This is a genomic window from Bartonella rochalimae ATCC BAA-1498, from assembly GCF_000706645.1.
Classification (GTDB): domain Bacteria; phylum Pseudomonadota; class Alphaproteobacteria; order Rhizobiales; family Rhizobiaceae; genus Bartonella; species Bartonella rochalimae.
The window spans coordinates 766135-823805 of the sequence record NZ_KL407337.1; the positions used below are offsets into that span (position 1 = coordinate 766135).

Here is a 57671-nt window from a genome sequence, read left to right on the forward strand (position 1 = left end):
TTATAAAAAATATTAACTATATGTTTTAAAATAACAATATGAATGATTATTATTTCTATAAAAATGTTGGAATAAAAATTAAACGATAAAAAGCCACAAAAAGGGGAAGAATAGTGAAAAAACGTAAACAAAACCAACAATATAAAACCCCTCACCTTGATAAGAAAGTGAAGTATTGATTTTATCATTTTTTTATTTGGCCAATGTAATCTCTAAATAATCTTGTGAATTTTTATCATGTAATAAAATAAATCTTTGTACTTATTAATGCAAACAAGCCAATATTCTTAAAACTATATAGCTTAATGGTGATATTCAATAAATAATAGAAAAACGAAGAGATCCTATAGAGCCTGTAAATATTTGCTTACCTTCCTGTTGAAACTGTTGGATTAACTGATCATCAATCATACGGCGATCCCACATTGTACCAAACACATTACCTTGTTTCCAATTGACTGACTTTCCAATAAGATTTTCTATATCTGATTGATTATATATTCTAGCAGTATCGTGTTCTAAAGCTGTAAATAAAGCTTGTGGTGCCCCAAGTAATTTCCCTTCTCTTGCTAAAGAATGCACCAGATTTTTCAATTGATTACTGTCCATTATTAAAGGAACATAAACCTGAAAACGACCATTTGGAACGCCATCATAATCTTGAAATTGTGATGCATCAACTTCAAAAGTGTTCCATAAAGAAAGAGAATAAGTACTATCAATTAAAGAAGGTAAGATTTCTGTAAATTGAATTTTATTATTAGAATTATCGGGCAACTCTTGAAGACGTGATAATGTATCATGAAAAACTGAAGGAATAATATTTTTATTACTGATATGCGCAGATGGCACCTGAATAGTATCCTGAAGTATCTGACTTAAATTCTGCTCTTTATGTGAGCTATGTTTTTGGTAGCTATCAATTCCTGGATTTACTTGAAACGAGTTAATAGAAATCATTATTTCCCCCATTTAAATGATACACCCCAATAATATCCTATATTGTAATTAATATAACACAAATAAAAAGATTTCAAAATAAAAAGGAAGAATTAAAAGAACAAATATTTAAAATAAAAACTGAGTTATATATACAAAAAGCTTTTTCTAGATTTCTGTTTTTAATTTCCATCATGGATCTGAAAGTGCTATAGGAAAAATATTATTTCAATACAATAAAGGGACTCCTAATGGCAAAGATTAAAGTGACAAACCCCATTGTCGAAATCAACGGTGATGAAATGACTCGTATTATCTGGAAATATATTAAAGATAAACTCATTCATCCCTATCTCGATATTGATCTTAAATATTATGATCTTTCCATTGAAAATAGAGAAGCAACTAGCGATCAAATAACAATTGATTCTGCTCATGCAATCAAAAAATATGGAGTCGGTGTGAAATGTGCAACCATTACTCCTGATGAAGCACGTGTTAAAGAATTTAATTTAACAAAAATGTGGAAATCACCAAATGGAACAATTCGCAATATTTTAGGAGGTGTTATTTTTCGTGAGCCTATTATCTGCAAAAATATTCCACGTCTCGTTCCAGGTTGGACAAAACCAATTATTGTCGGACGTCATGCTTTTGGCGACCAATATAAAGCAACAGATTTCAAATTTCCGAATAAAGGAAAATTAAGTATTAAATTTGTTGGTGATGATGGCCAAATTATTGAACATGATGTCTTTAATGCTCCAAGTGCAGGAGTTGCAATGGCAATGTATAATCTTGATGAATCAATTCGCGACTTCGCCCGCGCGTCCTTTCATTACGGACTTCAACGCAATGTCCCTGTCTATCTTTCGACCAAGAATACTATTTTAAAAGCCTATGATGGTCGTTTTAAAGATATCTTTCAAGAAATATTTGACTCAGAATTTAAAACCGAATTTGAAAATCGTAAATTATATTATGAGCATCGTCTCATCGATGACATGGTGGCTTCTGCGCTTAAATGGTCAGGTGGTTACGTTTGGGCATGTAAAAATTATGATGGTGATGTTCAATCAGATATCGTTGCTCAAGGATTTGGTTCTCTTGGTCTAATGACTTCTGTTCTGATGACACCAGATGGTAAAACTGTTGAAGCAGAAGCTGCTCATGGTACAGTAACGCGTCATTACCGTCAGCACCAAAATAATAAAGAAACATCAACAAATTCTATTGCTTCTATTTTTGCTTGGACACGTGGACTAACACATCGTGCTAAGCTTGATAATAATGAAAAATTAAAAAACTTTGCTACTACATTGGAAAGAGTTTGTATTAATACTGTTGAAGAAGGTTTCATGACAAAAGATCTCGCTATTTTAATCGGTCCCGAAAAAAAATGGCTATCCACAACAGGATTTCTTGATAAAATTAATGAAAACCTAAAAAAAGAAATGACTCACTAGCATCATTCCACACTCAAAGTTTTCTAAATAGAAAACTTTGAGTTTTTTCTATAAATTATTAAATCGTTCACATACAAATTCTATGATTCGCTCTAACAGCAATCTTTCTCTATATGAATACTTTTTATTATCTGTGCCGTGTTATTTTTTATCGAAGTCACTACTATGCTGCTCTCTTTTGATGATTCCTACGCTTATATATAAGAGGCTAAAATAACTTTAAAAATCTTTTCAACTTTACTTAGGAAAATACTGATTATATTTTTCCATGTGCCACAAAAAACAGAACATCAGCAATCCACACAAAGTTAAAATACCTCCAAGGATAGCTGTGTGTTCATAACTATAGCCTAATTTCAAAATACATGCTCCAAATTCCGCTCCAATAGCATTCGCAATATTAAAAGCAGATTGCATCAAAGCGCTTGCTAACATCTGTGCAGGCGTAGCAATATCGATGATTTTTGCTTGTATAGAAGGCATAGATGCAAAAGAAGTCCCAATAAGAAAACATCCTAATGCTGCTGTTAGCGGAGTATATGATAAAAAGAAAAAAAGAAAAAAAACGAATGTACTCCAAAGCATAGCAAAAAATATCGTTGCTGAAGAACCAATCTTAACTGCAAATTTAGGACCTAAAATATTACCCACAACCATTCCCAATCCCATCAATGGCATAATAAATGGTACCCATTCAAGAGAAACATTAGAAATATAAAGCAATGTTGACTTAATATACGTAAAAACAGAAAATAATCCTGATGCACCAATTGAAACCATCGCCAAAAGAAACCATACTTCTTTTTTCTTTAATGCACTTAATTCGTTTAAAATGCTTGTTTTAGTAATGTTAGAAACAGAAGGTAAAAATTTCCAAATAAGAAAACAACACATCAAAGAAATAATACCTACAAGAAGAAATGCAAACTGCCAACCAACAAGTTGACCAATCCAAGTTGCACTCGGTGCTCCAATAACTGTTGCAATTGTCAAACCAAGCATAACACTACCAACAGCTTTTGACCGTTCATTTCTTTCTACCATTGAAGAGGCGACCATAGTTGCAATACCGAAATAAATGCCATGTGGAAGACCACTGATAAATCGTAAGATTACCAATACGTTAAAGACAGAAAAAAATGAACTAATAATATTCGCTAAAGCATAACAAAACATCAACCCTATCAAAACAGCCTTATGTGGCAGCTTAGCTGTTACGATAGCTAAAATAGGTGCTCCAATCACAACTCCTAAAGCATAAGAAGAAATATATTGTCCGGCTGTAGCAATACTAACATGTGAGCTACGCGCCATCTCCGGTTGTAAACCCATTGCAACAAACTCAGCAGTACCAATAGCAAAGCTTCCTACTGCAAGAGCTAAAATGCCAAAATGCTTGGTTTTAAAATCAATTCTAAAAGACATGAAAGAATTTTATCCTTAGAAAATCTTTGTCTTATTATTTTTACACTAAATATTATTCTATTAAATATGCTGTAAAATGAGCAAATAATACGTTTTTAATATCAAAAGCAATTTCTTGAAACAAAAAGAATATACAACTTTTACGTTTTACTTTCATGATGTTTTATAAAAATAAACAAAAAGCATATTAAAAAGGTAATTTTCATACTTCTTTAAGGATTTACTAACTTAGAATTAACATTGTTAATTTAGATAGTGATTAGAAACAGAAAACAAACTGCTTCTCTCCGGATCAGGTAGTGCGTGCCGGAGCAATAATTTTTATTCAATAGAGTATATCATAGAGAAATAAATAACCACAGCGCATATTTACCTTAAGGTAGCCATTTATATTCCCTAAAAGAGCTATATGAATACTTTTTTAATACAATTTTCTTTACGGACCTTATCGTCCTTGCATCCATAAGGCTACTGTATCGGAGCAAAAGTCGGCGTAACGTCCTGCTTGAATAGCATCACGAATACCTTGCATAAGTTGCTGATAATAAAAAAGATTATTCCAAGTCAACAACATGCCTCCAAGAGATTCACCAGATTTGATTAAATGATGCAAATAAGCGCAACTATAATCACGTGCAGCAGAACAAGGCGACTGTGGATCAAGAGGATTTGGATCTTCTGCATAACGTGCATTTCGCAAATTAATTCTTCCAAAACGAGTAAAAGCTAAGCCATGACGGCCTGCACGTGTTGGCATAACACAATCAAACATATCTACCCCTCGAGCTACACTTTTTAAGATATCATCTGGCGTCCCTACACCCATGAGATAACGAGGCTTATCCTCCGGTAAAATTGAACAAGTAACATCTAGAACAGCGGTCATAACATCCTGAGGCTCACCAACCGCAAGCCCTCCAATAGCATAGCCTTTCAAGTCCATTTCTTTTAATGCTTGAGCAGAGCGTTCACGTAATTTCATATTATCTCCGCCTTGAACAATACCAAACATTGCTTTTTCTGGTTGATCACCAAAAACTTTTTTACAACGCTGTGCCCAACGCAATGAAAGTTCCATAGCAGCTTCTATTTCTCTCTCTGATGCCGGTAATGCAATACACTGATCAAGCTGCATTTGAATATCAGAATCAAGAAGACCTTGGATTTCGATAGAACGTTCTGGACTCATATCGTAATAGGCCCCATTAATATGAGAGCGAAAAATAACACCCTGCTCCGTAATCTTACATATCCCCGAAAGAGACATAACCTGAAAACCACCAGAATCCGTTAAAATAGGCCCAGACCAACGAATAAATTTGTGCAATCCTCCTAAACGCGCAACACGCTCAGCTCCCGGTCGTAACATCAAATGATAAGTATTACCTAAAATAATATCTGCACCAAGAGCATGTAATTGGTCCATATACATAGCCTTAACGGTTCCAACCGTTCCAACTGGCATAAATGCAGGTGTGCGAATACGTCCTCGTCCTGTTATAATTTCGCCTTGGCGAGCATATCCATCTTGAGATTTTTTTTCATAGTGAAATGCTTTTATCATCATTTTTATCTTTTTAATTTCAGGATCCCATATCACTATTAAAATAAAAGCAATGGCTTCTTTACTGCAGCTACAAATTATGGATCTCTTTTATTCACTAACACTAAAACTAGTCAAAAAAAATTCAAAAAAATCAGCTATTAAACGATTAATAAAATAAAAAAATTATTGAGTGCAATAAAAAATATCTAATATTTTATGATACTAGCCAATAACCCTCTTTTAATTGAAAATCTTTAGAAAATGATAAAAATTTTATGAAAAATATATTTTCACCTAGATAAAAAAGTTTCTAGTACAATTTTCTATTTTGAAATCTCAACATTCAAAACTCTTTCTGCACGAAAAGACGTTATTTATATGCAGCCTTCATGCTGTAAAATTGCAAAAAATGTTACATAACATCTCTATTATTTGGCATCTGCAGCAATTGTAGCTTTAATAATTGCATCTGGATCTACAACAGGCTCACCGCGCTTAATTTTATCAATATTTTCCATACCTTTAAGCACTTGTCCCCATATAGAATATTGACGATTAAGCCAAGGAGCATCTGCGAGACAAATAAAAAACTGCGAATTAGCCGAATTTGGATTCTGGCTACGTGCCATAGAAACTGTCCCACGTTTATGAGGAAGATTTGAAAACTCTGCTTTTAAGTCGGGTTTATCTGAACCACCCATACCAATACGTGACAAATTAAATTTCTGATCATTTTTTTTGCCAAACTGAACATCACCAGTTTGAGCCATGAAATCGTCAATAACACGATGAAAAACAACATTATCGTAGGCGCCCTCACGCACAAGTTCTTTGATACGTGTAACATGAGCAGGAGCTAAATCAGGGAAAAGCTCAATTACTACTTCTCCTTTTGTTGTTTCAAGAATTAAAGTATTTTCTGGATCTTTAGGCTCGACCATAGTGTCATTCCTTTATTTCTACTTCCACTTTTTTCTCAATTTGTAAATAAGCAGCATTAATAACATCAGGATCTGTTACAGACCCATTATTATCTGCAGTTCCTTTTTTAATTTTATCAACAACTTCCATTCCTTTTACAACTTCTCCAACAACAGTATATTGACCGTTTAAAAAAGTAGCATCATCAAAACAAATAAAAAATTGAGAATTTGCTGAATTTAAATCTTGTGAACGAGCCATACCAACAGCACCACGTTTAAAAGGTTGCTTTGAAAACTCTGCTGGTAAATTAGAATAGTCTGAACCACCTTTACCAACATTTTTCAGATCAAAATCAACACTATCTTTTTTTCCAAATTTCACATCACCAGTTTGAGCCATAAAACCAGGAATAACGCGATGAAATACGACATTATTATAAGCACCTTCTTCTGTTAGTTTCTTAATTCGAGCAACATGTTTTGGTGCAAGATCTGGTCGCAACTGAATAATTACATCACCATTTTTAAGAGATAAAACAAGAATATTATGCTCATCTGCAGCAGCACTAAATGAAAATAAGTAAAAAAAACATGTTAAAAAAGTAAAAATTCTAAAAAACACAATCATTCTTCCCTTTGAGATTTAAATTTTGAATACAAAGCTTGTGCAACATTTGGAGGAACAAAAGGCGTAATATCTCCTCCCATAGTGACAATTTGACGCACCAATGTAGAGCTTATCATACGGCTAGAAATACTTGCTGGTAAAAAAATCGTTTGCAACTCAGGGGCCATCATTTCATTTATTCCCGCCATCTGCATTTCATAATCAAAATCAGTACCATCACGCAATCCACGAATAAGAAATGAAGCACCAATTTCACGCGCTTTATCAATAAGGAGATTGTCAAATGAAATAACTTGTAACCGATCAGAACCTATATTCAATATATCTTTTCTCACTTGTGCAATTAAATCAACACGCTCTTCAAAACTAAAAAATGGCTTTTTTATAGCTTGTATACCAATAGCCATCACCACTTTATTAGCTAAAACTAAACTACTTCGCAAAATATCAAGGTGACCATTTGTAATAGGATCAAAAGATCCTGCATAAAGAGCAACTGTCATCTATTTTTTCCGATGATTTTAGAGTTATTTATCTTAATTAATATCAACCATACCAGAATGTTTTTCACTGTCATCATCTAATTGATTGGCATCATCCTCAGGATCAGAAATGCGCTCAACCGATACAACTTTTTCACCCTTTGCTGTATTAAAAATTGTTACTCCTTTTGTAGAACGACCAGCTATACGAATCCCCTCAATAGGAACTCGAATAAGTTGTCCTCCATTTGAAACCAGCATTATTTGATCTTGCGCTTCTACTGGAAAGGCTGCTACTAGCTTACCAATTTCAACAGTTTTATTTGGATCAGTTGCGCGAATCCCCTTTCCACCGCGCCCTGAGATACGAAATTCGTAGGAAGAAGATCGCTTTCCATATCCAAACTCACTAACTGTTAAAAGCATTTGTTCACGAGCAGCAAGCTCTGCATAACGCTCATCTGTTAGTTCTGTTTCATCTCCATCTTCATCTTCATCAACAATTACAACATCTTCCGTATCCGCACCAGCAGAACGTCGCTCATTAATTGCACGTTTAATATAAGCAGAACGCTCCACTGACGTTGCCTCAACATGCTCTAAAATAGTCATAGAAATAACCTTATCACCATCAACCATATTGATACCACGTACCCCTACCGAATTACGTCCCACAAAAACACGAACATCAATGACTGGAAAACGAATACATTGTCCATTGGCTGTTGTCAGAACAACATCATCACGCTCTGTACAAGTTTCTACAGACAAAATTTCATCTTCGTCATCAAGTTTCATGGCAATTTTACCATTACGATTTACCTGAATAAAATCCGATAATTTATTGCGGCGTACTGTTCCACGAGTTGTTGCAAACATAACATCTAATTCACTCCAACTTGCTTCATCTTCTGGCAATGGCATAATTGTTGTTATACGCTCTCCTTCCTGTAAAGGAAGCATATTGACCAACGCGCGCCCACGCGACTGCGGTGTACCAATAGGCAAACGCCAAACCTTTTCTTTATAAACGATCCCTCGTGATGAAAAGAAAAGAACGGGTGTATGTGTATTACTCACAAATAAGCGCGTTACAAAATCCTCATCCTTTGTGGACATACCAGAACGCCCTTTACCCCCACGACGCTGAGCACGATATGTATTGAGAGGTACACGTTTAATATAACCACTATGGCTAACCGTTACCACCATATCCTCTGGCACAATTAGATCTTCATTGTCCATCTCAGCATTACCAAAACCAAAGACAGTGCGCCGGGGAGTCACAAATTCCTCGCGAAGAGTGCTTAGTTCATTCTTCACAATGCCCATAATCCGTAAACGTGATGACAAAATATGAAGATAATCTGTAATATCTACCCCAATTTTATTTAACTCATCAGCAATTTCATCACGTCCAAGTGCAGTAAGCCTCTGTAAACGTAACTCCAGAATAGCTCTAGCTTGTTCTTCAGATAAATTATATGTGTTATCCTCATGGATAATATGACGAGGATCATCAATAAGCTTAATTAAAGATGCTACATCAGCTGCCAACCAACGCCGCTCCATTAACTGTACACGCGCCGTCTGAGGATCAGGTGCTGTGCGAATTAATGCTATAATTTCATCAATATTTGCAACCGCAATAGCAAGGCCAACTAAAACATGCGCACGCTCACGCGCCTTACGCAAAAGATATTTTGTGCGCCGACTGACCACCTCTTCACGAAAAGAAACAAAAGCACGAAGCATATCAAGCAACGTCATTTGCTCAGGCTTTCCCCCATTCAGCGCGACCATATTACAGCCAAAAGAAGTTTGTAATGGCGTATAGCGGTATAGTTGATTCAAAACAATATCCGCAACAGCTTCTCTCTTAAGTTCAATAACAACCCTATATCCATCACGATCAGACTCATCACGCAGATCAGAGATTCCTTCGATGCGCTTATCGCGTACTAATTCAGCTATCTTCTCAATCATCGTTGCTTTATTAATCTGATAAGGAATTTCGCTTACAATAATTGCCTGTCGGTTATTGCGAATTTCTTCAATATCAACCTTAGCACGCATAATAATTGAACCACGTCCCGTTTCATAAGCTGAACGAACACCTGAACGACCGAGAATAATACCACCTGTAGGAAAATCCGGACCAGGAATAATTTCAATTATTTCATCAAGCGTTATATTAGGATTGTCAATTAAAGCAATACATCCATCAATGACTTCACCAAGATTATGTGGAGGAATATTGGTTGCCATTCCTACAGCAATCCCACCTGATCCATTAACTAAAAGATTAGGAAAACGTGCTGGTAAAACTATAGGTTCACGCTCACGTCCATCGTAATTATCTTGAAAATCAACCGTCTCTTTATCGATATCAGCTAAAAGTTCTTCTGCAACTTTTTCTAAACGACACTCTGTATAACGCATTGCAGCAGGAGGATCACCATCCACAGAACCGAAATTTCCTTGTCCATCAATTAATGGATTTCGTAAAGAAAAATCCTGTGCCATACGCACCAATGCATCATAAATTGAAGCATCACCATGGGGATGAAACTTCCCCATAACTTCCCCAACGACACCTGCTGACTTACGATAAGATTTATTAAAAGAAAGCCCCATTTCATTCATCGCATGAAGAATACGCCGATGAACAGGCTTAAGACCATCGCGCACATCAGGTAATGCACGCGATACAATAACGCTCATCGCATAATCGAGATAAGAGCGTTGCATTTCTTCAATAATACTAACTGGTTCAATACCGGTCAGGACATCATGTTCTGATTGTGTAGTAAGATCGGTCACAACTTCAATACTTTCAAAAAAGAATCATTTTGATCTTTTATATCGAAAAAAATTGCAAAATGCTAATTCAGCTCTTTACAAAAAGTAAACATTTAATGATAATTTTCAATACGTTATTTTCTTTTATTAAAAATCGTATATGCAATGAATAACGCGCACGCTCCTCAATAAAAAGTAAAATAAACATATATGATAAAATATACAAATACTTCTGAAATAGAATATCACTACTAAAGGTATCAAAAAGGAATATCATCATCCAATTGATGTGAAAAATTTCCTTCTAATTGAGTATTTTTCTGATCAAAATCATCTCTTTGATCAAAACCACTGCTTGACTGATTCACATTGGATATTTGCTCTCCACTCCCTACCCCACGGCTATCAAGCATTTGTAGTTCACCACGGTATTTTTGTAAAACAATCTCCGTTGTATAACGATCATTTCCATTTTGATCTTGCCATTTACGTGTCTGCAACTGACCTTCAATATAAATTTTACTTCCCTTTTTTAAATATTGCTCAACAACTTTAATCAGATTTTCATTAAAAATAACGATATTGTGCCATTCTGTCCGCTCTTTACGTTCATTCGTATTGCGATCACGCCAACTCTCTGAAGTAGCAATACGTAAATTTGCTACCTGATCACCAGAGTTCAATCGACGAATTTCAGGGTCTGCACCAAGATTACCGATTAAAATAACTTTATTAAGGCTCCCAGCCATTGTATAAACTCCACAATTTCAAACCATTTATATTATAACAAAATCGAACATCAACGTATAGTTTATTTTACATAAAACACAAAAAACTACTACCTTAACTTTCTTCATTTACCAAAGTCTGCATTCTTTTCTAAATGCAGCAATTGAACACATTGTAATTTTCAAAAAATAATCTTATTTCATATTCATGATTTAAGTTTTGCTAATATGTGCCAAGGATTAATATGTCTCATCAAAAATATATCTCTATTCGCGGCGCACGTGAACATAACCTAAAAAATATTAATCTTGACCTCCCCCGTGATAAACTCATTGTCATAACGGGTCTCTCCGGTTCAGGGAAATCATCTTTAGCCTTTGATACAATTTACGCTGAAGGCCAACGTCGTTATGTTGAAAGCCTTTCCACTTATGCACGCCAGTTTTTGGAAATGATGCACAAACCAGATGTCGATCAAATAGATGGACTTTCCCCTGCTATCTCCATTGAACAAAAAACAACCACCCGCAATCCTCGTTCAACAGTTGGTACTGTCACTGAAATCTACGATTATATGCGCCTGCTCTTTGCTCGTATTGGTATCCCTTATTCACCTGTTACGGGCCTCCCTATTGAGAGCCAAACAGTGAGTCAAATAGTTGACCAAATTATGACACTTCCAGAAGGTACTCGCATTTTTATTATGGCGCCTTTAATTAGAGGAAGAAAAGGTGAATATAAAAAAGAACTAACAGAACTTTTACAAAAAGGATTTCAACGTGCAAAAGTTGATGGAAAATTTTATGAAATAACTGATATACCTCCTCTTAATAAAAAATATAAACATGATATAGATGTAGTAGTAGACCGCATTATCGTGCGTAATGATATTACTGCTCGACTAGCTGATAGTATAGAAACTTGCTTACAATTAGCAGATGGGCTTGTAATTGCTGAAATGGCAGATCAGCTTTTAACAGAAAATGAAACTGTAAAAGGATCTTTCAATAAATCAACAAATGAAACCCACAAACGACTCATTTTTTCAGAAAGGTTTGCTTGTCCTATATCTGGTTTCTCAATTCCTGAAATTGAACCACGCTTGTTTTCATTCAACAGTCCTTTTGGCGCTTGCCCTGCTTGTGATGGACTTGGTACAAAAAAAGTAATCGATCCGATAAAAATCATACCAAATGAAAATCTTACTTTAAAAGCTGGAGCTATTGCTCCTTGGTCCCAATCATCCTCATCTTATCATCATAAAACTTTAGAAGCATTAGGAAGGGTTTATGGGTTTAAGCTCACAGATAAGTGGTCCACGCTCTCAAATGAAGCACAACACGCTATTTTATATGGAACAAAAAAAGAGATCTCCTTTTTCTATGAAGATGATGTACAGTCTTACACTACAAAAAAAACCTTCGAAGGTGTTATTCCAAACATGGAGCAACAATGGAAAAAAACAGATTCTACACATTTTCATGAAGACATTGAACCTTATATATCTTCTTCACTCTGCCCAACTTGTAATGGTTACCGTTTAAAACCAGAAGCACTTGCTATTAAAATCCATGGAATGCATATTGGGCAAATATCAGAACTTTCCATTTTAAAAGCAAGTCATTGGTTTTCCAACGTTCATCAATATCTCAATGAAAAACAGCGCAATATATCAGCACGAATTTTAAAAGAAATCTGTGAGCGCTTAACATTTTTGAACCGTGTGGGACTCGAATATCTTACCTTATCCAGAGCTTCAAGTACACTTTCAGGTGGAGAAAGTCAGCGTATTAGACTAGCCTCGCAAATTGGCTCTGGTCTCACAGGAGTTTTATACGTATTAGATGAACCATCCATTGGCTTACATCAACGTGATAATGAACGTCTTTTAAAGACGCTATGTCATCTACGCAATCTTGGCAATACAATCATTGTTGTTGAGCATGACGAAGATGCTATTCTCACCGCGGATCATATTGTCGATATTGGTCCTGCTGCAGGCGTCCATGGTGGAGAAATCATAGCTCAAGGCCCCCCACAAAAAATTACAAACAATCCATCTTCACTTACAGGTCAATATCTCTCAGGAAAAATGACAATTAATTTTCCTACTCAACGACGCAAAATATCAAAATCAAAAACACTTAAAGTAATTGGAGCCAGAGGTAATAATTTGAAAAATATCAATGTAAATATTCCTCTCGGAACTTTTACTTGCATAACTGGTGTTTCTGGTGGGGGAAAATCAACATTTCTTATTGAAACCCTCTTCAAAGCGGCATCACGTCATATCATGGGAAGCCATCAAATCCCAGCAAGCTACGATAAAATTGAAGGACTAGAGTTTCTTGATAAGGTAATTGATATCAACCAATCACCTATTGGACGTACCCCACGCTCCAACCCAGCAACTTATACTGGCATTTTCACTCAAATTCGCGATTGGTTCGCAGAACTCCCGGAATCAAAAGCTCGCGGTTATCAAGCTGGACGTTTCTCATTTAATGTTAAAGGAGGACGTTGTGAAGCATGTCAAGGAGATGGTGTTATCAAAATCGAAATGCATTTCTTACCTGATGTCTATGTTACTTGCGATGTATGCCAAGGAAAACGCTACAATAGAGAAACACTTGAAGTGAAATTTAAAAGTAAATCCATTGCTGATATACTTGACATGACAGTTGAAAAAGCAGAAGATTTTTTTCAAGCTATTCCTTCTATTCACAACAAACTCGGCATCCTTGTTAAAGCTGGTCTTGGTTATATTAAAATCGGGCAACAAGCCACAACACTTTCTGGTGGTGAAGCTCAGCGTGTAAAACTCGCTAAAGAACTTTCACGCAAAACAACCGGGCGCACACTTTACATCTTAGACGAACCAACAACTGGTTTACATTTTCACGATATTTCCAAGCTTCTTGAAGTACTCCATGAACTAGTCGAGCAAGGTAATACAGTTATAGTCATTGAACATAATCTTGAAGTCATAAAAACAGCTGATTGGATTATTGATCTGGGGCCAGAAGGTGGAGATAATGGAGGTGAGATTGTTGCTGTCGGCCGCCCTGAAGACATTATTAATGTCCCTTGTTCTTATACTGGTAAATTTCTAAAAGAACTCTTGCTACGTCGACCTTTACATAATTTAAAATTTTAAAATAAATCACAAAATTATCAATTATCTAATAAAGCACTAATAAAAAATAACGCCTTAATTTACACCATTATTATCTTTTATAAATTTTATATTTTTTATCCTATAAAACAATAGCGCTACATTTTATAATGCAATATAGTTATTTCTAATAAGAATAAAACGCCTTATTTTTGATTTTTTCGTGAAAAAGTACTTTTTTGATACATCTCATTATCGTAATCGTAAATATAGTATAATGATATATAAATTAATAAAATAAAATCATTGGAGATAATCTCAGTATGAAAAAAATTGAAGCCATCATAAAACCTTTTAAGCTTGATGCAGTAAAAGAAGCGCTTCAAGAAATTGGTCTACAAGGTATCACAATAACGGAGGCAAAAGGTTTTGGTTGCCAAAAAGAACAGACAGAGCTTTACCGAGGTGCAAAATATATTATTGATTTTTTACCTAAAGTCAAAGTTGAAGTGGTTGTTCCTGATGAAATCCTAGAGAAAGCAATTAAAGCAATCCGTAAAGCAGCTCAAACAAAAAACATAGGAGATGGAAAAATATTTGTTTTACCTATCGATGACGTCATTCGTATTCGAACTGGTGAAACTGGCATTGATGCTCTTTAAATATCTATAAAATTTTATATTTTCTATTCACCTCAATCCAATAAGGAAATTGAATATGACAACCGTTTCAGACATTCTTAAACAAATTGTAGATAATGATATACGCTTTGTTGATTTACGTTTTACTGATCCAAAAGGCAAATTGCATCATGTTACAATGGATATTGCTGAAATTTGCGAAGATACATTCACCGACGGTGTTATGTTTGATGGTTCTTCAATTGCTGGTTGGAAAGCAATTAATGAATCCGATATGGTCTTAATGCCAGATGCAGAAACAGCTCACATTGATCCTTTTTTTGCTCAATCGACTTTGATCATATTATGTGATGTACTTGATCCTGTTTCAGGAGAGTTCTATCATAGAGATCCACGTTCTATTGCTAAAAGAGCTGAAGCTTATATGAAATCTTTAGGGATCGGTGATACAATTTATATAGGACCAGAAGCTGAATTTTTTATTTTTGATGACGTACGCTATAAAATTGATCCTTACAATACAGGTTTTAAACTTGATTCAAGTGAAAATCCGTCAAATGATGATACTGAATATGAAATGGGCAATCTTGGTCATCGCCCACGCATGGGAGGTGGTTATTTTCCAGTCCCTCCTATTGATTCTTGCCAAGATATGCGTTCTGAAATGCTTACTGCGTTAAAGGATATGGGTGTACATGTTGAAAAACATCATCATGAAGTAGCTGCAGCTCAGCATGAATTAGGTATTCGATTTGATACACTGGTTCGTGAAGCTGATAAAATGCAAATTTTTAAATATACCGTACATCAAATCGCCAATAGTTATGGAAAAACAGCAACCTTTATGCCCAAACCAATTCTAGGTGATAACGGTTCAGGTATGCATGTCCACATATCAATTTGGAAAGATAAACAACCAATATTTGCAGGTAATGAATATGCTGGGCTATCAGAGACTTGTTTATTTTTTATTGGTGGTATTATCAAGCATGCAAAAGCACTCAATGCTTTCACAAACCCATCAACTAATTCTTATAAACGCTTAGTTCCTGGGTATGAAGCCCCTGTCCTTCTTGCCTATTCTGCACGCAATCGTTCTGCAGCATGTCGTATTCCATTTGGTGCTTCACCGCATTCAAAACGTGTAGAAATTCGTTTTCCGGATGCATCATCGAATCCATATTTGGCCTTTTCAGCGCTTATTATGGCTGGTCTAGATGGTATAAAGAATAAGATACATCCTGGTCCAGCTATGGATAAAGATCTTTATGATCTGCCACCGAAAGAGCTCAAAGACATTCCTACAGTTTCTAGAAGCCTAGGCGAAGCACTTGAATTTCTTGATAAAGATCGCGATTTTCTTAAATCTGGCGATGTTTTTGATGATGACCAAATTAATTCCTTTATTGAATTAAAGCTGAAAGAAGTTCTGCGCTATGAAACAACCCCTCATCCTGTTGAATTTGATATGTATTATTCTGTTTAATATAAGAATGAAAATTTTTGTTTGATTGTGATGGAATGCTAGAGCATTCTCATTAGAGGATTATCCTTCTATCAAATAGATTTTTATAAGGCATGTTTATTAGGAGATCATTTGAAACTAGCGATGAGAAGATTATTATCATTACGCGTTTAGACTATTTTTCAAAAATTATGTTTGGTTTATTTTTGTATTTTGAAGTTTAATGGAATATTTCTGCATTTTATTTTGATTCAGACATGAACTGATGGTGGTTATCGAAAGGGTTATAGGTTCCATACTTTTTGCGCCACTGTATAGGCTCAGTAAAGTTGCTAGACCAAAGGCCAATTTTATTGTTATAGGCGTTTTGTTCAGCACTTAAATATGTTGTTGGAACTGAATATTTATTGTCTTTTGATAGGATCAGCATGCCTTCTGCAAGCCCTATTTCTGCTAGATCGACTCCTTGCACAAAACACTGAGCATAGTGAGTTTCTTTTTCTATAACAGCTTGTTTACAAGATAAGTTATGTCCTAGAGTTTTTGTGACCAGCCATGCTGTTGTGACAGCTCCACATGGCCATTCTTGATTATCTAATTTTGCTTTTTGACGGGGTGCACATGTATCTACGCCATATAAGTGAATATTTCGGACGATAGGTTTATGCTGAGGTTGTTCAGCAGGAATTATTAATTTAAATGTGACACCACTAGTCACAGATGCGATACCATTAAACACACCTTCATGATTATTTGAATCGCTATTGATCCAATTGAGATCTGGGTCATTTTCTTCTAATTTTTTTGGCACACTTGTTTCATAGTGCTTATTTTGTTCGATCTTGATCTCCATTGTATCTTGGTTTTCTTGCATTTTTAATGGTTCGAGAATATCTAGATCTGTTTTGTAATGGTTTTGGCTTATTATCCATATTCCTATAGAGCAGATAATGTAGACAAGAATAATCGATTTAAATCGCATTTGCCCAATCCTTATTGTTTCTATATCCTACAATTTTTTATGCATCTCTGCTTTTTTCCTAGATCTTAAAGAAAGCGTCTCAACAGCATTTGTTGCAAATTAAACACATTTTGCAAAGAAAAACATTATTTTACGCTCTTGATATTGTCATTTTGATAAAATAACAATATCCATGTTAGCCTTTTTGGTTATAGATTTGATTAATTTCTGTCTCTCAGTCGGAGAATTCTAGTAAAGAATTTTTGTGATAGTTTGGTAGAACACTTGCGATTAAAGAATCTTAAAGTTGTAGGCCTGTAGTTTTAAAGTTTTTAAATTTGTAAAAGTAATATGATGTCAGTTTGTAATCAATATTCTTTCTGAAGAGGAGATTAAATGCCAAACATTATATCTAAGCATATTTATTATATCGCTTTTGCGCTACTTTTATCAATGTTTGCAGTGTTAACCCCTGCATATGCTAATTCTGCTGCTGCCGGTATGGGAAATCTTGATACGGTTTTGCGGAATATTGTTACAATGATGACAGGGACAACAGCGAAGCTCATTGCAACGATCTGTGTTGCCGCTGTGGGTATTGGTTGGATGTATGGTGTTATTGATTTACGCAAAGCGGCATATTGTGTTCTTGGTATTGGTATTGTTTTTGGTGCTTCGGCTCTTGTTGCGTTATTAATGGGGAGTTCATCATAAATGAATGAAGATACTCTTTTTCTTGCTTGCACACGACCAGCGATGTTTGCAGGTGTTACCGTAGAAGCAATGGCCTTAAATGTCATGGCAACATCTACTCTTTTTATCATAACAAGCAGCTTTTCAATGATCGGTCTTGGAGTTGGTTTGCATTTTATTTTACGCGAAATCACAAAACGCGATCATAACCAATTTCGTGTTTTATTCGCGTGGCTCAATACTCGAGGGAAACAAAAAAACCTGACAAGATGGGGTGGAGGATCTACGTCTCCTCTCCGTCTTGTCCGTACATACAAGGAGCTAAAATAAGTGAGACAACTGTCAGTGATGAAACGGGAATCTCTACCTGAGGAATTTATTCCTTATGTTCGTCATGTCAATCAGCATGTGATTGCATTAGACTCCCGTTGCTTGATGACAGTGATTTCTATCGAAGGAATCAATTTTGATACTGCAGATATCAGCCAATTAAATTCTTTACATACCCAATTAAATACGCTTTTGAAAAATATAGCAGATGAACGTGTCGCTTTATATTCTCACATCATTCGCCGACGCGAAAAAATTTACCCAGAGAGTCAATTTTCTTCATCTTTTGCAACAGCTTTAGATCGGCAATACAAACAAAAAATGATTTTGCAAGATCTTTATCGAAATGATCTATTCCTTTCGGTTATCTGGAATCCTGCAGCAGATAAAACTGAACAGTTAGCTTCTTTTTTTCACCGCTTAACGCAAGCAAAGAAGATGCAATCGGAACCAGATTCTGAAGCTATTCGGAAAATTGAAGAGTTAAGTCAAGATCTTATACAAGGTCTGGAGTGTTATGGAGCACGGCTTTTATCTACTTACGAATACAATGACATTGTATTTTCTGAGCAAAGTGAATTTCTTCATCAATTGGTGGGAGGAAGACGTGAGCGCATACCCCTTACATTTGGTACTATTGCCTCAACGATTTATTCAGATCGTGTTATTTTCGGCAAAGAAATTATTGAAATTCGTCATGAAAGCAATGAACGCTTTGTTGGTATGTTTGGATGGAAAGAATATCCTTCTAAAACACGTCCTGGTATGACAGATGGCTTATTGACGGCGCCCTTTGAATTCATCTTAACGCAATCCTTTGTTTTTAAAAGTAAAGCAGTTGCAAGCGCTATTATGAGCCGTAAACAAAATCAAATGATTAATGTAGCTGATCGTGCCAGCTCACAAATTGATGGCCTTGATGAGGCCCTTGATGATTTAGAATCGAATCGTTTTGTTTTGGGAGAACATCATCTCTCTTTAGCTGTTTTTTCTGATCGTCTACAAGAATTGACAGAATATCTGTCGAAAGCCCGTTCATATCTTACTAATGGTGGGGCCGTTATAGCCAGAGAAGATTTAGGGTTAGAAGCAGCATGGTGGGCACAACTTCCTGGGAACTTTAACTATCGAGCACGTTCTGGAGCTATTAGCAGCAGGAATTTTGCAGCATTATCCCCCTTCCATTCCTTTCCTATTGGCAAACTCAAAGGTAATGTTTGGGGTTCTGCCGTCGCCTTATTACAAACACAGGCTGGCTCTCCTTATTATTTTAATTTTCATTTTGGTGATGTTGGTAATACCTTTGTATGTGGTCCATCAGGGTCTGGAAAAACAGTCATTGTTAATTTTCTTCTTGCACAATTGCAAAAACACAACCCAACAATAGTCTTTTTTGATAAAGATCAAGGAGCAGAGATCTTTGTTCGTGCTGGAGGAGGCAAATATAAGCCTCTGAAAAATGGTCAACCTACTGGTATTGCTCCATTAAAAGGGATGGAATACACTGAAAAAAACAAACTCTTTCTTCAGCACTGGGTCTTAAAATTAGTTACCGCGGATGGCCAAACAGTAACAGAACAAGAGCGGCAGGATATCGCTAGAGCGATTAATTCCTTAGAAAGTCTTCCTCTATCACAACGCTCCTTCAGTGCGCTTCAACTGTTTTTTGATAATACTTCCACAGAAGGTATTGCTATACGTTTACAACGTTGGATCAAAGGTAATGCTTTAGGGTGGGTCTTTGATAATGATCACGATGATCTCAATTTAGATGCTCAATTTATAGGTTATGACATGACGGATTTCTTAGATAATGAAGAAATTCGTCGCCCTTTGATGATGTATTTGTTTAACCGCATTCTCGATCTTATTGATGGTCGACGTATCATTATTGTTATCGATGAATTCTGGAAAGCCCTTGAAGATGATTCATTTAAAGCTTTTACTCAAGATCGTCTCAAAACGATTCGTAAACAAAATGGCATGATGCTCTTTGCCACACAAAGCCCTAGAGATGCTTTGAATTCAACAATCGCTCACACAATCATTGAGCAATGTCCTACCCAACTGTTTTTTCCAAATCAAAAAGCCAATTACAATGATTATGTTGAAAACTTTAAACTCACTGAACGTGAATTTGAGCTAATCCAATCAGAATTAAGCAGGGAATCTCGTCGTTTTCTCATTAAACAAGGCCAAAGTTCTATTGTTGCAGAACTTAATTTACGTGGAATGGATAACGAAATTGCTGTCTTAAGCGGAACAAGTAGAAATGTTGAACTCGTCAACCAAATTATAAGTGAATATGGGGCAAATCCGGATATATGGCTACCTATATTTTACAAAAGGAAACAAACCCAATGAAAAAATATCTGATTATGTTTTTATCATTATGCTTTATCTCTCATGCAATATCGCAATCGGGAAACACAGAAGTTGATTCATATTATCAAAGTGTCACACAACAAGGAACATCCCTATCAGAAGGTAGTCGGCCCACATCAGAAATAGCTGAATCTATTTATACTTCAGCAGTTGAAAATCAGAAAAAGATTCAAGAAATCAATAACAAATTTTCATCACAGACTCTTAAACCAGAAGAAAAAGAAGCTCTTCAAAGGGAGTTGGCTATTCTTCAAGCTAATCTTCAAGTAGATACTCTAAAACTTCAGGCTTCTTCTATTATGAAATCGGAAAATGCTCAATCAAAAGAACAAGAACGTGAAAAAGAAGAACAGAAAAATCAGGAAGCTCTTCAACAAACACTGCAAGACAAATTGGATCAAGCTAAAGCTAAGGTCAAGTATTAAATTGACTCCAGTTAGTCAAAAAGAAGAAAAGGAAGCTCTTCAAATGTAGTTGGCTAATTTTCAAATGAATACTCTCATTCAAGCTCTTTCTATTATTAAATGGAAATCATCAATCACAGAAAGAGCATGGAGAAAATGCAACAAAAGATCATAAATTCATATTTATCAAACATTAAAAATAAAATTGGAATGAGATAAAACTGATGAAATTGATGAATGCGACAACTCAGGAGTCAGATTTTAAATTTACTCCATTCGAAACTGTTTCTTCGTATATTTTGACACCACTCAATGATGTCGTAGATACAACAGTCAGTAGCTTATCTTCTGCTATTGCAGCACCATTAAATCTTGCAGCCATTATTTTTATCTTTTTATATGGTTACAATGTTATGACTGGCCACGTCGCCCTTTCGATGCATAGTCTTCTTAATAATGTTATTAAAATCGTTGTTGTGACAACAATGGCAACTAATGCAGACGTATTTAATATTTATATCAAAGATATATTTTTCGGTAATTTAGCCAATGCTATTGGGAATGCGTTTAATAGCAGTCCGGTCGACTCTGATGTTTTTGATTATCTCTTATTAGTTACAAATATGCGTTATCAAGAGTTTCTAAATAATGCTTCATTTTTCAATAAAATTACGGTTGCACTGATTGGTGGTTTAATGTTTTTGGCAGTTATCTTTTTTTGTACAGTCGGTTTTATTATTCAAATGTTTGCAAAAATTACATTAATCATGGTGATAGGTCTTGGACCTCTTTTTATTAGTTTATATTTGTTCAATGTAACCCGCAGATATTCTGATGCATGGATTACAACATTAGTTAATTTTACAATTTTGCAAGTTCTCGTAATGATGCTTGGAACAATGATGTGCAAAATTATGCTTTATGTTTTCGATAGTTCATATACTTCAATCTATTTCTTGCTCCCCCCTGTTCTTGTCGTCTCAATAGTGGGCGTAGATCTCTTCCAATCACTTCCCACCATTGCTTCTGCACTTTCTAGTGGAGGACCATATCATCATGCTGGAGTATCAACAGGATCACAAATGATCTCAATGGCTTCTAATACTTTGGGTTTTGTTGGAAGAAGCTTTGGTGCCGGTAGAAGTGCAGCAAGTGCAGCAGCAGCAACGAGAGGTTCTACGGCTGCACAACACGCTGCACAAGCTGCGCAAATGATGCAAGGAGGTGGACGTGGCTCATTTTAATCTCAAACGTCTCTTCAATGTAGCTATAGTCAATACCTTCACACACAAGATATTAACTGTATGCACAACCCATGCAAAGCTCTCCCAGCTTTTTCAAAAGATTAGTGTTCATGTTTTCGTAAAATCATGGACTGAAAAACACCAATGTTTTATTTTTCAAAATGTTTGCGAGTCCAAATGATGCAACTAAAAATCACTATCATTTTGATCCTTTTGATAACACTTACTGGTTGTGCTTCTTTAAAAAGTGGAGCCCAAAAACTTCCACGCTGTAATGGACAGAATGCTCGTATGCTCAATCATGGTAAGTGGAACTGGAATCATCATAACATCATTCACAATACGGCGATCAAACCCATCACAACTCCTATTATCCTAAATACACAAGAAAATGAGGCACCAAAAGCTCATATTGGACTCCCCGCATCTTCTGTAGACACAATAAACCATCAAATGCCCTCTTATAAAAATGCGGAGATCACACATGAAAAGTGATGAATTTAAAGAATATATAAGAGAAGCGCGGTCATTTGATATTGACCGTATGTGTAGTACGCGACTACAAATGAAAATTGCTGTAGCCTTGACTGTGCTTTTTGGGTTGATGACAATCGCTTTAGCCTTAGCTGTAGTGGCATTAACACCCTTAAAAACCGTAGAGCCTTTCGTTATTCGTGTGGATAATTCTACAGGTATTGTCGATGTTGTCAGTGTTCTAAAAGAAGAACCCCAAAACTACGATGAAGTAATAACGCGCTACTTCGCCAGCAAATATATTCGTGCACGCGAAGGTTTCCAATTATCAGAGACAGAAAATAACTTTCGTATCGTTTCTCTTTTATCTTCCCTAGAAGAACAAAATCGCTTTGCCAAATGGTATTCTGGAAATAATCCAGACAGTCCGCAAAATATCTATAAAAATATGTCCGTGACAATCACAATAAAATCGATCTCTTTTTTAAGTAAAGATCTCGTTCAAGTACGTTACTATAAAACAATTAGAGACTCCAATGGAAAAGAAGATATTTTCCATTGGGTTTCAGTCTTAAATTTTTCTTACGTTAATGCACGCATTTCAGTAGAAGATCGCTTAATTAACCCGCTTGGCTTTCAAGTATCAGCATATAGATCTGATCCAGAGGTGGTCCAATGACTAGAGTCATAAAAATATTTTTTTTAACTCTCCTCGTTGCAATAAACTGTCATGCGTCTTTCTTATGGGCAGAAATTTCTCCCGTAAGCGCACATAAAGACAACCGAATTAGATTTATTAATTATGATCCACACAATGTGACAAAAATCATTGGATCTATTCGCTCTTCAGTACAGATTGAATTCGCTAATGATGAAAATATTGCCTATATTGGAATTGGCAATTCAGTTGCTTGGCAAGTAGCACCAGCTGGTCACTTTGTCTTTCTCAAACCGCGTGAAGTTCAGCCGATTACCAATCTACAAATCGTCACAACTCGTCAAGATGGAACAAAACGATCTTATCAATTTGAACTTCAAGTGCGTGAAGGTGATGTTTCCGTCGGTAATGACACATATTTCCTTGTAAAGTTTCGTTATCCAGAAGATGAAGCATTGCGTAAACAATTAGCTGAACAAGCCAAAGCACAAAAAAATGAAGAAGAATTTGTCGATAATATCCTCAATATGCATGAACATTTTGGACCACGCAATTGGGCTTATATCGCTCAAGGTTCACCCCTCATTGAACCAAGTTCAGTCTATGATAATGGTAAAACTACAACATTTACCTTTTTAGACAATAATGAAATCCCCGCCATTTATCTTGTCACACTTGATGGACAAGAAACTATCGTTCCAAAATCAATTAAAAGAAACCAGGTCATTGTTCACGCCATAGCCATGCAATTCACTTTGCGACGTGGTAACGAAGTCCTGTGTATCTTTAATAAAGGGTTCATACCAAGAGGAATTAACCCAGAAACCGGTACAACATCACCTTCTGTCCAACGTGAAATAAACGTAGAGAAATAGCCATGAATAATGATGAATTGGACGAAATAAATCTTAATGACCGCGATACAATAAAGGATGGTCAAGAAAAAAAAGAGGGCTTTAATTTAGGAAAAGCCATTGCTCTTCTTATTCTCTTTGGTGTCTGTATTTATTTAATATATGCAATCCTTTCAACTTCAAAAGACACAAAAAAACAGCCCATAGAATTGCCGAAAGAAGAAAGAAGCAGACAAACAGAGCTTTTCCAATCGATAAAACCAACAATAGCTCCTCTAGAGCTAGCTGATAAAAATACCCCCCTGCTGCCTAAGGTTGAAATACCAGCGCCAACAATCAATCAGCCAAAATCTGATCATAAACTATTAGAAGCAGCGCAACGTGCTCCCGTTTTAGCCTATTTTAATCCAAATCAGCAACAGGGTATTCCAGAAAATAATAGCGTGCCTTCTAACCAAAGCAATGATAACTCGAATAAAACAACACAATCCTTTAATCAACTTTTCGAACCAACAAAGTTAGATGGTGTTCGTGCATCAACGCTTGGTAACCGAAATTACATCATTGCAATGGGAGCTTCCATCCCATGTATCTTAGAAACAGCAATCAGTAGTGAACAACAAGGGTTTGTGAGCTGTATCGTTTCTAGAGATATCTTATCAGACAATGGTCGTATCGTCTTGCTCGATAAAGGAACGCAAATCATTGGTGAATATCGTGCGGGTTTAAAAAAAGGCCAATCGCGTCTCTTTATATTATGGAATAGAGCCAAAACACCAGACGGTATTATTATAACATTATCCTCACCCGCAACAGATTTCTTAGGTCGATCAGGTGTTGATGGCGATATTGACAATCATTGGTTTGAACGACTTGGTTCTGCACTTCTTGTCTCAATCGTCAGAGATGGAACAAATTATTTAAATAACCGGCTAGATTCACTAAAAATGCCAACAACACAAGAACAAACAACAGATACCGTGTCTTCAGAAAAATATACCCTTTCTGTAGGAACATATATGGCAAAGATTATCGCGGACAATTACGCTAATATCCCTCCAACCTTGACCAAAAATCAGGGTGAAATGGTTAATGTTTTTGTTGCCCGCGACCTGGATTTCTCAACTGTATATAAATTGAAAATTGTTGAAAATAATAAACAGGTCATTCGTCGTGCCTTTTCAGGAGACTTTCATAAAAATTCTACAGTGACATTAAAATGAAACAAAACTTCCAAAATTTAAGCGATGAAACCACTGCTATCGTTTTAACAAAACTTAAACCAATTGATAACTTTCTCAAAGATGAAAGTCTTTTTGAGATCGTTATTAATCGTCCCTATCAAGTCATGATTGAAGGAATTTCAGGATGGAAAACAATAGAAGTACCAGAATTCTCCTTTAATGAACTCATGGGTATGGCTAAAGTGATCGCGGCCTATTCTAAGCAAAGTATTTCCGATAAAAACCCAATATTATCCGCTACTTTGCCAAATAATGAGCGTATTCAAATTGTTATACCACCAGCTGTAAAAAAACATTGATTCAGCATTCCATTTCGTAAATTATCCTCTAAAAGGTATTTACTCGAAGAGCTAGTCAAAAAAGAAGCAATTGCAATAGATGAAGAGATATCATTCAATCTATCTATTCACTATTATTAGCCTTATCATAAACTCCTTAACCTAAAGAATAAATAAGGAATTGATTATCATAAAGAGTATATGGTTACCTGTGCACATCAATCAGTAAAATTAAATAATAATTTTCATCATTAAGGGATAACAAAAGATTGTAAATCTACCTTTTTAAAAGCTCTTATAGCTAACTTATCTGAGGATAAGTTCGATAGGGCTGGGGGAAACAGAGATGTGTTATTTGTACCGCAAGTTGGTTGAGTTTCTGTTATGTCTGCAATAGGTAGATATGGCTTAGCTACAGACCGACCAATTGATTTTTCAGTTGGCGCCAAGCTTAAAGATGCTTAACGTATTATTCTACGAATATTAGGAGATAAAAATGCTTTCCATAACTTACCAAGTGTTAAATCTAGTCACCATCGTGCTGAAACTTTAGCTCCTCCCTAAACCACGTATGCTTTCTGAGAGCGAAATACACGTACGCTACAGAAAAGTGGCGAAAGACTTGCTTAAGCTGGAGATTATAATCGCGAGTTATTAATTTTAATGAATGAGCTTATTTCTGAGGTTAGTATGGTTGCAGCAAAAGTTAACGTTATAGAGATTATGTATAATCTTTTTAAAGATATCACTATTCTCGAAAATACCGCTAATTGGAAGGAATTCAAAAAGTATAAACAAAATCTTCATCTATTAGATTCTAATAACATTATTATAGTAGCAGCTCAAGAACTTTCAAAGTATATATGAGATTAAATAGGAGTAAGTCAAAATAACATTTTAATCAATAATGACAATATCGACACATTCAGTAGCAATGAAAATTTAGCTCAAACACAAAAAAATAAAAAAAAGATAAATGTTGTATGCGCTGTCTTTTTTCGATTGTAACTAAACTTATAATAACATTTCATTCTAAATCAATAAATTCCGAATTTAAAATACAGTGAAATAACATAAAGAGTGCTCATATATACCCGTATCCAAGCTAAACTAAGGCAAATTATGCATTTATCAAAAATTGTTTATGGCAACCCCAAAATATTAAATGAACAGATCAAGATGATTACTAATAATCCAAAGGTAAGCAAACAGCTTTCCACACAAATTATGTCTTCTCCTAATTCTATTGCTAATCTTGCTGGTATAGAAATATTTGGTATGAAAAACTTGGCACGTAAAAAAGCTGGAAATCATATTATCAAACTCGCTAATTCAATTGACAGTTACGCGTCTGCTATAAAAAATGTTGAGACAACAATAATTCAAGAGCACCAATTAGAACAAAAACGCCGTCAAACAAAGGTAAAACTACCTAGTGCAGCATTACGAGACATTCTTAACTTATCAGAAGAAAAGCGGAAGGAATTTTTATCAGATAAAAAGTTATCTTCTTCGATTGGCAAAGAACTCAAGGAATTTATGAAAGCACTCAATGCTCGTCTTTCACCAAGCGAGCATAAAAATATCCAGGAAAGTAATCATCAACAATTTGCTAAAAGTGTTGGCATCTCAGAAGACAAAGCAGTAGCAATCATAAAAGTTGCTCAAAAATCTAAAGAACTACTCCAACAAATAAAAACACCAGTATTGAATCTTGAAAAATAGTTATTGTACCAAGCTAAAAATATGTTCTTTATGTGAATATATATAAATAGAAATATTTTGAAATTATCTTAATCCATATAGAGCATTGTTAATGCTACATTCAGGTGTGTAAACTCTACAGAATCTTAGTATGATGTTTAAAGAATAATCACGGTAAGATTAAATATTACAAAAAAAACAGACTAATTACTTTTTTTCAGTTATTTTATTTTTTTTACGCCATTGTGAAGGTCGTAACTCAGCCACTACAATCCCTATTATAATAAACAAACCACCCAATAAAGCTGAGGGAGATAAATACTCCCCAGCCAAACGCCCAATAATACCAGCCCATACAGGCTCACCAGCATAAATAACTGTTGCCCGAGTGGGTGAAATAGATTTCTGCGCCCAATTCATAGTCAATTGGATAACCGCACTCATTAATGCCAATCCCAAACCTACATTAAACCAAACCCACGAAAATTCAGGAATACTTTCACCCATTAAAGGCATAAAGCAAAATGCAAAGAGGCTACAAAAAAATAACTGTATAATTGTTATACGTCGGCTATCAACCTTATTTGCAAAAAATCCGATCAGTATAATTTCTCCAGCAATTGCCAAAGCTCCCAGCAGAATAAAAATTTCACCTTTTGAAAAATGAATATCTTTGAAATTTTGTCCAGAAATTAGTATGAGTCCAACAAAAGCAAACACAATACCAATCCAACTACATAAATGGGGTAGCTTTCTAAAAAAAATCCATTGTAAAATTGGAACTATCGGAACATACATCGCAGTAATAAAAGCTGCCTGACTACTAATAACAGTCTGAAGCCCTGCCGTTTGAAAAGTATAACCAAGAAATATTCCAAAACCTATAGCCATTCCAGCAAAAATTTCATAAACAGTTATATCTTTTATAGATCGCCAAAAAATCACTGTAGTTATAAGTGTTGCAACAATAAAACGAAATCCTACAAAAAACAGAGGCCCACTATAACGTACCGCAATATGAATAATGAGAAACGTAATACCCCACAATACTGTCGCAAAAAACAATGCCAATTCTTGCTTACTAAATAGGAGATATCTCGATTGTTTCATTCTAGCTATAAAAGGCTTCATCTTTCAAATTCATCCTATATTACTTAAGAAACAATGAGCGTTCCCGCTCCATGTTCAGTAAAAAGTTCAAGCAAAATAGAATGAGGCGTTTTTCCATTCAAAATCACTACACCCTCTACACCTTCTTGAATAGCTTTAATACAAGTTTCTACTTTTGGAATCATACCTCCTGAAATTGTTCCATCTTTGATAAGTTTTTTAGCTTTAGAAATGGTCAATTCCTTTAAGAGTTTCTTTTCTTTATCCAAAACACCAGAAACATCCGTTAAAAATAAAAGACGTTTTGCTTTTACAGCACCAGCAATTGCTCCAGCAAAAATATCAGCATTAATATTATAAGTTTTACCATCTCGTCCTGGAGCAACAGGAGCAATAACCGGAATCATTTCAGAACATGCTAAAAGATCAAGCAATGTTCGATCAACTTCAACAGGTTCACCAACAAATCCTAAATCTACAATACGTTCAATATGTGAATCAGGATCAATTACAGTCTTATAAGACTTTTCAGCAAAAACCATATTACCATCTTTACCACAAAGTCCAATTGCCCATTCACCCTCAGCATTGATAAGGGCTACAATTTTCTTATTTATTGAGCCTGCTAAAACCATTTCAACGACTTCAACAATTTTTTCATCGGTTACACGTAAACCATCTTCAAATCGTGATTCAACCCCCATTTTAGTTAAGATTTCAGCAATTTGAGGACCTCCACCATGAACAACAATAGGATTAATGCCGGACTGTTTTAACAAAGCAATATCACGAGCAAAAGCTTGTCCTAAAGCAGGATCGCCCATAGCATTCCCACCATACTTCACAACAATTGTTTCATTTTCATACTTTTGCATATAAGGTAAAGCAGATGATAAAAATGCTGCCTGTTTTTCAAAAACTTTTTCATCATTTTTCTTGATATTACTCATCAAAGAGTCTCCGCATCATTTCTACCTTTTATTAATGGAGTTTCGGAAAAGTAAAAACAAGTTTTAACTATGCAATCCATTGAAAATCAATAATTTTTATCAAAACCACCTTAAATAATAATGAAAAACAAATAAGCATAACTTACTTAAAATGATCAAATATATAATTAATAATTTTGAGTTGTTATTAAAAATTATACATTAGCTTTTTAGGTTTTCTTTACACTAAATTTATTTAATTTTGATTAGCAATATTATCAAAAAACTCCTTCATACGTGCAAAAAAACCATGTGATTGGGGTGAATTTTCATGATTTGAAAGCTTATCAAATTCTTGTAATAATGCGCGTTGTTCTTGAGTCAATTTTTGTGGTGTTTCAATAGTGATGTGAATATAAAGATCACCCTTGGCTTGTTGACGTAACATAGGCATTCCCTTACCTTTTAAGCGGAATTGACGCCCATTTTGTGTACCCTCAGGAACTTTAACCCGCGCTTTAACACCATCAAGGCTGGAAACCTCAAATTCACCCCCCAAAGCAGCTGTAACCATTGAAATAGGCACACGACAATGAAGATCGGCGCCATCTCTCTGAAAAAATTCATGCGCTTTAATAGAAAGAAAAATATAAAGATCACCTGCAGAACCACCACCAATACCTGCATCTCCTTCACCAGAAAGACGAATACGCGTACCATCTTCAATACCTGCTGGAATATTGACATGCAATGAACGATTTTCTTCAACTCTTCTTGTCCCATGACACTTTAAACATGGATCCGTAATAATTTCGCCACGACCATGACAAACTGGACATGTCCGTTCAATAGAAAAAAACCCTTGTGCAGCACGTACGCGCCCAGCTCCATGACAAGTCCCACAAGTTGTTGGTTTAGAACCTTTTTTTGTACCTAATCCTTCACAAGCATCACAAACAATAGAACTTGGAATATTAATCTGCGCAGTTTTTCCCGTAAAAGCCTCTTCCAATGTCACTTCCATATTATAGCTTAAATCAGCTCCACGTTCACGGCCATCACTACGTTTACGATTCCCACCTCCCATAATTTCACCAAAAAAGTCTTCGAAAATATCAGCGAATCCACCACCAAATGGATGAGATCCTTCGCGGCTATTATTTTCAAAAGCTGCATGACCAAATCGATCATAAGCCGCTCGTTTTTGAGGATCTTTAAGAATTTCATAGGCTTCAACAATTTCTTTAAATTTCTGTTCCGCTTCTTTATCCCCTGCATTACGATCCGGATGATACTGCATCGCTAGCTTACGAAAAGCAGATTTCAGCTTTTTATCATCACACCCACGGGTTACGCCAAGAATTTCATAATAATCAACCTTCATCATGTATTCCCGATAAATTTTTTGTTACCCATTCTAGATAACACTTGTTTTAATTTAGTTTTTTGAAAAACATAGAAAAAACTGCAACTAAACAATAAAGCCCAGCCTTATATCTCACAGGCCGGGTTATTAATTCACCAATGCATTTGCTTTAACTATTTCTTCTTATCATTAATTTCTTCAAAATCAGCATCAACAACATCATCATTTTTCGTATCTGTTTCAGCATTAGTCTTAGCTGACGAATCTTCATACATAGCCTGCCCAAGTTTCATACTAACTTCTGCTAATTTTTGCATTTTTGTGGTGACTTCTTCAGCATCATTACTCTCAAGAGCTGTTTTCAGATCAGCTATCGCGGTTTCAATCTGACCTTTATCTTCAGCTGACAACTTATCACCATACTCATTCAATGACTTCTCAGTTGAATGGACAAGAGACTCTGCTTGATTTCTAGTTTCAACATTTTCACGACGTTTTTTATCTTCAGCAGCGTGTGCTTCTGCATCCTGAACCATCTTTTCTATATCAGCATCACTTAAACCACCCGATGCTTGAATACGAATCTGATGTTCCTTACCAGTTCCTTTATCCTTAGCAGAAACATTCACAATACCATTCGCATCAATATCAAAAGTAACTTCAATCTGAGGAACGCCACGTGGTGCTGGCGGAATACCAACGAGATCAAATTGAGCTAATAACTTATTATCATTAGCCATTTCACGTTCACCCTGAAACACACGAATAGTCACAGCATTCTGATTATCATCAGCCGTTGAAAAAGTTTGCGACTTTTTAGTAGGAATAGTGGTATTACGTTCAATTAAACGCGTAAATACTCCACCCAATGTTTCAATACCTAAAGACAAAGGTGTTACGTCTAGAAGCAATACATCTTTTACATCACCTTGCAACACCCCCCCTTGAATAGCCGCACCCATAGCAACAACTTCATCAGGATTAACACCTTTATGTGGATCTTTACCAAAGAAATTTTGTACAACTTCCTGTATCTTAGGCATACGGGTCATACCACCCACTAAAACAACTTCATCAATCTCACTTGCACTCAATCCTGCATCTTTTAATGCTGCTTTACAGGGCTCAATAGTTCGCTGGACTAAATCTTCAACTAAAGATTCAAACTTCGCTCGTGTCAATTTCATCGTTAAATGCTTAGGACCAGACTGATCAGCTGTAATAAACGGTAAATTAACTTCAGTTTGTTGTGAAGAAGAAAGCTCTATCTTCGCTTTTTCTGCAGCTTCCTTCAAACGCTGCAACGCTAGTTTATCATTTTTCAGATCAATCCCTTGCTCTTTCTTGAATTCCTCTGCAAAATAACTAACTAGGCGCATATCAAAGTCTTCACCACCTAAGAATGTATCTCCGTTGGTTGATTTAACTTCAAAAACACCATCTCCAATTTCAAGAACAGAAATATCAAATGTACCACCACCAAGATCATAAACAGCTATTGTTTTTCCATCTTTCTTATCTAAACCATAAGCTAAAGCCGCTGCTGTAGGCTCATTGATAATCCGTAAAACCTCAAGCCCAGCAATTTTACCAGCATCTTTAGTAGCTTGGCGCTGTGCATCATTAAAGTAAGCAGGGACAGTAATGACAGCTTGCTCAACCTTTTCACCCAAATAAGACTCGGCAGTTTCTTTCATCTTTTGCAAAATCATTGCTGAAATTTGTGATGGAGAATATTTTTTACCTGCTTCCTCAACCCATGCATCGCCATTGTCACCTTTAACAATTTTGTAAGGTACAAGCGCTTTATCTTTTTCAACCATAGGATCATCAAAACGACGCCCAATCAAACGTTTAACTGCAAAAACTGTCCCTTCAGGATTTGTAACCGCTTGCCGTTTAGCAGGTTGTCCAACAAGCCGTTCTCCACTATCAGTGAAAGCAACAACTGAAGGTGTTGTCCGCGCTCCTTCTGAGTTTTCAATAACCTTTGAATTCGTGCCATCCATAACAGAAACACAGGAGTTAGTTGTTCCCAAATCAATACCAATTACTTTTGCCATATTTTAATCTCCACTCAGCAAGCTGTCTAAATCTTTATCAAGCAATCTTTATCAAGCATTTTTCTTTGACAGCTCCTTATCACATTTTATATCTTACATTAATTTTAAATTAAACAAATAATAAATTGAGAATCATAACAAGCTTGTTTCTTGGTATATAAGAATATCTCTTGATCCCTACAAGAGAATAACGAAAGAAACATCACTAAAATAAAAATTTACCCTTAATACCTTCATTTCAAAACCATTTTTACAGCATAAAATTAAATAGAATACTGTATTCCTCTTACAACTCTTATAAAAACATGAATTTATAATAAAATTATCAAGGATAGAATTAGTTTTTAGCTTTTTCTTTTTCTTCTCATAGCTATAAAAAATATCAAGTAAATATTCGTTACAAAAAATAGTTCATCGCAAATTATTATATATAATCATATTTGATTATAATGTGATCTATATTGAGACAAAGCGTTTTTTATTTTAATTATATTGTTAAAGACATTTTTTAAAATTTGCAGAAACATAAAATTAAATCGTTTGTCTTTATAATCTCTTATAATTATTTTTAGTTGTTTAACCAATATGTACATACTTTTCACTCTCTCATAAATCAATATAATGCAAACAACACTCTCCTTTATTTTGAATAAAGTTCTTGCTCTAAATAAAAAAGCATTTATATAAAAGAAAGATAAAAAAGAGGACCAAATAATCATGACTCTTATTACCAAAAGAATAAAAGATTTCTTTATATATAACACCACTGTAAAATACTTAAACAAAAATAATATTCTGAATCTCTTGTGTGTTTTTATTTTTATAGCTTGTCCCTCAGCTACAAACGCCCACCAATATAAACTCGGTAATTTGGAAATCATTGACCCTTGGACACGTACAACAGCTAAAAATGCAAAAGTGGGTAATGGTTATCTTTACATTATTAATCATAGCGATACTCCTGACCGGTTGATTGCCATTTCGACAAATAGAGCAAAAGAAACAGAAATTCATTCTATGTCAGTAACTAATAATATTATGCAAATGAAAAAGATACCAAATGGCATTGAAATTCCAGGAAAGGGTGAAATCATCCTTAAACCTGGCGGTAATCATATTATGTTTATAGGGCTTTCAAAACCATTTCAACACAATGAAAAAATTAATGCAAAATTAATTTTTGAAAAAGCAGGAATAATCGAAGTTGACTTTTTGGCCAAAACAACAGGAGCAACATTTCCTTCTAAATAAGTTTTTTCGTAATTATTTAATTTGATTATGTTAAAATTTCCAATATTTCACTTTCTTATAAGATGTATAGTTTTGTAAAAAGTCCTATTATCTTTCATTTATCACTGTAAACAAAACAACACTTTGCAAATAATCATTCATTATCTCTCTTTTAATCTTAATATTCCTTTTTCTATCTCAAGTTGAAATTTATCAAATGTACCTTCAAAATTGTTTCCTTTTTCGCAAAAAGTGCACTTTTTTGATATTATTATAAACTATTATTTTAAATAACAGATAGATAAATTGAATAAACTTACTCTGTTTTTTTAGGCAGAAACAGAGTAAAATTTGATAAAAAACATCTTAATAAAAATTTTATATCGAAAAAAGGGATCTTAATACGCACACAAGCATTACAAAATTGTAAAGAAAAATAACCTTTGCTACAAAACAAAAGGTTCTTGTCTTTGCTACAATTTGTTCCATATTTGTTTTGCAAATAAAATGTGAACTCCCATATATATAATATGAAAGGTTCGCTTCTATAGTGAGAAAGGTTTAAGAAACCATGAAAGATACTCCAACCGTCACCCAAACGATTGTACTGGTTGACGATGATTGTAATATTTTAACATCTTTATCTTTTGCCCTTGAAACAGAAGGTTATCGGGTTGAAAGTTATACAGATGGATCAGCTGCACTTAAAAACTTAACACTTCACCCTCCACATTTAGCTATTTTTGATATTAAAATGCCGCGAATGGATGGTATGGAGCTTTTGCGCCGTTTGCGTCAAAAATCTGATCTTCCAGTTATTTTTCTAACCTCTAAAGACGATGAAATTGATGAACTTTTTGGTCTCAAGATGGGAGCTGATGATTTCATTACAAAACCTTTTTCTCAACGTCTTCTTATTGAGCGAGTAAAAGCTGTTTTGCGTCGTTCTAATGCTCGCAACCAACCACTTCCGATAGGCACAACACCAGCTTCTTCTCTCAAACGTGGTGATCTTGTTATGGACCAAGAACGCCATATATGTACATGGAAAAACAAACCTGTTATATTAACAGTTACAGAGTTTTTAATTCTGCAAACTTTAGCGCAACGGCCAGGAGTTGTTAAAAGTCGTGATGCTTTAATGGATGCTGTCTATAACGATCAAATTTATGTAGATGATCGTACCATTGACAGCCACATTAAGCGTTTGCGTAAAAAATTTAAACAAGTAGATAATGATTTTGCAATGATTGAAACGCTTTATGGTGTAGGTTACCGTTTTCATGAAGTATGAAACCATTTTGCCACAATAGGTTAAACGCCGAAGAACTCGATGAGAAAAAATACTTTACTAAATAAATCATCAAATAATACTTCTCCGATACAGCTTTCTATGTTTTTTCATTTGTATTTTCAGATACAGCGACTTTTGAGACAATTGTTCTTTTCCAGTCTCACACGCCGTATTGTGATTTTAAATCTTGCTGCCCTTGGTATTCTAGTTATAAGTATTTTGTATCTTAACCAATTTCGTAATGGTTTGATTGAAGCAAAAATTGAAAGTTTACGCACCCAAGGAAAAATTATTGCTGGAGCTATTGCTGCTTCTGCAACAATAGACACAAACTCTATTTTAATTGACCCTCAAAAACTGTTGGAATTACAAGCTGGAGAAAGTGTTACACCAATGCTTCAATCCACTGATACTTGGGATTTTCCCATTAATTCCGAACAAGTTGCTCCACTTTTACGACGTCTTATTACACCAAAAACAACAAGAGCACGGATATATGACCGTGACGCAACTTTGCTTCTTGATTCACGTGTTCTTTATTCGAGTGGTGAGGTTTTTACTTATGATTTACCTCCTATCCAAACAAAACAAAATTTATGGGAGCACTTAAAATCATTGTTTTTTAATACACTCTATGGCAACGGTATTGCTGTTGATAGAAGACAAGCAAAAGATAATGAAGCTCTTCATCCTGAAGTTTATCTAGCATTAAATGGCTCTTCTGCCACTGCTAAACGACGTAACAGGCAAGGTCAATTAATTGTTTCAGTTGCTGTACCTGTTCAACGTTATCGTGCAGTCGTTGGTGCTCTTTTGCTTTCAACTATTGGTACAGACATTGATGATATTGTGGAAAGTGAAAGATTAGGAATTTTTAAAATCTTTGCCGTTGTTGGAAGTGTTTTCTTGGTTCTTTCTCTATTTTTAGCTCATACTATTGCGCATCCACTAAGTAAATTATCTTCCTCCGCTAATCGCGTGCGTCATGGTCGCAGTAAGAGAATAACAATTCCTGATTTTTCAAAACGTGAAGATGAAATTGGTCGTCTTTCTACCTCTATTCGTGATATGACCAACGCTCTTTATACACGCATTGAAGCCATTGAACGTTTTGCAGCCGATGTAAGTCATGAACTAAAGAATCCTCTTACCTCGCTGCGCAGTGCCGTTGAAACATTACCACTGGCTAAAAATAAAGCACAACAGACACAATTACTTGAAATCATCCAACATGACGTGCATCGTCTTGATCGTTTAATTACCGATATTTCTGACGCATCGCGATTAGATGCAGAACTTGTTCGCGAAACTGCTAAAATAGTTGATATGGGTTCATTGTTAAAAAGCCTTATTCAAGCTATTCGTGAAATCCATTGTAATAAACAAAATATTGATATTAATTTGAATATTATTCCACGAATTAATGGCAAACCTTACCTAATTGTAGGGCATGAATTACGTTTAGGGCAGGTGATTTCCAATCTCATTGAAAATGCACGTTCTTTTGTACCTCGTAAAAATGGTAAAATTTGTATTACAATGAAAAATAATGCTTCAAATCTCATTTTAACTGTCGAAGACAATGGACCAGGTATTTGTTCAGAAAATATTGAACGTATTTTTGAACGTTTCTATACTGATCGGTCAGGCAAAGATGCTTTTGGGAAACATTCAGGTCTTGGCCTTGCAATTAGTCAGCAAATCATTGAAGCTCATAATGGAACTCTCATGGCTGAAAATATTATTGATCCCAAATCTAAAAAAGAAAAAATTGGTGCTCGATTTATTATCACCCTTCCACTTACCAAATAATTTCCCTTTCAAATGAAAAAGAAAATAATAATTTTCTATACTCATTTAGGTACAAAACAAGAATAATTAATTATAAATCCTCATAAAATCAAATAATATGCAAAGATATTTTTAAATTGAAAATTAAGAAATAAGTGAAAGAGTTTAAATTCTTTATAATACAACTAATAGCTGCAGATCTCAATTAATTGAAAACCTAAGAACTTTCTCAAATAATCTCATCGTTTTTATATCTTGAATCTCAAGTATAATTTTTTGCATAAAAGGCTCTACAAAATAATTGAATTGTTTTATATCTTCAAAATCGGAATAGTTTTAAACCATTCAATGCAATACTTTGTACGAATGTAGATTTAAAAATTGGCATTTCACGATAAAATTTTTTTCCAATATATTTACACCGTTTCAGATTCAACAGAAACTTCTTTTACTGCCCCCTTAGTTACGCCAACTATTGCCGGGCGTAAGACACGTTCACCAATAATATAACCTGCTTGAACAACTTGTTGAACAGTATTTTCTGGCACATCAGCATTGGGAATTTCAAACATTGCTTGATGAAAATGAGGATCAAATTTTTGTCCTTCTGGATCAATTTTTTTGACCCCATGACGCTCTAAAGCTGTCATCATTGCACGCTCGGTCATTTCAACACCTTCCACTAATGTTTTCAAACCGGAATTATTCTCACCTGCATCTTTTGGAATTGCTGCCAATGCGCGATGCAAATCGTCAGAAACAGACAACATATCACGAGCAAAATTAGCAATTGAATATGCTTTAGCATCAGCTACATCACGAGCTGTTCGACGTCGAAGATTTTCCATATCTGCTGCAAGACGTAAAATTTGATCTTTTAGCTGCTTATTTTCATCCTGCAAAATAACCAAAGGGTCAGCAGACTGAATTTCCTCTACCTCAGCATTTGGGTCACTTTCTCCCTCATGTATCTTTAAAAACTCATCAGAATCTTGTTTAAGTACATCACAATCAATTGGATTCTTCAAATCGCAATTTTCAAATGAAGCATCAGCAAATTTGTTCTTTTCATCAAACATAAAAATTCTATTCCTTCATATAATTTATACTCCTGATATCGAAATTTTTCAAACAAAAATCAAGAGCTTTTTATTTATCGGTTAGCACAATGATCGCTCCTAAGACAACATTCAACTATGCTAACGTAATAATTGTGATACAAGTTGAGCTGTATAATCAACCATAGGGACAATCCTTGCATAATTAAGACGTGTTGGTCCAATAACACCTACAGCACCAATGACTCTTTTCTGTGTATCACAATAAGGGGCTACCACTAAAGAAGAACCAGAAAGTGAAAATAATTTATTTTCTGAACCAATAAAAATACGCACTCCTGATCCTTCATCTGCTAAATCAAGTAACTGCGCCATGCTTTCACGTGTTTCAAGGTCATCAAACAAATATCTCAGCCGCCCTAAATCTTCTCCTGCCTTCACATCTTCAAGTAAGTTGCCCCGCCCCCGAACAATAAGATGTATTTTATTATCTGAATCTTCTCCTCCCCAGAGAGCTAAACCAGTTTCAACAAGATGTTGAGACAATTGATGAAGAGCAGCTCGTGTCTCTGAGCATAAACGTGCAACTTCTGCTTTTGCTTCATTAAGTGTACATCCCTGTATATGAGCATTGAGAAAATTTGTTGCTTCTGTCAATTGTGCATGAGTCACACCTTCTGGTAACTGAATAATACGATTCTCAACATCGCCTTTTTGTGTCACTAAAATTGCAAGAGCGTGTTCTCTATCAAGACGTACAAACTCGATATGTTTCAGTGTACCTTCCTGTTTCGTTGCGAGAACCAATCCTGCTCCTCGTGAAAGATCCGAAAGAATTTGACTTGCTTGAATTAAAAAATGTTCAACTGATTGTGCATTACCAACTTCTTTAACTTTATTTTCAATGTTTTCACGTTCCTCGGTTGGTAAATCACCTACTTCCATAAATGCATCAACAAAAAATCGCAAACCTGATTGTGTTGGCATTCTCCCTGCAGACACATGCGGCGCATAAATTAAACCAAGATGCTCAAGATCACTCATTACATTGCGAATTGTTGCAGGTGATAACGTTTGTTGTAAAAGGCGCGAAAGATTACGTGAGCCCACCGGTTCACCATCATTAAGATAAGCCTCAACAATATGACAAAAAATATCACGTGAACGCTTATCAAGATTTTTTAAGGAGTCATCAAGGGATATTTTCTTCATCACAACTGTTTCACTATTTTAAAAATCCTTCTTTATTATATAAGATTATATAAGTTTTTCAAAGATATGGTCAAATAATCTAAATACAGTGCAAAAAATATATCGAATATCTATTACAATAATACCATTATTAAATATGAATAATCACCTAAAAATAATTCTTTTTATAATTATCGAACTGATGACAAATACAGCTCATTGTACTCTGCAATAAATTTTTAAAAATCATTTGAAATTTATTCTTTACGATATATAAAATATTAATCCATGCTATAAAAATTCACAAATTAAAATTGATATCAATTTTATTATTTAATGAATCAATACATTAATATAAAAAATTTAAGCAACTACTAAAAAATTTTAATGATGTTGCATTGTTTCGTTGTATGCGAATTGTCAAAATCACTGTTACCAATTTTTATTCTATAAATAAACGCTGAGTTAAACCGAGATTATTGCCTTATTTCAGGAAACATACACATGAGAAATATCACAATCAAAAAACTTATTATTGCTACGCATAACACTGGTAAACTCCATGAAATTACCACATTGATTGCTCCTTTTGGTATAACAACACAATCGGTAAAAGAACTTGGCTTGCCCGAACCAAAAGAAACAGGAACAACATTCGAAGAAAATGCTTATATCAAAGCTTTTGCAGCCGCAAAAGCCACAAATTTTCCTGCTTTATCTGATGATTCTGGCATGGAAATAGACGCCTTAAATGGTGCACCCGGTGTTTATACAGCTGATTGGGCTCTCCAACCCGATGGTACACGTGATTTTGTAAAGGCTATGCAAAAAGTAGAAAATGAATTACAAAAAGTTGACCCTCTGAAAAAAAATCAACGTAAAGGTCGATTTATATCGGTTATTTGCCTTGCATATCCCGATGGACATGCGGATTATTTTCGCGGTAGTGTTGAAGGTACATTCATTTGGCCACCACGAGGAAATAAAGGTTTTGGCTTTGATCCTATTTTTTTACCTGATGGATACGAAAATACCTTTGGTGAAATGTCAACAGAACAAAAACACAGTTGGAAACTTCATGGTCAAACTCCTCTTTCGCATCGCGCACGGGCCTTTAAACTCTTTGCGGAAAATCTTTTAGTTCTCTCATGACGAAACCCTTTGGCATTTACATTCATTGGCCATTTTGTACGAGCAAATGTCCTTATTGTGATTTTAATTCATATGTCCGTATAAATGGAGTAGATCAACCCCGTTTTGCAAACGCTTTTGAACGTGAAATAACAACACAAGCTAAGGAAATAGGCCCTCGCCACATTACAAGCATTTTTATTGGAGGAGGAACACCTTCCCTTATGGCACCTCAAACTGTTGATCGTTTATTACAAGCTGTCGCAAAAAACTGGACAATCGATGACAAAGCTGAAATCACACTTGAAGCTAATCCTTCTAGTGTAGAAGCAAATCGCTTCCGTGGTTATCAGTTAGCAGGTGTTAACCGTTTATCTTTAGGTGTACAAGCACTCAATGATAAAGCATTACAACAACTTGGTCGTCTCCATAACGTTAAGCAAGCTCTTCATGCTATTAATTTAGCACGTGAAATTTTCCCACGTTTATCTTTTGACTTAATTTACGCACGCCCCAAACAAACACTTAAACAATGGGAAACTGAACTTTTGCAAGCCATTAATTTGGCCGCAGACCATCTCTCTTTATACCAACTCACCATAGAAGATGGAACAACCTTTAAAAAGCTTCATGCAGCAGGAAAACTGATCCTACCAGCCTCAGAGCAAGCAGCAAATCTTTATACTCTTACCCAAGAAATAACCACTATGTATGGTCTTCCAGCCTATGAAATATCAAATCATGCGATTCCTGGTGCTGAATCGTGCCATAATCTCCTTTATTGGCGTTATCATGAATATGCAGGTTTTGGTCCAGGTGCCCATGGACGTTTTATTAAGCAGTCACTAAAAAATTCCTCTTTTTTTTCAGAAACATTTCCATCCAAAATTGAAAATCATAGCCGGTATGTCACAATAAACGAAAAACATCCCGAAAATTGGCTTGAGTTAGTAGAAACCAAAGGTCACGGTTGTATTGACACAGAACACTTGTCTCAAGAACAACAAGCCAATGAAATGCTACTCATGGGTATGCGTCTTTCAGAAGGACTTGATCTAGCACGCTATGAAACTTTAAGTTGCCAAAGTTTATCGCGAAAAAAACTGATCCGTTTACAACAACAAGGATTAATTGAAATAACGGACAAACAACATTTAAAAGCCACAACAACCGGACGCATTCTTCTTGATCATATTATTGGTCAATTAGCAAATTAAAATCTTTAAAGTCTCATCTTATCATGTCACTAAAATAATCACCACTCCATTTACGCAAAAAAATCGGTGATAAAACGTTCATAAATAGAAGTTAGATTTTCTATAGCATCAAGAGTCACACATTCATCGACCATATGCATAGTTTGCCCTGGCAAACCAAATTCAACAACCGGACAATAGTCTTTAATAAAGCGCGCATCCGATGTGCCACCAGAAGTCGAACACTCTGGAATATTTCCTGTTACACTTTTAATAGCATTCGACAAAATTCCAATTAATTTATCATTTTTGGTCAAGAAAACATCCCCTAAACTACATATCCATTCAAGCTGATAATATAGTACTTGATCATTTTCAGAGTGTACAGAAGCAAGGCGCTTCTCAATTTCAGCAACGAGTGTTTCTTTTGTCCAAAGATCATTATAACGTATATTAAAGCGAATAACTGTTTGTGCTGGTATAATATTTACAGACAAATTTCCTGTATCAATACTTGTCAATTCTAAATGACTTGCTTGAAAATCCTTTGTTCCTTGATCCAAAGCAGTTTGTGTCAACGCTTGAATAAGCTTACTTGCTAAAGGCAATGGATTTGCTGCTCGCTCGGGAAAAGCAACATGACCTTGGCAACCTTTAATCGTAATAATACCAGAAATCGATCCTCGCCGTCCAATTTTGATCATATCACCAACAATATTGACGCTTGTTGGCTCACCCACAATAGCCGCATTCCATTTTTCACCTTTTTGTACTGCCCATTCTAAAAGCTTGACTGTACCGTTTATCGCGGGACCTTCTTCATCACCGGTTATTAAAAAACTTACCATTCCCTTGAGTGTTTTTTTCTTCAGAAACCGAGCCATCGCCGCTATAAAACAAGCAATCCCACCCTTCATATCAACAGCACCTCGCCCATATAATTTTCCCTGGCTTATTACTCCCTCAAAAGGAGGATAAGTCCAGTTTTCTAATTCACCGGGTGGTACTACATCACTATGGCCAGCAAACATAAGATGTGGACCTTCACTTCCTATCTTTGCATAAAGATTTTCAACATCTTCTGCATTTTTATCAACAAAAATAGGACGCTCAACACAAAACCCCATTTTTCTCAAAAAGTGCTCCAAAGTCGATAAAGCACCCGCTTCATGCGGTGTAACAGAAGGGCAACGAATAAGTGTCTGTAAAATCTGAACAGGATCTGTAAGAACAAGCATAAAAGCTATTCCAATCTAAAAAGAACAATTTTAAAAAAACTAAACTTAATTATACAAAAGATAAAGTGAAAACCTTGAATCTATAAAAATAAAACTCCGTTATTTCATCCCCCTATAGTTCAGAATATATAACAGAACACTATCCAGTAGACAAAAACAATACAAATATAGATAAATATAGATAAAGAAGCGCATTTTTACATTAGTGAAAATTAATCCCTTGAAGTGTATGGCCATTTTTCTTTAACCAAGCTTGATAGGTTTTCCTTTCAGGACAAAGTTTTTCACAAAGAGACCAAAATCGTTTTCCATGATTCATCTCAACAAGGTGAGCTACTTCATGGGCAACAACATACTCAACAACTTCTTTTGGCGCCATAATAAGACGCCATGAAAAAGAAAGACGACCATCTGTTGAACATGATCCCCAACGACTTCTAGTGTCCTTATAACTAATTGATTTAACCTTGCGCCCTACCTTGCGTGCATAATGAACCACTAACGGTGCTATAATAATTTTAGCCTGTTTCTTCAAAACATCAGCAACGTGTCTTGGAAGATGCTCTAATCGACTATAAATAACGATTTGTGATTCTTGTTCAGCATTCCCTGTAATAATTTCAGCTACTCCACGTTCCTCTTTACGCAATATAATATGTAAAACCCCCAATATAGGAATTCGTGAACCTTCTTTGAGATGAAAGCTTTCATTGATCATTCCTCCATGATGAGCAAAACGTTTTTCAATCCAAGATCGATGACTTTCAATAAACCATTCAATCATTCTTCGCTCTACTGCAAGCGGAGTGGTCAAATAAATTCCTTGCCTGGCTATATCAACACGCAAGGTAAAGCGACGTGCATTCTTGCGTTCTTTTACCCACAAAGGTATACGACGATTAGAGAGAATAAAGTCTTGTTCATACATAGCCATATATCATGTCTCTTATAATCAATGAACATAACCTTTATTCAGCATTGATTCGATCAATCAAAGATACCAACACCTTTTCAAGACACTTCAAATCTTGGGGACGTGAAAATTGGTGATCCGCATCACGCACAAGTGTTAATGCTACATCATGCAAAGGCAAATAATCAAGTAAAGTTAACGTATGTTGATAAGGTATCTTAACATCTTCCATCCCCTGCAGAATATGAATTGGACACCCAACATCTATGCATTCTTTCATAATACTGTTGTTTCGCCCATCTTCAATGAATGCCTTTGTAAAAAGTAATGGTTCAAAACCATCGGCCAAAGGTCGCTCACAATAACCTTTTTCCTCAAGCATTTTCCATTCTTCTGCGCTTAAAGAAGGTTCCACCAAAGTCTGTGTAAAATCAGGAGCAGGTGCAATTAAGATCATCCCAACAGGCGCTTTGTTTTTTTGCGCAAGTATCATAGCAAGCCTTATAGCAATCCATCCTCCCATAGAAGACCCAATCAAAATTTGTGGACTTTCACAATAAGCTTCAATAATAGCTAAACTCTCTTTAACCCATTGCGAAATCGTTCCTTGAAAAAAATCTCCTTCCGACTCTCCATGACCAGAATAATCAAAACGTAAACAAGAAAAATCATTTTTTTTAGCAAAACTATCAACTACCGTCGCCTTACTCCCTAACATATTAGATCGGTAACCAGGCAACCAAATCAAACCAGGAGAGCGCTTGCCTTTGTGATGACGCACAGCAAGAATCGTATTTTCAAATGAAAAAAATTGACAAGGAATATTTTGATCCATTATTATCCTTTCTCCAAAAAGTTTTCTTTTTACAAAAGAAAATCACTGTATTTTAAAATAATATAACAAATAATCCTTACAATGATAATGAAAAAAGCACGAATTTTTATTGTTTTTCTCTCTATATATTGTATACTGTCATGTTTAAGAATTAATTGATATTAAGGAGCATAGACCATTCGTCGACCATTTAAAATAACCCCTACCCCAAAAGATGGGTTGCGTTCAAATCATGATATTCGCGTGCCTCGTGTCCAATTAATTAATGATGAAGGACAACATCAAGGGATTGTTACAACACAAGAAGCACTCTCTATGGCAGCAGAGGCGGGGCTTGATTTAGTTGAGATTGTGCCAAATGCAGAGCCACCTGTCTGTAAAATTATTGATTTAGGTAAACTAAAATATCAAAATCAAAAAAAGGCTGCAGAAACGCGTAAAAAGCAAAAAATTATCGAAATTAAAGAAATTAAAATGAGACCTAATGTCGATATTCATGATTATGAGGTCAAATTAAAAGCAATCCGTCGTTTTATTGATAATGGAGACAAAGTGAAAATTACTTTGCGTTTTCGTGGTCGCGAAATGGCGCACCAAGATCTTGGGATAAAACTTCTTCAGCGGGTTAAAGAAAATACAAGCGAAATTGCCAAAATCGAATCTGAACCAAAGTTTGAAGGTCGTCAAATTATGATGGTAATAGCGCCTAAATAATTTTTAATAACAATTTCGATCCTATAAAGCTTATTTAAAGTGTGTAAATGCAATTTTTTATGTTGCTGAGATATTGTATTATACTTTTTAATAAGAAATTAATGATTTCTGTAGACAAAAGATTATTTATCAGAAGCTCTCCAACTCATCCTATAAAGGATGATTTGATCTTGCATAAAAAAATGATAGAAATGCTGCATGGCCAAAACACAAATATCCTCTTCTGATAAACATCTCATCATTCGGCTTTTAAAAGAAAATTTTCATAAACATGTGTGCTGGTATAGTGTCGCCATTGTTTCAATGATCATTATTTCCTTTACCACTGTCATCAGTGCATGGATTATGCGCGATGTTGTCAATCATATTATTGATGGACAAAATTTTAATATGATTGTTTTTATTTCCAGTATTATTGCTTTTATTTTCATTCTTAAGGGGATCGCAATTTTTACTCAAACTTATTTTTTAAGCAAAGCAGGCAATAGTATTGTTGCTGAACAACAACGTAAAATTTATACACGCCTCATAAAACAAGGTGTCTCTTTTTATCACAATAATACTTCATCGGATCTTCTTGTCCGCGTAACCCACAGTGCAACAGCAGCACGCAATATTATTGATATTATTATCACAACATTTGTGCGTGATTTACTTTCTGTTATTGGCCTTTTGTTTGTTATGCTTATTCAAAATTTTACATTAATTGCCATTACCTTAATAGTGGGTCCATTAGCATTTTTAGGAATTCGAATAGCCTTAAAACATGTTCGCACTCTTATGGAAAAAGAGCTTCTTTCACTTGGAGAAATTATAAAAATCGTACAAGAAACAACGATTGGTATTCATGTAATAAAAGCTTTTTCACTCGAAAAATTGATGCAAAAACGCATGAATAAAGCCATTTATGATGTTGAACAACAAGCAAATAGTATCGCAATGCTTGAAGCTGCTACAAATCCAATTATGGAAACACTTGCTGGCATTGCGATTGCAGGTGTTATCTGCTTTTCCGGCTACCTTGCAAGTCAACGGACAGGCGTTCAAGGTGAATTAATGTCCTTTATTGTTGCTTTACTTTTAGCCTATGAACCAGCCAAAAGATTAGCAAATGTACGTGTTAAAATTGAATCTGGTCTGGTTAGTATCCGTACAATGTTTGAAATACTCGATCATCCTCTCACAGTTATGGAGCATAAAGAAGCTAAGGATCTTAATAAAAAACAAAATTCAATACGTTTTGAACATGTTTCTTTTGCTTATACTGATGATCAGATGGTGTTAAACGACATTAATCTAGAAATTGAAGCAGGTAAAATGACAGCATTAGTAGGACCATCCGGTTCAGGAAAATCGACTTTTATTAGCCTTCTTATGCGCCTTTATGATCCTACTCAAGGACGTATATTGATCAATGATCAAGATATTCGCTACATCACATTTCGTTCCCTTAGAAATCTTATGGCCTATGTAGGACAAGATACTTTTCTATTCCAAGGAAGCGTTAAATATAATATCGGACTTGGAAAAGAAGGAGCAAGTGATAACGATATTATTAAAGCAGCAAAAGCAGCCAATGCTCATGACTTTATTATGGATTTACCTAACGGTTATGACACCCTAGTTGGGGATAATGGCAATAATCTGTCAGGTGGACAAAAACAACGTATCGCCATTGCCCGTGCCATGCTTCATGACAGTGAAATCTTGCTTCTTGATGAAGCAACAAGTGCGTTAGATTCACACACTGAAGCACAAATCAATGAAGCTCTTGATCACCTTACACAAGGACGTACCACTATTGTTATTGCTCATCGTCTTTCAACGATTGCCCGTGCTCATAAAATTATTGTGATCCAAAATGGGCGTCTTATTGAACAAGGAACCCAACAAGAGTTACTAGCAAAAAAAGAAGGTGTTTATAAAAAACTTCACCATATCCAATTTGAAGAACAGAACCTTTAAATAATAGATTTTATCACTAATTTTTAAGTTAATAATCTTTTTCATAGAACAAACCAAAACTCGTATTTTCTTCACTTCCTATAGCCCCTTTAGCTTTAAGATGACGTGAAATATCCAAATTAATTGTTCCTTTCGTTGTTCCATTCGATCCCGCCTCAAAACCCAAGTAAATATTAGAATGTATATAGCGTCCAACACGTAAACCTGTGTTGCCTTTTTTATCAACAACAACATCAAGATCATCGAGACCAATATGGGATCGTAAAGTATTCAATAAAGATGTGTTAGAAGCACCAGCAAGCTCAGCAGCTGCTGCTGTAAGCTGAACAATTTGAAATGGCGATAATTCGTTAAGAGAGCGATTGAAAATCAAACGCGCCAATACCTCATCCTGTGGTAAAACAGGTTGTGAAGAAAACTGAATATCAAGATTATCAATTGTTCCTTTTACTATTACATTAACACGAATATCACCATTATTATTGTTGGTAATAAAATAAACAGTAGGATTAAGATTACCGTTAAAGCTTATCTGTCCTTTATCGAAATTGAGACGTTGTGAAAGAATATCAAACCTTCCGCGAATCATTTGTAATTCACCAACTGGACGCATACCCTGCAAAGGGCCTTTTAAATTAATGCTTCCTCCTAATTCAGCATCAACCCCTCGACCACGCACAAAAAATTTGTTGTGTGCATTAATTTTTATATCTAACCGGATAACAGAAGAAGACTCTTCAGAAACATCTTGATTATGACCATAAGTTTTAACATTAGCTCGTTCAAGTGTTTTTTGAATCGGTGCGATTAAGTTCTTATGTTTAAGATTTAAAAATGCTGCATTTTTAAAATTATCAGGAATAAGAAGCTCTGCTTTTTCAATTGTGACATCACCACCAACAACAAGATCACGCAAAAAATAACCAGTTACTGTCATTTCGCCTGTTAATGTCGCAAAAATCATAGACCCGTCATTATAATGGGCATGATCGAGATGAATCACTAGATCAGTCTGCAAATCATTAGAAATGCGACCTGAAGCAGAAAGAGACCCTCCATAAGAAGAAGCATAAGCATTCTCTAAAATCACATGATCGCCATTTAGTTTGCCTTCAAACCTTATATTATCCAATTCTAAATTTGTTTGTGTATCTAAAAAGTGACCATTAGATACAGAAAAATGTCCTTTTAATTGTGGCTGAGGCAATGCACCACTGATAGTGCTCTCTATTTTTACTATTCCCGCTACATGCGCACCACGCTCAGCTACAAATTGATTCATAAAACTAAGAGGCATCATGCCTCTAACATGCAATTCAACTTTTGAATTATTCAAAGAAATTTGTCCATTAACAGAAAGATCCAAATCCTTGGCGCCCGATGCTACCATATGCTCAATATGAAATATTGATTTTTTATAAAAACCAAGGATATTCATATTCATCGACTCTGGTCCTTTATGAGTCATGACTGTCAAATTTTGACTAGTGAGGTCAAAATGGGCAGACAAACTCTTCCAATCTCCGCCAACATCAACCTTACCAACCACTTCTCCCCCAAAAGGCTCTCCCTTGATAAAACCATTGACCAAATGTGCAGGAAAATTTTTTAGACTAACATGTAAATCAAAATTGCTCTTATCTAGAGGGACTTTTCCTTGTGCTTGCACCTGCAATCCATCTCCGCTTAGCTCAGCAGATAAAAGAAGAGCTTGGTTGACTGCTTTACCCTTAGCAGAAAAAGTAAAAGGCTTTATTTTCTTTTCTTGCAAAGGAGCAATCATTAACTCTTGGCCCCTTACATCATAGATTATCTCAGGCTTTGTAAAACTTCCATGGACCATAATATCTCCTGTTAAAGTCCCGGCAGCATCAAGATCTGACTTCCAAAGATTCGCTAATGTAGCAGGCACAGCACTCATTTTAAGATGCAAATTAAGAGTATCTTGAATATTGCCTGAAAGCACGATTTCACCTTCATTGACAGAAATTCCTAACTTATTCATCGTTATTCCATTTTTATCAAAGAGGATGATCACTGGTTTAAGTAATGCTGCATGCAGACCAACTTGTTTCACATCTATAGTTTCAAGCTCCACTTTTTGTTTCACATCTTCAAATAATCCCTCTGTTATAACGCGTCCAGAAAGCTTTGCATCTGTATCATTATGTAGCACTGCTTGAACATTAAAAACAGTTTGTCCATCGTTATTCAAAGCTTGAGCATTCAAATGATTGACCATCATAAAGGGTGTCCGAATATGTTCTGCATTAACAGAACCTTTAAATTGTATCGCGCCAAAAGGGTTGAATATATCAGCTTGTATAGCCAATTTTTTTATTTCATTTTTTGCAAGTATAAAATTATTAACATTAGCTTTTAAATTTGCTATCTGTTGGTTATTTCTTTCATCAAAAATAAAGTCGCCCTTTACCTTCCCACTTCCTTTTTGCAAAAATAATGCAGAAAGAGTTGAAATATCGTCCGCATCAATATGCAAATTTCCTTTCAAAAAACGTTCAAAAGTTTGAGTAATATCACCGGTTATACGTGCATTACCTCCTTTAATATTGATACCCTGAAGCTTCCAGATATGATCGGTATTGTTAAAAACAGCAGATAGCTGTAATGGTTTCTCAGAAAAAGTCCCTTCTCCTTCTATAAAACCCGTTAAATAGGAGGAAACTGGTGATGTATTATCCATAAGCACATTCATATTGAATATTGTATTTTGAAGTTTTTTACCAACCAAAAAGGCTTCAACAATTTGAGCCTTTGTACTGATTGTTATAAGACTATTATGTCCTCTAGCAGCGCCTTTAATTGTAGCAGATCCATCCATTCTTGGATCTAACAGAGAAAGATTAGATATTTGAGCAGAAAAATCCATTTCAGCGCTTTCTCTGCCAAAATAGCCATCAGCTTTTAGATTGGCAAACTGATTTTTTAAATGGAAATCATTAACGATTAAACCTATTCTATTCCGCGCAATATCACCTGAAAGAAAAAGTTCTCCCTTTAATAAATGATCAACTGCTGCCCTTCCTATTTTAGCATTGTCAGTTGTGCCTAAAAATTTAAGATCAAAAGTCCCTTTAATTAAATTAAAATTTCCTTTTGCTTTAATATCCGCACCACCAGAAAATGACTGTCCATTCAACAAACCCAAAGGTGCTAATGTTTGTGCTTTTACACCAAGATCTCCTTTAAAAATAAAACGATCCATTTGTCCTTTTAACCAAATAGAAAAATCCTGAGCTTTAACACTAAAATCATGGATTGACATTGGTTTTCCAGAAAGAATATCCGTATCAAGATGTATATAAACTGGTTGATTTAAATCTTCTGCAAAACCATCCTTAATCCTTGTAATTCCCTGAAGCATACCATTAATCTGAATACCTACATGACGAGAAACTAAATTATCAAGATTTTCACTCACACCCCCCATATCAAAAACAGCATCACGAATATGAATATTGTCATTGCTCAAATGATGTACAGCAAGCCGCCCTTTCCAAGTTTGTTGTCCTTTACGGCCATAATCAACTGTTAAAGCAAGATTATCTATGTGTGTTTGTGTCTTTAGCCGTGGTAAACGAGTTGATGCTTTTTCTTTATCAAAAGCTATTTTGCCATCAACAAAAAGACGTCGTAAAAATCCATCATTCGCTATTTCAGCATTAGCTACAACATCAATTGTATCGCCTTGAAGAGTCATATGATTAAGATGCATTGCACCTTCGTTTGTCATCGTTACTTTTGCTTTTAAAGCAAAATTAGATTCAAAGAAACTACGATATTGAGATTGAACAGGCATTAAACGACCAATTGTTCCATCTAAATTTGTTATGAGACTATGACCTTCTGCAGCCTCTACGAGAGTAAAATTTCCCTCCAAAATAGGTTGCTGATTAGCTTTTAAATTAAGCATAATAACCAAATCATCAAAAGTTCCATTACCTTTAATGGAGAGGTTTAATGCAGGACGCTTTTCAAGCTCAAGAATATTAGCTATAATACCATTTTGTGGTTCATCAGCAATAATATCAATTTTAGCTGTACGATCGTTTTTGGATATTTTTGTTAAGATAGAAAAATAACCTAATTCATCTAAACGTTGAAATTCTATATTAGTATCCAGCTCATCATTACTTAAGGTTAAATGCCCTTTTAATGATACATCAGAAACAAAGCCAAAAATGTCTTTTTCAAAGGTCAGATACTCAACCATCAATGTATTCACAAAAATTGCCATAGACAATTTAGGTATGGAAAACTGATCAGCTTCAAAAAAGGAAATTGAGGAGGAATTTTGTGGTTTACGTAAAAATATAATTTTTTCTGCTGAAAGCTGATTAATTTTAACATGTCCTCGCAGTAAAGCTAAACGATTCCAATCGATCTTAGCATTGTTAATTTTAAGCCAAATACCTTTGTTATCACTTATAGTAATTGTATCAATAGACGCCTGTGAAGATAATGCCCCCTGGACATTATGCAAACGAATTTGTCGATTAGGTGTGGAAAGTTTACGTTCAATAAAAGAAACAAGCCATGAACGATCATTTTCTATTTCCTCTCCGGCGAATGAATTTCCTCTTTGAACAAAGACAAAAGAGAGCATCATCAAAAGAGAAAATCCAAATAAAAAAAACCTCAAATACCACATTTTTTTCATTAGAATGCTTGTCCTATACCGACATAAAAACCAACACGAGGATCACTTTTCTCTCGCTTAAAAGGAAAAGCTACATCAAACCGAAAAGGGCCAAAACTAGTCATATAACGGCCTCCAATGCCCGCGCCCCATTTCATTTGTTGTGAAAAATTAAAATGCGTTTTTTCCCCTACAAAGCCGCCATCAATAAAACTCACAAATCCTATTTTATTACTAAAGGAAAGGCGTAATTCAGCTGATCCTTCAATAAGAGAACGCCCACCAATAATAGTATCATTTTTTGTTTTGATACCAATATTACGATAAGCATATCCTCTAACAGATCCACCGCCACCAGCAAAAAAAAGTGTATCTGAAGGCAATTCAGCTATATTACCTCCAATAATTGTACCAAGCTTTACGCGTGTTGAAAAAATAAAATGCTCTTTTACATCAAACGCCCAATAAGACCGACCTTCTATTGTCATTTTTGTCACAAAATTATCAAAACGCATTTCATAAAGCGGTTCAAGAACTGCTTCACCATACAAACCCTTTGCCGCATTAACTGGATTATTACGACCATCATAAATCAAACCACTCAATAATCCAATTGTGGTGAAATGACGGCTTCCAAAATAATCATCACGAGAATAACCATTAAAAGTAGCTACAGCAACTCGCCCTGATAACTGATCATTAAAAATATGCCTAATCCCCAACTGTCCTTTGAAAGCTTTTGTAGTATAATTATCTAAAACATCTTGTTCTCCTTTCAGTTCTGCTGCAAAATCAGTATCAGGAGTAATGATGCCAGGCTTAATAAATGTCGCTCCCAAAAGATAATTAAAATTTTTCGGATGATAAGACTCTTCTTTTCTACTACCGATATCGCTTATTTTAGTTTCAATTTTAAGGTGCTCTGCATGGCCAAAAATGTTATTGTGCATCCAATAAGCTTCAAGTCCTACGCCATCTAATGTTGAATAGCTACCACCAATACCAAAACGTCGTGGCTTACGTTCTTCTAAAACAAGTGTAAGTGGTAAATGACCATCAGAGCTAATTGTTTCAGCCTCACGCACAATCACTGCACGAAAAACGTCAAGTCGTGCAAGCCGTTTATTTGCCTTAATCAACGCATCAGGATTATATTGTTGATTTGGTTTTAATCCCGTCATCCATGCAATATAAGCTGAATCTATACGTGGTTTTTGGCTCACATTACGCACATTTAAAGAGCCGTAATAAGCCTTTTTCCCAGGATTAACTGTAATCTGCGCGTCAATAAAGCGTGCTGCATGATCAGCAACAACATCACGATTCACAATATTGGCTTTAGCATAACCTTGTTGACGCCATCTTTCTATTAACCACCGTTCTGCTTTAAGAATAGTCTCAGATTTTGCAACAGCACCAACTTTATAACCTAAATTTTCCACTGAAAGAATTTCACCTGTTTTATACCTTTCAAGAAAAAAAGCTTTATTGAAATTCGCAACATTAAAAACATATTGTGGTCCAGCATCAATTGTAATGATAATATTCGAATGAGTTGGTAACTGAGACAAAGGGCTTAAATCAGAAACCTCCAAACCATTAATTTTAATACTGATGATACCACCATAACGGCCATCAGCATAAAGGGCTGCAAGTATTGTCCGATAATTTGAACGGGCTTTAGCTAACAAACCAGATGAATTTGCTACTGTTTTACCTTGATCAGAAACAAGAGAAGATGCAGCTTTAGCTATTTTAATCCCTTCTTGTGGGGCCCCTGGTGGAGCAACCACTTCGACGGTATAAGATTTTTCTGTACTATTTACTCCAGATGGAAAAGAAGCTGAGGTTTTTTTTCCAAATAAATGAAAACCAAAGAGCTCAAATGCGAAAACTGACCGTGTAAAAACAAAAATTAGGCATAAGGCTATCACTACGCTGTATGCGGTTATTGATTTCAAAGAAATTCTTGTCGGACACATTCCCAAATCAGATACTCTTAATAAATATTTTGATGTTTTTTTCTTATAAATAAAATCAACTAAAGAACGATAAACATTGTTTTCTATTATTAAGTTCTTCACCCTCTTTAATTACATTAAATCATACATTTTTTTTTAAATATGCGATTTCATATTTCTTTTCCGTTTTTTTCCATATTCACAGATTGTGAAGAACTGTGAGACAAAACTAAAATATTATATTTTTATGTTTTTAACACATTCATTTAATCTCTTTTAAATACTTTATTGAGGCATATATTATTATAGTTAAATTTATACGAATGCCCCTCCATCACAGTGCTCTCAAATCCTGAATATATATCTTCATCAAAAAGCGTGTAGAGGCACTTCTTGATTTTTATACATAGATATGATTGTGTCTTTCAAATAAAAGAAGGGGGGAAATAAATAATGGTCGCACATGTTACAACGGTTGCTTTTCGTGGTCTAGAAGCAATTCCTGTTGATGTACAGGTTATGATTTCCTCCGGCAAAATAGGAATGGCTATTGTTGGATTAGCCGATAAAGCAGTCGCAGAAAGTCGTGAACGAATACAAGCAGCTCTTCATGCCTGCGGGCTTTCTATGCCAAACAAACGAGTTACCGTTAATCTTGCACCAGCTGATTTGCCCAAAGAAGGTTCACATTATGACCTTCCCATTGCCTTAGGCTTAATGCTCGCTATGAATCTTCTTCCTTCCGATATAGCTCAAAAATATATCATTTTAGGTGAATTATCACTTGATGGATCTATTAACTCTGTTAATGGTGTTTTACCAACTGCAATGACAGCATTATCGCTTGATAAAGGATTAATTTGCCCTCACAAATGCGGCCCAGAAGCAGCATGGGCAAACGCAGAAATGGATATTCTTGCCCCTGAAAATCTTCTTATGATAATCAACCATTTTAAAGGAACACAAATTCAAAAAAGACCACAACCACGTCAATATACCACATCAACCGAATTACCAGATCTCTGTGAGATTAAAGGACAACAATCTGCAAAACGAGCATTAGAAGTTTGTGCAGCAGGACGACATAATCTTCTATTTGTGGGTCCTCCTGGTGCAGGAAAATCTATGCTAGCCCAATGCTTACCTTCTATTTTACCACCTCTTGATAGCCGCGAGCTTTTAGATGTTGCTCTTATTTCTTCTATTACAGGAGAAACAACACATAATACTATATCACACCATTGTCCCTTTCGTTCTCCACATCATTCTGCCTCTATGGCTGCAATGATTGGTGGTGGCCTCAAAGGGCGGCCAGGAGAAGTATCGCTTGCTCATAATGGTGTTTTATTTCTAGATGAATTTCCTGAATTTTCTCCTCAAGTTCTTGATTCTCTTCGTCAACCTTTAGAGAGCGGAGAATGCATTATTGCCCGTGCAAATCACCATATAAGCTATCCCGCTCGTATTCAACTCATCGCTGCAATGAACCCCTGTCGATGCGGTATGGCTGGTGAAAAAGGTCATGTTTGTTCCAAAGGTATACGGTGCCAAATTGATTATCAATCCCGTATTTCTGGTCCTTTACTTGATCGCATTGATTTACGTATCGAAGTCCCTGCTTTAACAGCAATGGATCTCATGCAACAAAAACAGTCAGAAAAAAGCTCTAATGTCGCAAAACGCGTTGCACAAGCGCGTTCTATTCAAGCTAAGCGTTTTGCAGCACTGGATCTTCCCCACATCCGAACCAATAGCGACTGTCCTGCAAAAATCATTGAACAAATTGCTATTCCCGATCAAAATGCCGCTACATTACTCCGTGATGTTAGCGAAAAGATGCACCTTTCCGCACGTGCTTATCATCGTATTCTCAAAGTCGCACGCACTATTGCTGATCTTGATCAAGCACAGCATCTTGCACGCCATCACCTTGCAGAAGCTATTTCCTATCGGTTAAACAACGAAAGACTTGTAACTATCACTTAATGAGTTTTAAATTAATAAAAACTAATTGGAAAATAACGTAAATAAAGCTCTGTCAGCTTACCATCACGCTCTAAAGATTTTAGAGCATAATTTAGAATATCAACTAAATGTGCATTCTTTTTTGCAACAGCGATTCGCATTCCTGCTCCTAAAAATTGTGGAGCTATATAAGCTCCTCCAACAAAATGACAACAATCCATTGATTGCGGATCATTTACCCATAAGGACAAAGCCAATCCGTCATCAAAAATAAGATCAATTTCATGATCCTGTAATGCTTTATAGAGCATTTTTCTATTATCAAACCCATGCCATTCAGCTTGAGGAAAATAACTATGAAACAGTTTTTCATATGCACTATTAATTAAAAATCCACTCTTTAAATACTCAAGTTTATTGCTTATCAGTTCATTAAGATTCAAAGATTTATCCGATACAAAACGCGCAGGAAAACGCAAATAAGTTCCGGTAAAAGCAAGATATTGATGCATTTCCGTTGTTTCTTCTAAACCAGCAATCATTGCTTCTGCTTCATCGCTATTGAGATGATTTACCAATTCTTCCCGAGGCACAACTTCTACTTCACATAATTTTTCAAGTGTTAGTTTTACGCAAATGGCACGTAATAAATCAGCATTATAGCCTGCAAGATGACCTGTTTTATCAAGAAAGTTAAAAGGAGGAAAATCAAACGTTGTAACAAAACGTAAACGCTTTATATTCGCTATATCAGGCTGTATCAAATGTTCGTGCGCATTAAAAAAAGAAGGAAGCCTGCCTCCCATCCCAACCTTTACAAAAGATGAAAAAAAAAGGACCGACGCTATAAATAAAATTCCAATAAAAGAATTTAATATATTGATGAATATATTCATTTTTAAAATCTCCCCCCAATAAATTATTTATAGCTAAACTACTCTTTTTTCTTTGTCACAGTGTTAAAAGCTCAACTAAAAAGAGTTGATATTTTAAATAGGTTAAAGTCTTTAATATTCCTCACAATTGTTAAAAAATTTAAGAGTTTCTATATATTTTTAGATCTATAATATGGATTTTATGGTGTGCTTTTGTAGATAAAAATATAAAAAACAATAATTTTCTTAGTTTAGAATAAATTTCTATAGGAATATTGGCTTTATTCCTGTTTTCCTTGTAATGATTGTGACTTTCTTCTATTCTGCAGATATGCAAGAATGATATCTTAATTTTGTAAATACTATTCTAGACACAATCAATTCAAAACAATGAAGCAATAACTTTCCTTCCAAGGAACATAAATCTTATTTTAAAGCTATAAAATATAACCAAAATCATCCTTCATTTTTAAAATAGGAACCTCTTTATCATCCTTTTATTATAAAGGAATAATCGTGCAACACGTATCGACAAAACATCATCATTTGAATATGAAAAACCTCTATATCTATTCTAGACAGGACACATGTTGAATATAGATCTGATATACGGTAAACATCTAATGTTGTTATTCTATAAATAACGGGCTAAAACATTAAGCCCACAAAAAAATGACGAAATATTGAAATTAAATACAGAAATGGATTGACCTATGAGTGATGAAACAACTTCGCCAGCGTGTGGTGACTATGGTGCATCTTCCATTAAAGTCCTTAAAGGTCTTGATGCTGTGCG

At 35.3% G+C, this 57671-nt stretch carries 44 protein-coding genes and 1 pseudogene (1 of these 45 running past the window's edge); 24 read left to right on the top strand and 21 right to left on the bottom strand.

From position 1 onward, the window contains the following. Nucleotides 1–315: 315 nt before the first annotated feature. Entirely contained in the window at nt 316–960 is a 645-nt protein-coding gene (locus O99_RS03300; protein ID WP_035006326.1) for a hypothetical protein, read from the bottom strand. A 230-nt stretch (nt 961–1190) separates the two neighbouring features. Here O99_RS03300 and O99_RS03305 point away from each other — a divergent pair, with 230 nt between their 5' ends. Next, a complete protein-coding gene (locus tag O99_RS03305) occupies nt 1191–2405 on the top strand; it encodes an NADP-dependent isocitrate dehydrogenase (protein ID WP_035006327.1) in 1215 nt (404 codons plus the stop codon). A gap of 237 nt (nt 2406–2642) precedes the next feature. On the opposite strand, the gene O99_RS03310 is transcribed toward O99_RS03305, so the two are convergent. From O99_RS03310 to ssb, 7 genes are all read right to left on the bottom strand, one after another. Continuing rightward, entirely contained in the window at nt 2643–3830 is a 1188-nt protein-coding gene (locus O99_RS03310; RefSeq protein WP_035006328.1) for an MFS transporter, read from the bottom strand. A 445-nt stretch (nt 3831–4275) separates the two neighbouring features. Continuing rightward, nucleotides 4276–5394 (bottom strand): tRNA guanosine(34) transglycosylase Tgt, encoded by a 1119-nt coding sequence (tgt, locus tag O99_RS03315; RefSeq protein ID WP_035006735.1) that lies wholly within the window; start codon nt 5392–5394, stop codon nt 4276–4278. 410 nt (nt 5395–5804) lie between these two features. Then, nucleotides 5805–6317: a peptidylprolyl isomerase gene (locus tag O99_RS03320; protein ID WP_035006329.1), complete on the bottom strand. Its 513-nt coding sequence runs from the start codon at nt 6315–6317 to the stop codon at nt 5805–5807. 4 nt (nt 6318–6321) lie between these two features. After that, nucleotides 6322–6927: a peptidylprolyl isomerase gene (locus tag O99_RS03325; protein ID WP_174377792.1), complete on the bottom strand. Its 606-nt coding sequence runs from the start codon at nt 6925–6927 to the stop codon at nt 6322–6324. Continuing rightward, nucleotides 6924–7430 carry a pantetheine-phosphate adenylyltransferase gene (coaD, locus tag O99_RS03330; RefSeq protein ID WP_035006330.1) on the bottom strand — a complete coding sequence of 169 codons (507 nt, stop codon included), beginning with the start codon at nt 7428–7430 and terminating at the stop codon, nt 6924–6926. Before coaD ends, O99_RS03325 begins: the two co-directional genes overlap by 4 nt. A 33-nt stretch (nt 7431–7463) precedes the next feature. Continuing rightward, the gene (gene gyrA, locus O99_RS03335; protein ID WP_035006331.1) at nt 7464–10232 is read right to left on the bottom strand and encodes a DNA gyrase subunit A; all 2769 of its coding nucleotides are present in this window, start codon (nt 10230–10232) and stop codon (nt 7464–7466) included. A gap of 239 nt (nt 10233–10471) precedes the next feature. Further along, nucleotides 10472–10960: a single-stranded DNA-binding protein gene (gene ssb / locus O99_RS03345; protein ID WP_035006333.1), complete on the bottom strand. Its 489-nt coding sequence runs from the start codon at nt 10958–10960 to the stop codon at nt 10472–10474. A 224-nt stretch (nt 10961–11184) separates the two neighbouring features. Between ssb and uvrA the strand changes: the two genes are divergently transcribed. The 3 genes from uvrA (at nt 11185) to glnA (ending at nt 16182) form a co-directional block, all read left to right on the top strand. Beyond that, nucleotides 11185–14097 carry an excinuclease ABC subunit UvrA gene (uvrA, locus tag O99_RS03350; RefSeq protein ID WP_035006335.1) on the top strand — a complete coding sequence of 971 codons (2913 nt, stop codon included), beginning with the start codon at nt 11185–11187 and terminating at the stop codon, nt 14095–14097. Between the two features lie 281 nt (nt 14098–14378). Beyond that, nucleotides 14379–14717, top strand: a complete 339-nt coding sequence (locus tag O99_RS03355) for a P-II family nitrogen regulator (protein ID WP_035006336.1) — start codon at nt 14379–14381, stop codon at nt 14715–14717. A 55-nt stretch (nt 14718–14772) separates the two neighbouring features. Then, nucleotides 14773–16182 (top strand): type I glutamate--ammonia ligase, encoded by a 1410-nt coding sequence (gene glnA, locus O99_RS03360; protein ID WP_035006337.1) that lies wholly within the window; start codon nt 14773–14775, stop codon nt 16180–16182. A gap of 220 nt (nt 16183–16402) precedes the next feature. Here the strand turns inward: glnA and O99_RS03365 are convergent, their stop codons facing one another. Beyond that, nucleotides 16403–17143: a hypothetical protein gene (locus O99_RS03365; protein WP_035006338.1), complete on the bottom strand. Its 741-nt coding sequence runs from the start codon at nt 17141–17143 to the stop codon at nt 16403–16405. A 375-nt stretch (nt 17144–17518) separates the two neighbouring features. On the opposite strand from O99_RS03365, the gene O99_RS03370 reads away from it, so the two are divergent. The 11 genes and pseudogenes from O99_RS03370 to O99_RS03425 all read left to right on the top strand — a co-directional run bounded on the left by O99_RS03370 (nt 17519) and on the right by O99_RS03425 (nt 27411). Next, nucleotides 17519–17836 (top strand): TrbC/VirB2 family protein, encoded by a 318-nt coding sequence (locus tag O99_RS03370; protein ID WP_035006339.1) that lies wholly within the window; start codon nt 17519–17521, stop codon nt 17834–17836. Further along, entirely contained in the window at nt 17837–18145 is a 309-nt protein-coding gene (locus tag O99_RS03375) for a type IV secretion system protein VirB3 (RefSeq protein WP_035006340.1), read from the top strand. A 9-nt stretch (nt 18146–18154) separates the two neighbouring features. Next, nucleotides 18155–20509: a VirB4 family type IV secretion/conjugal transfer ATPase gene (locus O99_RS03380; protein ID WP_174377795.1), complete on the top strand. Its 2355-nt coding sequence runs from the start codon at nt 18155–18157 to the stop codon at nt 20507–20509. After that, complete coding sequence (locus O99_RS03385; RefSeq protein WP_035006343.1) at nt 20506–20955, top strand: hypothetical protein; 450 nt, start codon at nt 20506–20508, stop codon at nt 20953–20955. The genes O99_RS03380 and O99_RS03385 overlap by 4 nt, the downstream gene beginning before the upstream one ends. A gap of 203 nt (nt 20956–21158) precedes the next feature. Beyond that, nucleotides 21159–22178 carry a type IV secretion system protein gene (locus O99_RS03390; protein WP_269466626.1) on the top strand — a complete coding sequence of 340 codons (1020 nt, stop codon included), beginning with the start codon at nt 21159–21161 and terminating at the stop codon, nt 22176–22178. Between the two features lie 177 nt (nt 22179–22355). Beyond that, nucleotides 22356–22673: a conjugal transfer protein TraJ gene (locus tag O99_RS03400; protein WP_235692210.1), complete on the top strand. Its 318-nt coding sequence runs from the start codon at nt 22356–22358 to the stop codon at nt 22671–22673. Then, a complete protein-coding gene (locus tag O99_RS03405; protein ID WP_035006346.1) occupies nt 22663–23331 on the top strand; it encodes a virB8 family protein in 669 nt (222 codons plus the stop codon). The genes O99_RS03400 and O99_RS03405 overlap by 11 nt, the downstream gene beginning before the upstream one ends. Further along, nucleotides 23328–24185 (top strand): P-type conjugative transfer protein VirB9, encoded by an 858-nt coding sequence (gene virB9, locus O99_RS03410; protein ID WP_035006348.1) that lies wholly within the window; start codon nt 23328–23330, stop codon nt 24183–24185. The genes O99_RS03405 and virB9 overlap by 4 nt, the downstream gene beginning before the upstream one ends. 2 nt (nt 24186–24187) lie before the next feature. Beyond that, complete coding sequence (gene virB10, locus O99_RS03415; RefSeq protein ID WP_035006349.1) at nt 24188–25387, top strand: type IV secretion system protein VirB10; 1200 nt, start codon at nt 24188–24190, stop codon at nt 25385–25387. After that, nucleotides 25384–25803, top strand: a pseudogene (locus tag O99_RS06635) (P-type DNA transfer ATPase VirB11); the annotation flags it as partial. The gene virB10 and the pseudogene O99_RS06635, both read left to right, overlap by 4 nt. A 963-nt stretch (nt 25804–26766) precedes the next feature. Further along, a complete protein-coding gene (locus O99_RS03425; protein ID WP_268870284.1) occupies nt 26767–27411 on the top strand; it encodes a BID domain-containing T4SS effector in 645 nt (214 codons plus the stop codon). A gap of 186 nt (nt 27412–27597) precedes the next feature. Here the strand turns inward: O99_RS03425 and O99_RS03430 are convergent, their stop codons facing one another. From O99_RS03430 to dnaK, 4 genes are all read right to left on the bottom strand, one after another. After that, complete coding sequence (locus tag O99_RS03430) at nt 27598–28521, bottom strand: DMT family transporter (RefSeq protein WP_235692211.1); 924 nt, start codon at nt 28519–28521, stop codon at nt 27598–27600. A gap of 23 nt (nt 28522–28544) precedes the next feature. After that, nucleotides 28545–29450 (bottom strand): acetylglutamate kinase, encoded by a 906-nt coding sequence (gene argB, locus O99_RS03435; protein ID WP_035006352.1) that lies wholly within the window; start codon nt 29448–29450, stop codon nt 28545–28547. 235 nt (nt 29451–29685) lie between these two features. After that, the gene (gene dnaJ / locus O99_RS03440) at nt 29686–30813 is read right to left on the bottom strand and encodes a molecular chaperone DnaJ (RefSeq protein ID WP_035006747.1); all 1128 of its coding nucleotides are present in this window, start codon (nt 30811–30813) and stop codon (nt 29686–29688) included. Nucleotides 30814–30968: 155 nt separating this feature from the next. Beyond that, nucleotides 30969–32858 carry a molecular chaperone DnaK gene (gene dnaK, locus O99_RS03445; protein ID WP_035006353.1) on the bottom strand — a complete coding sequence of 630 codons (1890 nt, stop codon included), beginning with the start codon at nt 32856–32858 and terminating at the stop codon, nt 30969–30971. Between the two features lie 714 nt (nt 32859–33572). On the opposite strand from dnaK, the gene O99_RS03455 reads away from it, so the two are divergent. The 3 genes from O99_RS03455 to O99_RS03465 all read left to right on the top strand — a co-directional run bounded on the left by O99_RS03455 (nt 33573) and on the right by O99_RS03465 (nt 37194). After that, nucleotides 33573–34109, top strand: coding sequence for a copper chaperone PCu(A)C (locus O99_RS03455; RefSeq protein WP_035006355.1), 537 nt, complete (start codon nt 33573–33575; stop codon nt 34107–34109). A 550-nt stretch (nt 34110–34659) separates the two neighbouring features. After that, nucleotides 34660–35382, top strand: a complete 723-nt coding sequence (locus tag O99_RS03460) for a response regulator transcription factor (RefSeq protein WP_035006357.1) — start codon at nt 34660–34662, stop codon at nt 35380–35382. 39 nt (nt 35383–35421) lie between these two features. Continuing rightward, nucleotides 35422–37194, top strand: a complete 1773-nt coding sequence (locus O99_RS03465; protein ID WP_035006358.1) for a sensor histidine kinase — start codon at nt 35422–35424, stop codon at nt 37192–37194. A 395-nt stretch (nt 37195–37589) separates the two neighbouring features. Here O99_RS03465 and grpE read toward each other — a convergent pair whose 3' ends face one another. Next, complete coding sequence (gene grpE / locus O99_RS03470) at nt 37590–38252, bottom strand: nucleotide exchange factor GrpE (RefSeq protein WP_035006359.1); 663 nt, start codon at nt 38250–38252, stop codon at nt 37590–37592. A 120-nt stretch (nt 38253–38372) separates the two neighbouring features. After that, nucleotides 38373–39443 carry a heat-inducible transcriptional repressor HrcA gene (gene hrcA / locus O99_RS03475; protein WP_035006361.1) on the bottom strand — a complete coding sequence of 357 codons (1071 nt, stop codon included), beginning with the start codon at nt 39441–39443 and terminating at the stop codon, nt 38373–38375. 483 nt (nt 39444–39926) lie between these two features. Here hrcA and rdgB point away from each other — a divergent pair, with 483 nt between their 5' ends. Together rdgB and hemW are read left to right on the top strand one after the other, a co-directional pair. Next, entirely contained in the window at nt 39927–40574 is a 648-nt protein-coding gene (gene rdgB, locus O99_RS03480) for an RdgB/HAM1 family non-canonical purine NTP pyrophosphatase (RefSeq protein WP_035006363.1), read from the top strand. After that, nucleotides 40571–41770, top strand: a complete 1200-nt coding sequence (gene hemW, locus O99_RS03485; protein ID WP_035006364.1) for a radical SAM family heme chaperone HemW — start codon at nt 40571–40573, stop codon at nt 41768–41770. The genes rdgB and hemW overlap by 4 nt, the downstream gene beginning before the upstream one ends. Before the next feature lie 50 nt (nt 41771–41820). On the opposite strand, the gene dapE is transcribed toward hemW, so the two are convergent. The 3 genes from dapE to O99_RS03500 all read right to left on the bottom strand — a co-directional run bounded on the left by dapE (nt 41821) and on the right by O99_RS03500 (nt 44735). After that, nucleotides 41821–42987, bottom strand: coding sequence for a succinyl-diaminopimelate desuccinylase (gene dapE / locus O99_RS03490; protein WP_035006366.1), 1167 nt, complete (start codon nt 42985–42987; stop codon nt 41821–41823). Between the two features lie 202 nt (nt 42988–43189). Then, entirely contained in the window at nt 43190–43921 is a 732-nt protein-coding gene (locus O99_RS03495) for a M48 family metallopeptidase (RefSeq protein WP_035006367.1), read from the bottom strand. Nucleotides 43922–43955: 34 nt separating this feature from the next. Further along, the gene (locus O99_RS03500) at nt 43956–44735 is read right to left on the bottom strand and encodes an alpha/beta hydrolase (protein ID WP_035006368.1); all 780 of its coding nucleotides are present in this window, start codon (nt 44733–44735) and stop codon (nt 43956–43958) included. Nucleotides 44736–44930: 195 nt separating this feature from the next. On the opposite strand from O99_RS03500, the gene infC reads away from it, so the two are divergent. Both infC and O99_RS03510 read left to right on the top strand, forming a co-directional pair. Then, on the top strand, nt 44931–45449 hold the full coding sequence (gene infC, locus O99_RS03505; protein WP_035006369.1) for a translation initiation factor IF-3: 519 nt from the start codon (nt 44931–44933) through the stop codon (nt 45447–45449). A gap of 198 nt (nt 45450–45647) precedes the next feature. Then, a complete protein-coding gene (locus O99_RS03510) occupies nt 45648–47414 on the top strand; it encodes an ABC transporter ATP-binding protein (protein ID WP_035006370.1) in 1767 nt (588 codons plus the stop codon). Between the two features lie 28 nt (nt 47415–47442). Here O99_RS03510 and O99_RS03515 read toward each other — a convergent pair whose 3' ends face one another. Both O99_RS03515 and O99_RS03520 read right to left on the bottom strand, forming a co-directional pair. Beyond that, nucleotides 47443–52095, bottom strand: a complete 4653-nt coding sequence (locus O99_RS03515; protein ID WP_035006371.1) for a translocation/assembly module TamB domain-containing protein — start codon at nt 52093–52095, stop codon at nt 47443–47445. Beyond that, complete coding sequence (locus tag O99_RS03520) at nt 52095–54056, bottom strand: autotransporter assembly complex protein TamA (protein WP_035006748.1); 1962 nt, start codon at nt 54054–54056, stop codon at nt 52095–52097. The genes O99_RS03515 and O99_RS03520 overlap by 1 nt, the downstream gene beginning before the upstream one ends. A 432-nt stretch (nt 54057–54488) precedes the next feature. Between O99_RS03520 and O99_RS03525 the strand changes: the two genes are divergently transcribed. Then, nucleotides 54489–56021 (top strand): YifB family Mg chelatase-like AAA ATPase, encoded by a 1533-nt coding sequence (locus O99_RS03525; protein WP_035006372.1) that lies wholly within the window; start codon nt 54489–54491, stop codon nt 56019–56021. Between the two features lie 11 nt (nt 56022–56032). On the opposite strand, the gene O99_RS03530 is transcribed toward O99_RS03525, so the two are convergent. Further along, on the bottom strand, nt 56033–56896 hold the full coding sequence (locus O99_RS03530; RefSeq protein WP_035006373.1) for a transporter substrate-binding domain-containing protein: 864 nt from the start codon (nt 56894–56896) through the stop codon (nt 56033–56035). Between the two features lie 692 nt (nt 56897–57588). On the opposite strand from O99_RS03530, the gene gyrB reads away from it, so the two are divergent. Then, nucleotides 57589–57671: the 5' portion of a DNA topoisomerase (ATP-hydrolyzing) subunit B gene (gene gyrB, locus O99_RS03535; protein ID WP_035006374.1), read on the top strand. Its footprint extends 2347 nt past the window's final position; the window shows 83 of its 2430 coding nt (coding positions 1–83); the start codon lies at nt 57589–57591; its stop codon lies off the right edge, out of view.

Coding starts and splice junctions, on each gene's coding strand:
- O99_RS03300 (WP_035006326.1), bottom strand. CDS start 960: ATGATTTCTATTAACTCGTTTCAAGTAAATCCAGGAATTGATAGCTAC.
- O99_RS03305 (WP_035006327.1), top strand. CDS start 1,191: ATGGCAAAGATTAAAGTGACAAACCCCATTGTCGAAATCAACGGTGAT.
- O99_RS03310 (WP_035006328.1), bottom strand. CDS start 3,830: ATGTCTTTTAGAATTGATTTTAAAACCAAGCATTTTGGCATTTTAGCT.
- tgt (WP_035006735.1), bottom strand. CDS start 5,394: ATGATAAAAGCATTTCACTATGAAAAAAAATCTCAAGATGGATATGCT.
- O99_RS03320 (WP_035006329.1), bottom strand. CDS start 6,317: ATGGTCGAGCCTAAAGATCCAGAAAATACTTTAATTCTTGAAACAACA.
- O99_RS03325 (WP_174377792.1), bottom strand. CDS start 6,927: ATGATTGTGTTTTTTAGAATTTTTACTTTTTTAACATGTTTTTTTTAC.
- coaD (WP_035006330.1), bottom strand. CDS start 7,430: ATGACAGTTGCTCTTTATGCAGGATCTTTTGATCCTATTACAAATGGT.
- ssb (WP_035006333.1), bottom strand. CDS start 10,960: ATGGCTGGGAGCCTTAATAAAGTTATTTTAATCGGTAATCTTGGTGCA.
- uvrA (WP_035006335.1), top strand. CDS start 11,185: ATGTCTCATCAAAAATATATCTCTATTCGCGGCGCACGTGAACATAAC.
- O99_RS03355 (WP_035006336.1), top strand. CDS start 14,379: ATGAAAAAAATTGAAGCCATCATAAAACCTTTTAAGCTTGATGCAGTA.
- glnA (WP_035006337.1), top strand. CDS start 14,773: ATGACAACCGTTTCAGACATTCTTAAACAAATTGTAGATAATGATATA.
- O99_RS03365 (WP_035006338.1), bottom strand. CDS start 17,143: ATGCGATTTAAATCGATTATTCTTGTCTACATTATCTGCTCTATAGGA.
- O99_RS03370 (WP_035006339.1), top strand. CDS start 17,519: ATGCCAAACATTATATCTAAGCATATTTATTATATCGCTTTTGCGCTA.
- O99_RS03375 (WP_035006340.1), top strand. CDS start 17,837: ATGAATGAAGATACTCTTTTTCTTGCTTGCACACGACCAGCGATGTTT.
- O99_RS03385 (WP_035006343.1), top strand. CDS start 20,506: ATGAAAAAATATCTGATTATGTTTTTATCATTATGCTTTATCTCTCAT.
- O99_RS03390 (WP_269466626.1), top strand. CDS start 21,159: ATGAAATTGATGAATGCGACAACTCAGGAGTCAGATTTTAAATTTACT.
- O99_RS03400 (WP_235692210.1), top strand. CDS start 22,356: ATGATGCAACTAAAAATCACTATCATTTTGATCCTTTTGATAACACTT.
- O99_RS03405 (WP_035006346.1), top strand. CDS start 22,663: ATGAAAAGTGATGAATTTAAAGAATATATAAGAGAAGCGCGGTCATTT.
- virB9 (WP_035006348.1), top strand. CDS start 23,328: ATGACTAGAGTCATAAAAATATTTTTTTTAACTCTCCTCGTTGCAATA.
- virB10 (WP_035006349.1), top strand. CDS start 24,188: ATGAATAATGATGAATTGGACGAAATAAATCTTAATGACCGCGATACA.
- O99_RS03430 (WP_235692211.1), bottom strand. CDS start 28,521: ATGAAGCCTTTTATAGCTAGAATGAAACAATCGAGATATCTCCTATTT.
- argB (WP_035006352.1), bottom strand. CDS start 29,450: ATGAGTAATATCAAGAAAAATGATGAAAAAGTTTTTGAAAAACAGGCA.
- dnaJ (WP_035006747.1), bottom strand. CDS start 30,813: ATGAAGGTTGATTATTATGAAATTCTTGGCGTAACCCGTGGGTGTGAT.
- dnaK (WP_035006353.1), bottom strand. CDS start 32,858: ATGGCAAAAGTAATTGGTATTGATTTGGGAACAACTAACTCCTGTGTT.
- O99_RS03460 (WP_035006357.1), top strand. CDS start 34,660: ATGAAAGATACTCCAACCGTCACCCAAACGATTGTACTGGTTGACGAT.
- O99_RS03465 (WP_035006358.1), top strand. CDS start 35,422: ATGAGAAAAAATACTTTACTAAATAAATCATCAAATAATACTTCTCCG.
- grpE (WP_035006359.1), bottom strand. CDS start 38,252: ATGTTTGATGAAAAGAACAAATTTGCTGATGCTTCATTTGAAAATTGC.
- hrcA (WP_035006361.1), bottom strand. CDS start 39,443: ATGAAGAAAATATCCCTTGATGACTCCTTAAAAAATCTTGATAAGCGT.
- rdgB (WP_035006363.1), top strand. CDS start 39,927: ATGAGAAATATCACAATCAAAAAACTTATTATTGCTACGCATAACACT.
- hemW (WP_035006364.1), top strand. CDS start 40,571: ATGACGAAACCCTTTGGCATTTACATTCATTGGCCATTTTGTACGAGC.
- dapE (WP_035006366.1), bottom strand. CDS start 42,987: ATGCTTGTTCTTACAGATCCTGTTCAGATTTTACAGACACTTATTCGT.
- O99_RS03495 (WP_035006367.1), bottom strand. CDS start 43,921: ATGGCTATGTATGAACAAGACTTTATTCTCTCTAATCGTCGTATACCT.
- O99_RS03500 (WP_035006368.1), bottom strand. CDS start 44,735: ATGGATCAAAATATTCCTTGTCAATTTTTTTCATTTGAAAATACGATT.
- O99_RS03510 (WP_035006370.1), top strand. CDS start 45,648: ATGGCCAAAACACAAATATCCTCTTCTGATAAACATCTCATCATTCGG.
- O99_RS03515 (WP_035006371.1), bottom strand. CDS start 52,095: ATGAAAAAAATGTGGTATTTGAGGTTTTTTTTATTTGGATTTTCTCTT.
- O99_RS03520 (WP_035006748.1), bottom strand. CDS start 54,056: ATGTGTCCGACAAGAATTTCTTTGAAATCAATAACCGCATACAGCGTA.
- O99_RS03525 (WP_035006372.1), top strand. CDS start 54,489: ATGGTCGCACATGTTACAACGGTTGCTTTTCGTGGTCTAGAAGCAATT.
- O99_RS03530 (WP_035006373.1), bottom strand. CDS start 56,896: ATGAATATATTCATCAATATATTAAATTCTTTTATTGGAATTTTATTT.